The 57,671-nt window shown below is 36.5% G+C and carries 57 protein-coding genes, 2 pseudogenes and 1 riboswitch (2 of these 60 cut by a window edge); of the genes and pseudogenes, 17 read left to right on the top strand and 42 right to left on the bottom strand.

From position 1 onward, the window contains the following. From IGL28_RS00855 to IGL28_RS00835, 5 genes are all read right to left on the bottom strand, one after another. Positions 1–106, bottom strand: the start of a protein-coding gene (locus IGL28_RS00855; protein ID WP_081128324.1) for a hypothetical protein. Its footprint begins 845 nt before the window's first position; the window shows 106 of its 951 coding nt (coding positions 1–106); it begins with the start codon at positions 104–106; its stop codon lies off the left edge, out of view. An 80-nt stretch (positions 107–186) separates the two neighbouring features. After that, positions 187–1,290, bottom strand: a complete 1,104-nt coding sequence (locus IGL28_RS00850; protein WP_438843872.1) for a hypothetical protein — start codon at positions 1,288–1,290, stop codon at positions 187–189. A 338-nt stretch (positions 1,291–1,628) separates the two neighbouring features. Beyond that, a complete protein-coding gene (locus IGL28_RS00845; RefSeq protein WP_081128327.1) occupies positions 1,629–2,150 on the bottom strand; it encodes a transcription repressor NadR in 522 nt (173 codons plus the stop codon). Further along, positions 2,143–2,994: a chorismate mutase gene (locus IGL28_RS00840; protein WP_081204151.1), complete on the bottom strand. Its 852-nt coding sequence runs from the start codon at positions 2,992–2,994 to the stop codon at positions 2,143–2,145. Before IGL28_RS00840 ends, IGL28_RS00845 begins: the two co-directional genes overlap by 8 nt. Further along, the gene (locus IGL28_RS00835; protein WP_010736844.1) at positions 2,984–3,709 is read right to left on the bottom strand and encodes an NAD-dependent protein deacylase; all 726 of its coding nucleotides are present in this window, start codon (positions 3,707–3,709) and stop codon (positions 2,984–2,986) included. The genes IGL28_RS00840 and IGL28_RS00835 overlap by 11 nt, the downstream gene beginning before the upstream one ends. Positions 3,710–3,930: 221 nt before the next feature. Between IGL28_RS00835 and IGL28_RS00830 the strand changes: the two genes are divergently transcribed. From IGL28_RS00830 to brnQ, 5 genes are all read left to right on the top strand, one after another. Then, a complete protein-coding gene (locus tag IGL28_RS00830) occupies positions 3,931–4,233 on the top strand; it encodes a hypothetical protein (RefSeq protein WP_010736843.1) in 303 nt (100 codons plus the stop codon). Positions 4,234–4,558: 325 nt separating this feature from the next. Beyond that, positions 4,559–4,733, top strand: a riboswitch (Lysine riboswitch). 249 nt (positions 4,734–4,982) lie between these two features. After that, positions 4,983–6,578: an ABC transporter permease subunit gene (locus IGL28_RS00825; protein ID WP_081128330.1), complete on the top strand. Its 1,596-nt coding sequence runs from the start codon at positions 4,983–4,985 to the stop codon at positions 6,576–6,578. Between the two features lie 12 nt (positions 6,579–6,590). Next, positions 6,591–7,331, top strand: a complete 741-nt coding sequence (locus IGL28_RS00820; protein ID WP_010720365.1) for an amino acid ABC transporter ATP-binding protein — start codon at positions 6,591–6,593, stop codon at positions 7,329–7,331. A 271-nt stretch (positions 7,332–7,602) separates the two neighbouring features. Continuing rightward, entirely contained in the window at positions 7,603–8,958 is a 1,356-nt protein-coding gene (locus IGL28_RS00815; protein ID WP_081128331.1) for an amino acid permease, read from the top strand. Between the two features lie 407 nt (positions 8,959–9,365). Then, positions 9,366–10,721 carry a branched-chain amino acid transport system II carrier protein gene (gene brnQ / locus IGL28_RS00810; protein WP_010736841.1) on the top strand — a complete coding sequence of 452 codons (1,356 nt, stop codon included), beginning with the start codon at positions 9,366–9,368 and terminating at the stop codon, positions 10,719–10,721. A gap of 606 nt (positions 10,722–11,327) precedes the next feature. On the opposite strand, the gene IGL28_RS00805 is transcribed toward brnQ, so the two are convergent. From IGL28_RS00805 to treR, 8 genes are all read right to left on the bottom strand, one after another. Further along, entirely contained in the window at positions 11,328–11,663 is a 336-nt protein-coding gene (locus IGL28_RS00805) for a hypothetical protein (protein WP_081128333.1), read from the bottom strand. A 160-nt stretch (positions 11,664–11,823) separates the two neighbouring features. Beyond that, positions 11,824–12,198, bottom strand: a complete 375-nt coding sequence (locus tag IGL28_RS00800; protein ID WP_010720369.1) for a hypothetical protein — start codon at positions 12,196–12,198, stop codon at positions 11,824–11,826. 136 nt (positions 12,199–12,334) lie between these two features. Continuing rightward, positions 12,335–12,799, bottom strand: a complete 465-nt coding sequence (locus tag IGL28_RS00795; RefSeq protein WP_081128334.1) for a low molecular weight protein-tyrosine-phosphatase — start codon at positions 12,797–12,799, stop codon at positions 12,335–12,337. Positions 12,800–12,812: 13 nt separating this feature from the next. Continuing rightward, entirely contained in the window at positions 12,813–13,394 is a 582-nt protein-coding gene (locus IGL28_RS00790) for a TetR/AcrR family transcriptional regulator (protein WP_010720371.1), read from the bottom strand. Positions 13,395–13,486: 92 nt separating this feature from the next. Then, positions 13,487–14,488, bottom strand: coding sequence for a Holliday junction branch migration DNA helicase RuvB (gene ruvB, locus IGL28_RS00785; RefSeq protein WP_010720372.1), 1,002 nt, complete (start codon positions 14,486–14,488; stop codon positions 13,487–13,489). 12 nt (positions 14,489–14,500) lie between these two features. After that, entirely contained in the window at positions 14,501–15,103 is a 603-nt protein-coding gene (gene ruvA / locus IGL28_RS00780; RefSeq protein ID WP_010720373.1) for a Holliday junction branch migration protein RuvA, read from the bottom strand. 307 nt (positions 15,104–15,410) lie between these two features. After that, a complete protein-coding gene (msrB, locus tag IGL28_RS00775; protein WP_034698687.1) occupies positions 15,411–15,854 on the bottom strand; it encodes a peptide-methionine (R)-S-oxide reductase MsrB in 444 nt (147 codons plus the stop codon). 77 nt (positions 15,855–15,931) lie between these two features. Continuing rightward, on the bottom strand, positions 15,932–16,645 hold the full coding sequence (gene treR, locus IGL28_RS00770) for a trehalose operon repressor (RefSeq protein ID WP_063626425.1): 714 nt from the start codon (positions 16,643–16,645) through the stop codon (positions 15,932–15,934). Positions 16,646–16,878: 233 nt separating this feature from the next. Here treR and treP point away from each other — a divergent pair, with 233 nt between their 5' ends. From treP to IGL28_RS00745, 5 genes and pseudogenes are all read left to right on the top strand, one after another. Beyond that, positions 16,879–18,864, top strand: a complete 1,986-nt coding sequence (treP, locus tag IGL28_RS00765) for a PTS system trehalose-specific EIIBC component (RefSeq protein ID WP_081128336.1) — start codon at positions 16,879–16,881, stop codon at positions 18,862–18,864. 59 nt (positions 18,865–18,923) lie between these two features. After that, the gene (locus tag IGL28_RS00760; protein WP_081128401.1) at positions 18,924–19,010 is read left to right on the top strand and encodes a putative holin-like toxin; all 87 of its coding nucleotides are present in this window, start codon (positions 18,924–18,926) and stop codon (positions 19,008–19,010) included. Between the two features lie 319 nt (positions 19,011–19,329). Continuing rightward, positions 19,330–19,449, top strand: a complete 120-nt coding sequence (locus IGL28_RS00755) for a putative holin-like toxin (protein WP_080704594.1) — start codon at positions 19,330–19,332, stop codon at positions 19,447–19,449. Between the two features lie 313 nt (positions 19,450–19,762). Then, positions 19,763–19,885 carry a putative holin-like toxin gene (locus tag IGL28_RS00750; protein ID WP_161306430.1) on the top strand — a complete coding sequence of 41 codons (123 nt, stop codon included), beginning with the start codon at positions 19,763–19,765 and terminating at the stop codon, positions 19,883–19,885. A gap of 294 nt (positions 19,886–20,179) precedes the next feature. Then, positions 20,180–20,321, top strand: a pseudogene (locus IGL28_RS00745) (putative holin-like toxin). A 224-nt stretch (positions 20,322–20,545) separates the two neighbouring features. On the opposite strand, the gene IGL28_RS00740 reads toward IGL28_RS00745, so the two are convergent. The 7 genes from IGL28_RS00740 to IGL28_RS00710 all read right to left on the bottom strand — a co-directional run bounded on the left by IGL28_RS00740 (position 20,546) and on the right by IGL28_RS00710 (position 28,676). After that, positions 20,546–21,103 carry a Maf family protein gene (locus tag IGL28_RS00740; protein WP_010736833.1) on the bottom strand — a complete coding sequence of 186 codons (558 nt, stop codon included), beginning with the start codon at positions 21,101–21,103 and terminating at the stop codon, positions 20,546–20,548. A gap of 28 nt (positions 21,104–21,131) precedes the next feature. Then, on the bottom strand, positions 21,132–23,231 hold the full coding sequence (gene mutL, locus IGL28_RS00735) for a DNA mismatch repair endonuclease MutL (RefSeq protein WP_081128402.1): 2,100 nt from the start codon (positions 23,229–23,231) through the stop codon (positions 21,132–21,134). A gap of 63 nt (positions 23,232–23,294) precedes the next feature. Further along, a complete protein-coding gene (gene mutS, locus IGL28_RS00730; RefSeq protein WP_376116090.1) occupies positions 23,295–25,877 on the bottom strand; it encodes a DNA mismatch repair protein MutS in 2,583 nt (860 codons plus the stop codon). A 13-nt stretch (positions 25,878–25,890) separates the two neighbouring features. After that, complete coding sequence (locus tag IGL28_RS00725) at positions 25,891–26,265, bottom strand: YlbF family regulator (RefSeq protein WP_010736830.1); 375 nt, start codon at positions 26,263–26,265, stop codon at positions 25,891–25,893. Between the two features lie 15 nt (positions 26,266–26,280). Then, entirely contained in the window at positions 26,281–27,078 is a 798-nt protein-coding gene (locus IGL28_RS00720; protein ID WP_010720381.1) for a TIGR00282 family metallophosphoesterase, read from the bottom strand. A 167-nt stretch (positions 27,079–27,245) separates the two neighbouring features. Continuing rightward, positions 27,246–28,019: a Cof-type HAD-IIB family hydrolase gene (locus IGL28_RS00715; RefSeq protein ID WP_010720382.1), complete on the bottom strand. Its 774-nt coding sequence runs from the start codon at positions 28,017–28,019 to the stop codon at positions 27,246–27,248. A gap of 21 nt (positions 28,020–28,040) precedes the next feature. Beyond that, on the bottom strand, positions 28,041–28,676 hold the full coding sequence (locus tag IGL28_RS00710; protein WP_063626422.1) for a DNA alkylation repair protein: 636 nt from the start codon (positions 28,674–28,676) through the stop codon (positions 28,041–28,043). 447 nt (positions 28,677–29,123) lie between these two features. Between IGL28_RS00710 and rpsD the strand changes: the two genes are divergently transcribed. The 3 genes and pseudogenes from rpsD to IGL28_RS00695 all read left to right on the top strand — a co-directional run. Then, on the top strand, positions 29,124–29,735 hold the full coding sequence (gene rpsD, locus IGL28_RS00705) for a 30S ribosomal protein S4 (RefSeq protein WP_010720384.1): 612 nt from the start codon (positions 29,124–29,126) through the stop codon (positions 29,733–29,735). 324 nt (positions 29,736–30,059) lie between these two features. Further along, positions 30,060–30,608, top strand: coding sequence for a biotin transporter BioY (locus IGL28_RS00700; protein ID WP_081128339.1), 549 nt, complete (start codon positions 30,060–30,062; stop codon positions 30,606–30,608). A 245-nt stretch (positions 30,609–30,853) separates the two neighbouring features. Beyond that, a pseudogene (locus IGL28_RS00695) lies at positions 30,854–31,006 on the top strand (transposase); the annotation flags it as partial. A 327-nt stretch (positions 31,007–31,333) separates the two neighbouring features. Here the strand turns inward: IGL28_RS00695 and IGL28_RS00690 are convergent. From IGL28_RS00690 to IGL28_RS00665, 6 genes are all read right to left on the bottom strand, one after another. After that, entirely contained in the window at positions 31,334–31,843 is a 510-nt protein-coding gene (locus IGL28_RS00690; RefSeq protein ID WP_081128342.1) for a QueT transporter family protein, read from the bottom strand. 192 nt (positions 31,844–32,035) lie between these two features. Beyond that, a complete protein-coding gene (locus IGL28_RS00685; protein WP_081128343.1) occupies positions 32,036–32,797 on the bottom strand; it encodes a 3-oxoacyl-ACP reductase in 762 nt (253 codons plus the stop codon). After that, positions 32,794–33,015 carry a DUF2829 domain-containing protein gene (locus tag IGL28_RS00680; RefSeq protein WP_010720389.1) on the bottom strand — a complete coding sequence of 74 codons (222 nt, stop codon included), beginning with the start codon at positions 33,013–33,015 and terminating at the stop codon, positions 32,794–32,796. Before IGL28_RS00680 ends, IGL28_RS00685 begins: the two co-directional genes overlap by 4 nt. Further along, positions 33,005–34,540 (bottom strand): helix-turn-helix domain-containing protein, encoded by a 1,536-nt coding sequence (locus IGL28_RS00675; protein ID WP_081128345.1) that lies wholly within the window; start codon positions 34,538–34,540, stop codon positions 33,005–33,007. The genes IGL28_RS00680 and IGL28_RS00675 overlap by 11 nt, the downstream gene beginning before the upstream one ends. Positions 34,541–34,603: 63 nt before the next feature. Beyond that, entirely contained in the window at positions 34,604–35,305 is a 702-nt protein-coding gene (locus IGL28_RS00670; protein ID WP_010720391.1) for an LrgB family protein, read from the bottom strand. Continuing rightward, entirely contained in the window at positions 35,298–35,714 is a 417-nt protein-coding gene (locus IGL28_RS00665) for a CidA/LrgA family protein (RefSeq protein ID WP_010720392.1), read from the bottom strand. The genes IGL28_RS00670 and IGL28_RS00665 overlap by 8 nt, the downstream gene beginning before the upstream one ends. 314 nt (positions 35,715–36,028) lie before the next feature. Here IGL28_RS00665 and IGL28_RS00660 point away from each other — a divergent pair, with 314 nt between their 5' ends. Together IGL28_RS00660 and IGL28_RS00655 are read left to right on the top strand one after the other, a co-directional pair. Continuing rightward, positions 36,029–36,763, top strand: a complete 735-nt coding sequence (locus tag IGL28_RS00660; RefSeq protein ID WP_010720393.1) for an MIP/aquaporin family protein — start codon at positions 36,029–36,031, stop codon at positions 36,761–36,763. Positions 36,764–36,916: 153 nt separating this feature from the next. Beyond that, positions 36,917–37,612, top strand: a complete 696-nt coding sequence (locus IGL28_RS00655; RefSeq protein ID WP_081128346.1) for a hypothetical protein — start codon at positions 36,917–36,919, stop codon at positions 37,610–37,612. Between the two features lie 598 nt (positions 37,613–38,210). On the opposite strand, the gene IGL28_RS00650 is transcribed toward IGL28_RS00655, so the two are convergent. From IGL28_RS00650 to IGL28_RS00640, 3 genes are all read right to left on the bottom strand, one after another. Continuing rightward, a complete protein-coding gene (locus tag IGL28_RS00650; protein WP_081128349.1) occupies positions 38,211–39,110 on the bottom strand; it encodes a metallophosphoesterase in 900 nt (299 codons plus the stop codon). A gap of 25 nt (positions 39,111–39,135) precedes the next feature. Next, positions 39,136–39,492, bottom strand: coding sequence for an iron-sulfur cluster biosynthesis family protein (locus IGL28_RS00645; protein ID WP_010736822.1), 357 nt, complete (start codon positions 39,490–39,492; stop codon positions 39,136–39,138). A 72-nt stretch (positions 39,493–39,564) separates the two neighbouring features. Then, positions 39,565–40,134 carry a GNAT family N-acetyltransferase gene (locus IGL28_RS00640; protein WP_010720398.1) on the bottom strand — a complete coding sequence of 190 codons (570 nt, stop codon included), beginning with the start codon at positions 40,132–40,134 and terminating at the stop codon, positions 39,565–39,567. Between the two features lie 237 nt (positions 40,135–40,371). Here IGL28_RS00640 and IGL28_RS00635 point away from each other — a divergent pair, with 237 nt between their 5' ends. Beyond that, positions 40,372–40,668, top strand: a complete 297-nt coding sequence (locus IGL28_RS00635) for a hypothetical protein (RefSeq protein ID WP_034698663.1) — start codon at positions 40,372–40,374, stop codon at positions 40,666–40,668. 325 nt (positions 40,669–40,993) lie between these two features. Here the strand turns inward: IGL28_RS00635 and IGL28_RS00630 are convergent, their stop codons facing one another. The 5 genes from IGL28_RS00630 to IGL28_RS00610 all read right to left on the bottom strand — a co-directional run bounded on the left by IGL28_RS00630 (position 40,994) and on the right by IGL28_RS00610 (position 46,105). Continuing rightward, positions 40,994–42,121, bottom strand: a complete 1,128-nt coding sequence (locus IGL28_RS00630; RefSeq protein ID WP_241546316.1) for a hypothetical protein — start codon at positions 42,119–42,121, stop codon at positions 40,994–40,996. Positions 42,122–42,478: 357 nt separating this feature from the next. Further along, positions 42,479–43,432 (bottom strand): siderophore ABC transporter substrate-binding protein, encoded by a 954-nt coding sequence (locus tag IGL28_RS00625; protein ID WP_081128351.1) that lies wholly within the window; start codon positions 43,430–43,432, stop codon positions 42,479–42,481. Positions 43,433–43,453: 21 nt separating this feature from the next. Further along, a complete protein-coding gene (locus IGL28_RS00620; RefSeq protein WP_034698655.1) occupies positions 43,454–44,209 on the bottom strand; it encodes an iron ABC transporter ATP-binding protein in 756 nt (251 codons plus the stop codon). Continuing rightward, positions 44,206–45,162, bottom strand: a complete 957-nt coding sequence (locus IGL28_RS00615) for an iron chelate uptake ABC transporter family permease subunit (RefSeq protein WP_128427454.1) — start codon at positions 45,160–45,162, stop codon at positions 44,206–44,208. The genes IGL28_RS00620 and IGL28_RS00615 overlap by 4 nt, the downstream gene beginning before the upstream one ends. Beyond that, positions 45,155–46,105, bottom strand: coding sequence for an ABC transporter permease (locus tag IGL28_RS00610; RefSeq protein WP_010736816.1), 951 nt, complete (start codon positions 46,103–46,105; stop codon positions 45,155–45,157). The genes IGL28_RS00615 and IGL28_RS00610 overlap by 8 nt, the downstream gene beginning before the upstream one ends. 145 nt (positions 46,106–46,250) lie before the next feature. Here IGL28_RS00610 and IGL28_RS00605 point away from each other — a divergent pair, with 145 nt between their 5' ends. After that, positions 46,251–46,697, top strand: coding sequence for a YueI family protein (locus IGL28_RS00605; RefSeq protein WP_010720405.1), 447 nt, complete (start codon positions 46,251–46,253; stop codon positions 46,695–46,697). 219 nt (positions 46,698–46,916) lie between these two features. On the opposite strand, the gene IGL28_RS00600 is transcribed toward IGL28_RS00605, so the two are convergent. The 8 genes from IGL28_RS00600 to smc form a co-directional block, all read right to left on the bottom strand. Further along, positions 46,917–49,292, bottom strand: coding sequence for a BspA family leucine-rich repeat surface protein (locus tag IGL28_RS00600; protein WP_081128354.1), 2,376 nt, complete (start codon positions 49,290–49,292; stop codon positions 46,917–46,919). 20 nt (positions 49,293–49,312) lie between these two features. After that, the gene (locus IGL28_RS00595; protein WP_081128355.1) at positions 49,313–49,519 is read right to left on the bottom strand and encodes a hypothetical protein; all 207 of its coding nucleotides are present in this window, start codon (positions 49,517–49,519) and stop codon (positions 49,313–49,315) included. A 152-nt stretch (positions 49,520–49,671) separates the two neighbouring features. Continuing rightward, complete coding sequence (locus IGL28_RS00590) at positions 49,672–50,685, bottom strand: DUF3324 domain-containing protein (RefSeq protein WP_081128404.1); 1,014 nt, start codon at positions 50,683–50,685, stop codon at positions 49,672–49,674. 109 nt (positions 50,686–50,794) lie between these two features. Further along, a complete protein-coding gene (locus IGL28_RS00585) occupies positions 50,795–51,508 on the bottom strand; it encodes a hypothetical protein (protein WP_081128357.1) in 714 nt (237 codons plus the stop codon). 309 nt (positions 51,509–51,817) lie between these two features. Then, the gene (gene gshAB / locus IGL28_RS00580; RefSeq protein WP_081128358.1) at positions 51,818–54,097 is read right to left on the bottom strand and encodes a bifunctional glutamate--cysteine ligase GshA/glutathione synthetase GshB; all 2,280 of its coding nucleotides are present in this window, start codon (positions 54,095–54,097) and stop codon (positions 51,818–51,820) included. A gap of 261 nt (positions 54,098–54,358) precedes the next feature. Then, positions 54,359–55,360 carry a signal recognition particle-docking protein FtsY gene (gene ftsY / locus IGL28_RS00575; RefSeq protein ID WP_010720411.1) on the bottom strand — a complete coding sequence of 334 codons (1,002 nt, stop codon included), beginning with the start codon at positions 55,358–55,360 and terminating at the stop codon, positions 54,359–54,361. A 10-nt stretch (positions 55,361–55,370) separates the two neighbouring features. Further along, positions 55,371–56,180, bottom strand: coding sequence for a Cof-type HAD-IIB family hydrolase (locus IGL28_RS00570; RefSeq protein WP_063626406.1), 810 nt, complete (start codon positions 56,178–56,180; stop codon positions 55,371–55,373). Positions 56,181–56,188: 8 nt separating this feature from the next. Further along, positions 56,189–57,671, bottom strand: the final stretch of a protein-coding gene (gene smc, locus IGL28_RS00565) for a chromosome segregation protein SMC (protein ID WP_081128360.1). Its footprint extends 2,096 nt past the window's final position; 1,483 of the gene's 3,579 nt are visible here — the last part of the coding sequence; its start codon lies off the right edge, out of view — the gene reads right to left on this strand; the stop codon is at positions 56,189–56,191.

Genomic DNA, 57,671 nt, shown 5'->3' with positions numbered 1-57,671 from the left:
TCACTTCGTCAAATATAAAAATTCCTTCTATGTTTTCTTGGATGTTTGCTGTGACTTTAGCCTTTTCACTATCTCCTTGAACTGTTTCGCTAGTTGATTTATCCATTTGTTTTAGCTCCTTTACTTTAGTATGTAGAAAAATAGTACCTGAATAATTCATATTCAATGTTATTGCAACTTATATTACTATCTTGACTTCTTTTGATCTGGTTCTGCTTTTTGTGGTGAAGAGTTTGCCCTTTTAGATAAAGGATTTTGACTTGTGTTTTTTACCTTTTGTATTTCTTTCATGCTTCTTAATGTCTGTTTTGATTGTTCTTTTGTTAATTTGTTGAATTCTTCGCTAACTTCCTTAATTAATTGATCCATAAGCTTATCCTTCGAATTTTCTAAGTTCTCAATCATTGATTTCTTTGACTTACTATCTATTTCTGTTGTGTCATGTATTTCCAGAATACGCTTGTTCAATAGGAAAGTTTCTTCTAACTTTTGATTGATGAAAGTCGGAATTGGATTGACTATTCCACTTGTTTTGTTTAACTCGTTGAATTTGTTACTAATTTCCTCAATATTCTGATTCTTCTGGTTTTTAAAGTATGTAACGCGGTAAAATCTTGATTTATTTAATACTTGTTCTCCTTTTTGTCCTATTGCTTGAATTCCCCATTGTGAAGTGAAAATTTCTTCTATTTTTTGCTGGATAAAAGGCATATTTGTATTTACTGTTCCACTTGTTTTCAGTAGATTATTTGGTGAATTTACTTCTTTTTGGTCTTTCACTTCTGCGTTTTCTTGGATGTTTGCTGTGACTTCAGCCTTTTCATCATTGCCTTGAACTGTTTCGCTAATTGATTTATCCATTCTTAGTTCGTTGAATTCTTCACTAACTTTCTTAATTAATTGATCCATAAGCTTATCCTTCGAATTTTCTAAGTTCTCAATCATTGATTTCTTTGACTTACTATCTATTTCTGTTGTGTCATGTATTTCCAGAATACGCTTGTTCAATAGGAAAGTTTCTTCTAACTTTTGATTGATGAAAGTCGGAATTGGATTGACTATTCCACTTGTTTTGTTTAACTCGTTGAATTTGTTACTAATTTCCTCAATATTCTGATTCTGATTTTTTTTACAGAGGCTAATGAAGCTTTGTTTTGCTGCTAATTCTTGTTCTAATTCTTGTTCTAATTTTTGTTCTACTTCTTGAATTCCCCATTGTAAAGTGAAAATTTCTTCTATTTTTTGCTGGATAAAAGGCATATTGGAATTTACTTCTTTTTGGTCTTTCACTTCTGCGTTTTCTTGGATGTTTGCTGTGACTTTAGCCTTTTCCCCATTTCCTTGTACTGTTTTGCTAGTGAATTTATCCATTTGGTTTAACTCCTTTACTTTAATATGTATTAAAAATATCTATTGCTAAACTTGGTTCCCACTATTTTTTTATTATGTAGAAGAATAGTGCTTGAATTATTCATATTCCGTATTATTGTAATTTATAAATAAAATAGTCGAACGCTTATTTTTTCAAAAAAATAAAATAACTGGTACGATTCATAAATGGACAAATCATACCAGTTATTCACTATTTAACATTCTTAAATATTCATCTCAGACTACTCTGCTCTTCATTAGCCTTCGTAGAGAATTCCTGCTTTTATCAACTGTTGCTTAATCGTTTTCAACACATTAGTATCTGGATAACGGATGGTATGCAGATGTATCCCATCGGTCAGCTCAGATAACAACGTAGCATTACTTTTTTTATAACGTTTCATAAACAATTCAATTTCTTGAGTTGTTTGGATATGAAGCATGCCTGTCAATTCACCATATAAAGGATGTTCTACAATGACATCTAAAACTTCGCCACCGGCTTCAACAATTAAGCGCAACTCTTCTTCTGTTTGCTCACGACCATGTTGGACAGCAATCTTGCTCACTAAGCCGTTCTGTGTTTCATTGGTTTCAAGAACGTAACCTCTTGCCGTTGCAATAATAGTCGCACCTGATGCTCTCAACAACGCAATATCTCCGACAATGATTTGACGGCTCACTTGAAAACGTGAAGCGAATTTGCTGGCACTGACCGGTTTTTCTTCATTTGCCAGGGTATGCAGAATCTCTTTGCGCCGTGCTTCTCCATCAATCATCCACTTTCTCCCCATTTAATTCATTTTGATAGTCACGAGAATGTTTCATAAGATCGATATATGTCGCTGTGATCGTTTCTTTATATTTCGTATTTTCTAACCGACTAGCGATTTTTTCTAATACTTCTTGCTCCCTTTTTTCGTCATAGACTGCTTTTTTCGATGCTTGTTTGGTTTCGCCAATTTTCGTTACCGTGTCCATACGTTTTTCTAGTAATTTGACGATTTGTTGATCAATCTGATCGATTGTTTGACGTAAGTCTTCAAGTTTTTCTGGTTGTTGATCTTCTAATATTTTTTTGATTACTCGAGCAGGATTACCTGCAATCACTACATTATCAGGAAAAGATTTAGTTACAACAGAACCCGCTCCAACCACGACATTGTTTCCTAACGTAACACCTGGCGTAACGATCACACCACCACCAAGCCAGACATTATGACCAATTTTGATTGGTTTCGCATATTCTAAGCCACTATTTCTTTTCACTGGATGAAGTGGATGAGTGGCTGTATAAAGTTGAACATTTGGCGCAAACATGCAATTGTCGCCGATTTCGATCGTACTTACATCTAAAAATGTACAGTTGTAGTTCGCATAGAAGTTTTCACCTACACGAATATTGTAACCATAATCAAAATTGATCGTTGGCTCCATGTAGATTTTTTCTCCCGTTTTTCCAAAGGTTTCTTTTAGTAATTGAGAACGTAGCTCTGCTGTTTCTGCTTGGTTGATGATCGTACTTTGGCTTCTTGCGTATTGACGATCCGCTACTAATTCCGGATCATTAGCAAAATATAATTCGCCAGCAATCATTTTTTCTTTTTCTGTTCTAATGGTCATAATTTGCTCCTTTTGATAATTTTTCAAATACTATAGCACCGTCCGTTTGCAGAAAATCATATTCTTGGTCTAACTGGATTGGCTCTTGGTTGATTACTAAGATTTGAGACTTCGTATTACGAAATTGGATTAAGTCACAAAACGGGTGTACTTGAAAACTCGTTCCGACGATGACGATCAACTCTGCTTGTTGAACAGCCGATGTTGCTCGCTCTATGACTTCATCATTAAATCCCTCCCCATACAACACGATATCTGGTCGAATTTGTCCCCCACATGTTGCATGTTGATCTGTTTGTAAATAGGTTTCCCAAGAAACGGTGTTCCCACATTTCCTACAATAGCAATGATAAAGATTTCCGTGAAAATTCACAAGTTTTGGACTTCCCGCTTTTTCATGTAATCCATCGATATTTTGGGAAACTACCCAAACTTGCTTTTTTGAGGCTAACTTTGCCATTTCTAAGTGAATAATATTTGGTCTTGCTGTTGGATGATAGATTTTTTTCACAAATGAATAAAATTTTTGTGGCTCATTGTTCATTGCTTCATGACTTAGAAGGTATTCGGGTTGTTCCAATCCATGATAGATTCCTTTTAACGATCGATAGTCGGGAATACCAGAAGGCGTTGATACCCCAGCGCCAGTTAGGAAAGTGATTTTTGAACTAGTGGCTATTGTTGCTACCGCTTCTTCAACGGTTACTTTTTTCATTTCCTTTCACCTCTCTCTTATTATACATCTATCTTTCGTTTATTGATTGATCGTACTTTTTATTCAAACGATTTCATTTTTTGAGAAACATCTCACAATATAGACTGACAAACCAATGAAAACGTGCTACAATACTGCTAGATTCTTCGGTATGATCATCACTATTGCTATCTAATAGTACGATAAACCAAGCATATAGAACAAAAGTGAGGTGAGTTGGTATGGTACCATCCATTATTTACTGGGGCGTGATTTTAGCTTGTATCGCCTGGTTAGCATTAAGTATTTATTTTTCAATTTTTTACCTTGCTCGTAAAGAAAATGGAAATCTTTGGGCATTTGCATTTTTCAATGTACTTGCTGCGATCGTTTTAGCGATTACCTTAGTTATTTTCCGAACATGGGGTTGGGGAATCACTCAATATTCAAGTCTGATTTATCTAATATTGGCTATTTATGGCGTAACGATTATTCTTCAAGCAATCTTAGGTCGTGAAAAAAAAGTAGTTAGTAAAACAGCATAATATACAGAAAGTCAGGATCGAAAATGATTGATTGGGTCAGCTATTGCTAAGCAGCTCATCTTTTCGACTGCTTTATTTTATATAATAAGTAGGAATTAGGACACTTAAATAGATTCGTGTCCTAATTTTTATTTATTTAATGAATAATTATTCTTTTACAACTCTCGCTCTTTTTGAATATCATTTTTCTTATTTTTTGTATAATTATAGAAATTTTCTATAGCTATCAATACTTCACAAGAAAACTTCTGTTATAGATTGACAAAGTGCTTTGTCTATCGTAAACTATTTTTTGTATAAATAACTGAATACGAGATACCTCAATCAATGAGGTAGAGGTCGCGAGAATCATTAACCCTGTGGAGTGAAGCAAACACCGTGAAGCAGGACTAGGGAAGATCGCCGAAATGTACTCTTCTTTGCTTGAAGTTTACGTTGGGACACAAGTTAAGAGCTTGTGGACTGTCTTAGCAGTGATGCTAAGTTGCGCTATGTTTTGTGAGAGGTTTATCACTTTTGTGAAATGTTAGCGACCCTTTTATATTCTTGAAGCGGTCGTTTTTTATTTCTCCTGATAAGCTACTGCAACGCATTTGTTTAACCGCTCGTAAAAAAATTATGCGTAAACAGTTAATTTGATAAGTACGTCTATCTGACAGTAAAATTAAGTTAGCTGAAGCGGAACTTCGCCCGTTTCATTCCTGATGAAATCGTCGAGCCGTATGTGTAAAAAGAAAAGGAGAAAGATTATGAAAAAAAGTTCAGTTACACTTACCCTATTGATGGCATTTATTTTTTCATTCTTCCCTGTAGGAAGTTTCGTGAATGCCGATGAGAAAACACCAACAGATGAGTTCCGTGTAGGTATGGAAGCGGGGTATGCCCCTTTCAACTGGTCACAGCAAACAGATGCCAACAACGCTGTACCGATCCAAGGTCAAAAAAGCTATGCTGGTGGTTATGATGTCCAAATTGCCAAAAAAGTTGCGGATGGATTAGGGAAAAAATTAGTCATCATGCAAACCAAATGGGATGGATTAGCCCCTGCGTTACAATCTGGCAAAATCGATGCGATCATTGCTGGGATGAGCCCCACAGCAGAACGTAAAAAAGAAATTGATTTTACCGATCCTTATTATGAATCACAACTTGTTGTAGTCGTCAAAAAAGATAGTAAATATGCCAATGCAAAAAGTTTGGCGGATCTATCAAATGCTAAGATTACTGCTCAATTGAATACTTTCCATTATAATGTCATCGATCAAATTCCTGATGTGCAAAAGCAACAAGCAATGGATAACTTCTCTGCGATGCGTACCGCTCTTGCTTCAGGTATGATTGATGGTTACGTCAGCGAACGACCTGAAGGGGTAACAGCAACTAGCGTCAATAAAGATTTAAAAATGTTAGAATTTACTGGTCAGAATGGTTTTCAAACAAATCCTGAAGATGTCCAAATCGCTATTGGAATGCGTAAAGGTGACCCAGATATCCAAAAAGTTAACCAAATTCTTAGCGGTATCTCTCAAAAAGAACGTACAGAAATTATGGATCAAGCAATCAAAGATCAACCCGCTTCAACAAATACAGAGGGAGAAAAAGCTGGTTTGTTCACTGATTTCAAAACGATTTGGGATCAATATGGGAATATGTTCCTTCGTGGTGCAGGACTTACGTTATTTATTGCATTGATTGGGACAGTTATTGGAACTACCTTAGGCTTGTTGATCGGTGTTTTCCGTTCTATTCCTGAGTCTGACAATGCCGTGACACGTTTCTTCCAAAAGTTAGCAAATTTACTACTATCGATTTATATTGAAATATTCCGTGGAACACCAATGATGGTTCAAGCTATGGTCGTCTTTTACGGATTAGCATTAGCCTTTGGAATCTCCCTTGATCGTACGATTGCTGCCTTATTCATCGTATCGATCAATACTGGTGCTTATATGACTGAAATCGTCCGTGGTGGTATTTTCGCTGTCGATGAAGGACAATTTGAAGCAGCGCAAGCAATTGGTATGACACATGGACAAACAATGCGAAAAGTAGTTGTTCCTCAGGTCTTACGTAACATCTTACCTGCGACCGGGAATGAATTTGTTATCAATATCAAAGATACAGCAGTCTTAAGTGTTATTGGTGTAGCTGATCTATTCTTCCAAGGGAACTCTGCTGCAGGAGCAAACTTCCAATTCTTCCAAACATTTACAATCGTAGGTATCATCTACTTGGTTATGACCTTTACGATTACCAGAATCTTGCGTGTAGTGGAGAAAAAAATCGATGGTCCTTCAGCCTATACAAAAATTGAAGAAGTTGACAACGCCAACTTGCAGGAATAAGGAGGAAGAATCATGAGTGAAGAAATCATTAAAATCAATCATTTAAGAAAAAGCTTTGGTGAAAATGAAGTATTAAAAGACATCAGCATGGATATCCATAAAGGTGAAGTTGTAACCATCATTGGTTCTTCTGGCTCTGGTAAATCAACTTTCTTACGCTGCATCAACCTTTTAGAAAAACCTACTGGTGGCGAAATTATGTATAATGGCGAAAATATTCTTGCGCCAAAATATAACTTGCCTAAATATCGAACAAATGTCGGAATGGTATTCCAATCGTTCAATCTTTTCAATAACATGAATGTCTTAGAAAACTGTATGTCTGGTCAGACGACTGTCTTAAAAAGAAACAAAGACGAAGCTCGTAAAGTCGCTCTTGAAAATCTAGAAAAAGTTGGAATGGAACGTTATATTGAAGCCAAACCTTCTCAATTATCAGGTGGTCAAAAACAACGTGTGGCAATCGCTAGAGCCCTCTCAATGGACCCAGATGTAATGTTATTTGATGAACCAACATCAGCACTTGATCCTGAGATGGTCGGAGAAGTCTTGAATACCATTCAAGACTTAGCTCACACTGGTTTAACGATGATTATCGTGACACATGAAATGGAATTTGCAAAAGATGTTTCTGATCGTGTCATCTTCATGGATAAAGGTGTTGTTGCTGAAGAAGGAACCTCTGATGATATTTTTGTTCATCCAAAAGAAGAACGTACCAAAGAGTTTTTATCACGTATCTTAAAAAAATAGAAGAAAGCCTTTATCCGAAACGACAGGTTCGTTTTGATAAAGGCTTTTCCTTTTTTGGGAAATGATTCACTATTTTCTCATGTTTATCTGCAATCTATTTGAACACCATTCATTAATTCATCAGTCGATCAGTCCTCTCTTCTTAGATTGATTGGTCTGATTGCATTTGTTTGAAAATGAATTTTTGAATATTTTCTGAATTAAGTTGTAATTTTTAGAAAATTCTATTAATATAGAAATTATCAAATTTTTTAGTTAGGATGATTAAACAATGGTTGAAGAGCAACAAGAACTACAGCGTGGACTTAAGAATAGACACGTTCAATTGATTTCGATTGGTGGTGCGATCGGAACAGGTCTTTTCTTAGGAGCAGGAAAAACGATTCAATTAGCTGGTCCCTCTATTTTACTGGCTTATCTTATTACCGGGTGCGTTTGCTTCTTTATTATGCGTGCCTTAGGTGAACTTTTATTATCTAATACAAATAATCATTCATTTCTTGATTTTGTTGCAGAATATCTTGGAAAAAAAGTTGCTTTCGTAACAGGTTGGACTTATTGGTTTTGTTGGGTTGCGATCGCTATGGCGGATTTGACAGCGATCGGGATGTATGTCCGTTACTGGGTTCCAGGAGTCCCACAATGGCTTCCTGAATTGATCGCTCTGATTTTACTGCTTGGTTTAAACATGGTGGCTGTTTCATTATTTGGTGAATTAGAATTTTGGTTTGCTTTGATCAAAGTCGTTTCCATTATTGCATTTATTATTGTTGGTATTTACATGATTCTTACCCATTACAAAACAAGTGCTGGACCTGCTAGTATCACCAATCTCTGGTCACATGGCGGCTTTTTCCCAACTGGTACAAAAGGATTCATTCTTTCCTTTCAGATGGTCACATTTGCCTTTACAGGAATCGAATTAGTCGGTTTGGTTGCTGGTGAGACCAAAAACCCTGAGAAAGTCTTACCCGAAGCTATCAATAATATTCCTATTCGAATCATTCTTTTTTACCTTGGTTCTTTGTTCGTTATCATGTCTATCTATCCTTGGAATAGCTTAGATGCGAACAACAGCCCATTTGTCGAAGTGTTTTCAGAAATTGGGATCACCATAGCCGCTTCTTTGATTAATTTAGTCGTATTGAGTGCTGCGGCTTCTGCTTGTAACAGCGCGATCTACAGTACAGGACGTATGTTACGCTCTCTTTCACAAGAAGGTAGCGCGCCTAAAAAATTCCATCAGTTGACTTCTCACCGTGTACCAGGAAATGCGTTAGTTTTTTCAACTATTGTGATTTTTATTTCCGTTATCCTAAATTATGTGATGCCTAGTGAAGTATTTACACTCGTCAGCAGTATTGCGACTACTTGCTTTTTATTTATCTGGGGAATACTCGTTTACACTCACTTAAAATATCGTAAAAGTATGTTAGGTAAAAAAGAGCATACGTTCAAAATGCCTTTTTATCCTTATAGTAATTTTCTTGTTTTTGCCTACATGATTTTCATTTGTCTAGTTTTATTTCTTGGCAAAGACACACGTATTGCCTTACTCTTAACTCCTGTTTGGTTTATTGGGTTATTGATCATTTATCGAATGAAATACGAAAAACAATCACTTTGAAATACTGACAACAATCCATACTAAAAAAAATAGATTGATAAAAGTATGTTAGGACTCTCTTTTTTATAAGCCGCAAAAAATCTTTAGAATATGAGATTGAGACAAAAGTGTTTCGCATCAAGAATAAGAAGGAATTTCCGAAGATGCCACTTTTGTCTCACCATTTATTCGGTTTTAGAGCTTCTAGAAGCGACTGAGGCAAGTTTTGGCTCAGCCTCCAGATTTTTTGGTCAATTACTTATAGAGCATCTCCCCTTCAATTACTCTCTCACAGAACCACTCAGGATATAATGATTATTTCAACTCAAGATCAATACTTTATACTCATTATTTGATTAGAAAAACATTGCTAAACTACGTTATTTTTGTTACTTTAAAAAAAGTATAAATAAGTAAAGGAGAAATCTATGACAAAAAAATTGACGTTCAAAGAAAGTATGTTTATCGGTTCAATGTTATTCGGTTTATTTTTTGGTGCTGGTAATTTGATTTTTCCCGTTCACATGGGACAAGAATCTGGCTCTGCCGTTTTCTGGGCCAATCTTGGCTTCTTAGTAACTGGGATCGGACTACCTTTTTTAGGTGTAATTGCCATCGGTGTTTCAAAAACATCAGGGGTTTATGAATTAGCAGAACGGATCGGCAAAAAATATGCTTTGGTTTTTACTGTTTTGCTTTACCTCGTCATCGGACCGTTTTTCGCCTTACCAAGATTAGCAACTACCTCTTTTGAAATTGGTTTAGCTCCATTTATCCAAGCCAAGCAACAACATGTATTTTTAGTTATTTTTAGTATTTTATTTTTCTTCACTGCTTGGTGGTTATCCAGACGGCCTACTAAAATCCTTGATTATGTAGGAAAATTCCTTAATCCTGCCTTTTTGATTTTACTAGGAATCTTGTTGGTACTTGCTTTTATTCATCCATTGGGTGCAATCGATCAAGCTACTGTCCAACCTAGTTATCAAGAACATGCTTTCTTTACTGGTTTTACTCAAGGATATAATACGTTAGATGCACTTGCTGCCTTAGCATTTGGTATCCTTATTGTTACTACGATTCGCAATATGGGCGTAACAAAGCCTTCTGAGATTGCTAAGGATACGATCAAATCTGGTGCAATCAGTATCGTTTTGATGGGAATCATCTACACATTACTTGCTTATGTGGGGACAATGAGTCTCGGTGGATTTGCTTTAAGTTCAAATGGCGGGATCGCACTAGCGCAAATCGCAGATCATTATTTAGGAACTTATGGCAGTATCTTGCTCGCTCTTATTGTGATCCTTGCTTGCTTAAAAACAGGGATTGGACTAATCACTGCTTTCGCAGAAACCTTTACCGATCTGTTTCCTAAAAGAAATTACATTGTATTTGTGACACTAGCTAGTGCACTTGCTTGTTTGGTCGCTACTGTGGGATTGACAAATATCATCCAAATTTCATTACCTGTCTTGATGTTTATTTATCCTTTAGCAATGACCTTGATCTTACTCGTTCTTGTGGGTCCATTGTTTAAACAACGTCCTGCTGTTTACCGCATGACCACTTATTTTACACTAATTGCTTCAATTTTAGACGGTTTAAATGCTTGCCCAGACGGAATCAAGCAAACCAGCTTTGTCAAAACGTTGTTAGACTTCGCAACGAATTATCTGCCATTCTTTAAATTAGGAATGGGTTGGATCGTCCCAGCATTGATTGGTTTAGTAATTGGCTTGATTTGGAGTATGGTTAAAAAAGAAACACCTGTTGTAGAGTAACGGCATCTAGGACGATCATTCTTCTAAAAGAAGGAACGGTGTACTATCATCACTTCTGTGAAATGAACAGAGCATATTTGAAGTAACTTTCCATTATTAGATTGCATCTAACAGTGGAAAAGTGCTTCAAATATGCTCTATTTATATATACAAGAAGGAACCTGTGTATTTTACTTCTATTTTCGGCTCTGAATTTTTTACTAAGTCATTAGAATCAACAGATAACTGACAAAATTACTTTTTGAATGAATCCATTGGATGTACTTAACTATTTAGTCAAATGGCTAGCAGAAATATATTTTCCTAAAAAAATTACCAACTTCCAAAAACTTTCGTCACAAAAAATTCACAACTCCTGAGTAATATATAAGCATACCAACAAACAACCCTAACAACACTTTTTCATTTTTAACTCCTTATCCTGCTAGCTCCCCGGCTAGCAGGACTTTTTTATTGAACTAGAAATGGCTGAGACAAGCCTGAAAAATAGTTTTGTCTCAACCATTTTGTGTTTTAGTTTATCTATCACCAACTAGCCAGCTTTTGTCATTCCTAATAGTCTTACCAATTTTTCAAAGTATCATTCTTGGTTTTCGTTTTATCGTATCAAAAAAAATGCCAATTCATCCAAGTAGGATTATGAAAACCTGTAAAGTAATAGAGGCATAAATAAATTACCCAAACACTGCCAACTAAGACATCGATTCGTTTTCCAACTTTAGATTTTACTGATTCTCCCAAGCCAACAAACACCATCATCAGACCAATCAAAAATAAATTTAATGCGTTTGTATAATAGTTATCCAAATCTGGAAATAGGACGAACACTATATTTAAAGAAACAACGATTGCAGCTGCAGAAAGGAATAAAGAATCAAATATATTCCATCCGGCTATCTTCCAATTTTTGGTCATATAATTAATCAAACGATTCTTTGGCACCCATAACACCTCTCTATTGATTGATAAAATCCATCTATCCTCATGACTTAATTATGTACTGCTCTAGTATTGATTTTAAGTTTTCTCTTCGCCAACATCATATGAAAAAAAGCAAAAAGCGACGGAAAATGAAGAATCTATTCCATCGCTTTTTTTGCTTCTATTTAGATAACCGCTCTTGATCTCCTGCTGGAGAAAGACTGGTGATTTTTTCGATTTGATCAATTGGAACCATTCGTATTTGTTGTTCCTTGTTTTGTAGGCGAATCATGACTACTTCTTTTTCAACATTTTTTGTAGCTACCCAGCCTGAAATCGTTTCGTACTTATTACTTTTTCGATTGGCTCTTACTTGTAAAATCACTAAACTATGTTGAGTAGCTGCTTTTTGCAGCTCTAAAACAAACTTTCCTTGCAAACGTACATTCTCTGCTATTTTTTCAGTGTCATTTACAAAAGAATCAAAAAGCTGATACGACGTATGCGTGACTAACTTGGTCAATTTCTTCATTGGTGATACTGTTTCTTCGTTCATTGAATGCACTCCTCCTTTAGCTAAGAAAGTGTTACTTAATTAACTATATTCTACCTAAGATTTAACGAAATAACAAGAATATTATCTATACTGAGCAACGAAAAGAAAGCGTTACCTATATAGATATATCGTTATTTTATTTATCTTTTTTCCATTCTTGCATCCAATACTTGAGCCCTTCAGTCAATAATTGGTAAGTTTCGTCAAAGTTATCGGTATAGTATGGATCAGGAACATTTTGTGTTTCTTTTCCAGGAACCCGACTTAAAAATAAATGGATCTTATGTTGTGCGTCGGTCGGTGCCATCCGTTGTAAATCCTCTACGTTAGATTGATCCATGCCAATGATCCAATCAAATCGTTGAAAATCTTCTTCTGTGATTTGGCGTGCAATCATTTGACTCGTATCCACGTTCTCAATTTCTAAAATTTTCTTTGTTCCTTTATGAGGTGAACGCCCCACTTCATAAGTGCTTGTCGCTGCAGAATCAATCAAAAATCGATCAGATTGTCCGTCTTCAGCTACCATTTTCTTCAACAAACCTTCTGCCATTGGTGAACGGCAAATATTTCCTAGACATACAAATAAAACTTTCGTCATGTTTGCTCTCCTTCTAATCATTTGTTTCCAGCTCTTCTTTTGCATACAACCGATAGGAATATAATTCTGTATCTTTGGCTAAGCGGAACAATTGGACAGCGATTTCTAGAGGCGTCTCTTCGTAATCATGTGTAATCCAATTGATTAGAACCCCACTACATCCATAAGAAAAAAAACGAGCATAAAACAATTTGTCCGCTTTTGATAACTGCTTTTCTTCATCCATTTGATCAAAAATCTTAATAAATGATTGCTGGATAACAGCAGTAAACTCTTTTTGTAGTATTTCTTGGTCAGATGTAACAGTGTTCGCATAAAATTCTTTTTGTGCAGCAATTGCCTTCAACATTTTTAATGCTTGCTCTTCCCAGTTGTCTAAAGAAAGAGAATGAGGATCTAAATAGCATAAACAATCTTCGTAATACACCCATCGCAACAAATCGTATTTATCTGTAAAATGGTAGTAAAATGTTTGGCGATTGATGCCTGCCTCATGGGCGATTTTCTGTACACTGATCTTTTGAAAAGACTGCTTTTGACATAAATCAATCAATACGTTTTTAATCAATTGCTTAGTATGCGGTGTATCGCCCATCTCATCATCTCCTATCTTCTTTACAAAGACTTCTAGTTCTACGATTTTCTTGAAAAAGTATTTATATGGACAGTCGATTCAAGTATCCTTTTTTATACTTGATAATCATATCCAAAATGTTCATAGGCATATGGTGTGGCGATCCTTCCACGAGGTGTCCGTTTCAAGAAACCTTTTTGGATCAAAAAAGGTTCATACATATCTTCAACAGTTTCTCTTTCTTCACCAATATTGACAGATAACGTACTCAATCCAACCGGTCCGCCACCATATAATTCAATCATCGTACGTAATAGTTTCTGATCGACATAATCCAAACCTGCCTGATCGACTTGTAACAACGTTAATGCTTGATCGGCAATGGTTTGATTGATCTTGCCATCTCCCTGTACTTGTGCAAAATCACGTACCCTTTTTAACAAGCGGTTAGCAATCCGTGGTGTTCCTCTTGAACGTCTAGCAATTTCCAGTGCACCTTCTTCAATGATCTCTGTTTGAAAAATATCAGCAGAACGAATCACGATTTCTCTTAAATCAGCTTCTTCATAATATTCCATATGAGAAATGATCCCAAATCGATCACGAAGTGGCGCTGAAAGCATACCTGCACGAGTTGTTGCGCCAATTAATGTAAAAGGTGGTAAAGGAAAATGAACAGGATGAGCAGTTGGTCCTTGTCCAACCATGATGTCCACGTAAAAATCTTCCATGGCAGAATAAAGCATCTCTTCTGCTACTCGAGGTAATCGATGAATTTCATCAATAAATAAAACATCGCCAGCTTCTAACTCATTTAAAATAGCGACTAGATCTCCAGGTCGCTCGATTGCGGGACCACTAGTTGTTCGTATATTGACTGCCATTTCATTCGCAATCACCATTGCCATTGTCGTTTTCCCTAATCCAGGCGGACCATATAACAAAACGTGATCCAATGGTTCTTCCCTGTGACGGGCAGCTTCAATATATATTTTGAGTTCCTGTTTCACTTTCTTTTGACCAATATATTGGGAAAGTAACCGTGGACGGAGGGTCTTTTCTAAACTTAATTCATTCTCGCCCGTTTCAGGGGATAATAACTGTTCATCGGTCATCATTTTCCCTCCTTATTTTTTCATCATTAATTTTAAAGCTTGGCGTAAGTATTCATCTGTTGTGAGATTTTCTACTTCTTTTAGTTGTTTCTCGACCCGCTTGACCTCTTTATCACTATATCCAAGTGCTGATAAAGCTTCCATTGCTTCTGATAATGCCGTCGCATCTTGTGCTGTACTTTCATCAAATAAATTGAAGGGCGTATCAATACTTAATTCGCCAAATTTTCCTTTTAAATCTAAAATCATTTGTTGAGCTGTTTTTTTACCCACACCAGGGAATTTGGTCAGATAAGTCACATCCCCTGTTTCAACCGCTTGAATCAATCCTGAATGATCATCACTAGCCATAATCGCTAAGGCACTTTTTGGTCCAATTCCTGAAACACTAACTAACCTTAAAAATAATTGTTTTTCTTCTAAAGAATCAAATCCGTACAGAAGATGTGCATCTTCTCGAATGACCTGATGGACGTAAAGTTTGATTTCTTTGTTTAGCTTACTACTATAACGATAGGGATTGCCTAATGCAATTTGATAACCGATCCCATTTGTTTCGATTACTAAATAATAAGGATTGATAAAGGTTACTACACCTGTAAGATATTCATACATCTGTTATCCTCTTTCTTTCACACACATATGTTCGCATATTTTCTTCCATTGTAGCATACTTTTTCTTTTGAAAAAAGAGAACAGAAGATCGAGCTACGCTTCTCCTTTTTAACGTAAGTTTATCAAGGTTTTTAGGATAAACATTTTTTGCAAGAGATTTTAATTTGAACGATCAGAGTTTCAGCACTTTCCTCAAAACAAAGGATCAATATTCAGGAAACAACGCTTCAATAAAGATAAATAAGAAAAAACCTTGAAACAATCAAAAATTGTCTCAAGATTTTTTACCCAAAAATAAAGCTCTTCCTTATTCAACTTGTGATAGATATTCTCCATATCCTTGTTCTTCCATTTCTTCATATGGAATAAACTTTAAAGCCGCAGAATTGATGCAATAACGTAGTCCGCCTTTTTCAGCAGGACCATCATTGAATACATGTCCTAAATGAGAATCTGCTTGACTGCTTCGCACTTCCACTCGGTGCATACCATGAGAAAAGTCGGCCTTTTCTTTAATATCTTTTCTAGTGATTGGTTTACTGAACGCCGGCCAGCCACATCCCGCATCGTATTTTTCGGCTGAGCTAAACAATGGTTCCCCACTGACAATATCGACATAGATCCCTTTTTCATAGAAATCATCATATTTCCCACTAAATGGTCTTTCTGTTGCGTTTTCTTGCGTCACAGCATATGAAATTGGAGATAATTCCTCTTTTAAATCACGCTCATTTTTCTTGAAATCGCCCACTAAAAACGCCTCCTTTTTCTTTTAATCATAACGACAAAAGTATCAGAAGCAAACATTCTGCTCATAGTAATAATTGCTTAGACTTTACGACGTCTAGCAAACTCGACGAAACGAAATTTATCTAAACGGTGAATTGATTCTGTATACTCGAAACACCTTGTATCTTCGAGGTGAACCAGTCCTCTTACTACCACGACATAGCGATCTCCATGTAGATCCATCATCTCTTCGATTTCAGGAGTTACTTCTTCAACGGTAATTTCTTTCTGGGCGTAAGCAATCGTTAGTTGCAATTCATTTTCAAAGTATTCGTAGATCGAGCCAGCAGCTTGTGTTGCTGTTAAAGTTGGTACCACATTTTTTAATAAATAATCACGATCTAATATAACCACTTCTCCATTGATTTTCCTTTGACGAACCAAATGCCAAACCGGCGTTTTTTTCTTCCAGCCTGTTATTTCACTCAATGATTGGTCCACTTCTGTTTCTTCGATTAATTGAACGATGGTTTCACTTGGGATTCGTTGTGTTTCCTGTAATTCTTTGTAGCTTGTTAATCCTGCAATTGGAAAATCAAATCGATTGCGGTCTAAAACAATCGAACCCTTTCCTTGTTTCTTTTGGATATAACCTTCAGTCGTTAACAGGTTAAGCGCTTTTCGAATTGTTTCTCGTGAAACACCATAAATTTGAATCAGCTGATTTTCACTAGGGAGCAAAGTATGCGGAGGGTATTGTTGATCCAAAATTTTTTGCTCTAAATCTAAAAAAATTTCATTAAATTTATTCATTACATTTCCTCCACTTAATATTCAATTTCTTTTATTCGCATATAAACTATACTACAGCTTTTTTGTTATTTCAATCGCCCCCTCTTTTCACATATCCCTACACTAAGCCAAGTGTAACGATTACATTTTTTCATTTTTCGATTGTAAAACGCTTGCAATAGTAGGAAGAAACAAGTATAGTATGGATAAGATAACTTGTGTATACAAGTTTAAAAAGAAAGGGGTTTATTCCTATGGCAAAGTACCAAGCAGATGCTGAGAAACTGTTAAAGGAAATTGGTGGAAAGGAAAATATTGCTGCAGTTAGTCATTGTGCCACTCGGATGCGCTTTGTCTTAAATGATCCAAAAAAAGCCAATGAAGAAGCAATCGAAGATATTCCTAGTGTGAAAGGGATGTTTACCAATGCTGGGCAATTCCAAGTCATTATTGGTAACGATGTTTCAACCTTTTACAACGACTTCGTTGCTGTATCAGGTGTTGAAGGCGTATCCAAGGAGCAAAGTAAAGTTGCTGCTAAACAAAATCTCCACCCTGTCCAACGAGCAATCGCTGTTTTGGCAGAAATTTTTACACCATTGATTCCAGCCATTATCGTAGGGGGACTGATTTTAGGTTTCCGGAACGTATTAGAAGGAATCCAATTTGAAAGTCTTGGTGGAACAATTGTTGAACACTCTCAATTTTGGAACGGCGTAAACGGCTTTTTATGGCTACCTGGCGAAGCAATTTTCCATTTCTTACCAGTTGGTATCACTTGGAGTATCGCGAAAAAAATGGGCACTACACAAATATTAGGAATTGTTTTAGGGATTACGTTAGTTTCACCGCAATTATTAAATGCCTATAGTGTCGCATCAACAGCTGCGGCTGATATTCCATTTTGGGATTTTGGTTTTGCTCAAGTTGATATGATTGGTTATCAGGCACAAGTCATTCCAGCGATGCTTGCTGGATTTATGTTAGCTTATCTTGAAATTTTCTTCCGTAAATATATTCCACAGTCGATTTCTATGATATTTGTTCCATTGTTCTCTCTACTCCCAACAGTCTTAGCTGCCCATGTCATCTTAGGGCCTGTGGGTTGGACAATCGGTAGTTGGATCTCAAATATTGTTAATACTGGCTTGACTTCTTCAATCAGTTGGTTATTTAGTGCCGTCTTTGGTTTCTTATATGCACCTTTAGTAATCACCGGCTTACACCATATGACGAATGCAATTGATATGCAATTGATTGCCGATTTCGGCTCTACGAATCTTTGGCCAATGATTGCTTTATCAAATATCGCACAAGGTTCGGCAGTTCTTGCGATCATCTTCTTACATCGCGGAAATAAAAAAGAAGAACAAATCTCGATTCCAGCAATGATTTCTTGTTATCTAGGGGTAACTGAACCTGCAATGTTTGGGATCAATCTAAAATATGTTTACCCATTTGTTGCCGCAATGGTTGGTTCAGGTTTAGCTGGAATGTTTGCCAACTTGATGAATGTACGTGCTAATGCAATTGGTGTTGGTGGACTACCTGGTATTCTAGCTATCCAAGCAGAAACTTGGGTTCCGTTCATCATTTCTATGATCATTGCAGTTATTGTTCCATTTGGTTTAACCGTAATCTTCAGACGTCAAGGGATCTTAAATAAAATCGATCCTGCTGTACCCGTAGAAAACACAACTGGCTTACAACTACAAACAGCTGATGGAAACAACGTTTCACCACAAAAATTTGAAGCTGCCAATGCAACAGCAGTTTCTACTCCGACAGAAGAGTTATTCGCTGTAGCAGATGGACAAATCAAGGAAATCACCGAAGTAGCAGATCCTGTTTTTGCTCAAAAAATGATGGGTGAAGGTTATGCTGTACTACCTTCCAACGAAAAAGTTTATGCTCCAGTCGCTGGTAAAGTAACAAATATTTTTGATACACAACATGCGATTGGTCTTTTAACTAATGAAGGTCTGGAAGTTCTCGTTCATATGGGTCTAGATACTGTCGAATTGAATGGGCTACCTTTTACGATCCATGTAAGAGAAGGCGATTCAGTCACGCCAAAAACACAACTAGCCGACATGGACCTCACAGCAATTGAGCAGGCTGGGAAGAAAACGGACATCTTAGTTGTATTAACAAATAATGAAAAAGTTGCTGCCTTAACATTAGATCAAACAGGTCTCGTTCGTCATAGCGAAAAAATTGGAAAAGCGCAACTAAAATAAAAAATACTACTATATGAAAAATAACCTGAAAAAATTCTTTTAGTGAATTTTTTCAGGTTATTTTTCACTCTTTAAGCGTTGGTACGTTCACCATCGCTTTAGTCAGTTTGATCGTCACTATGCTTAAAAACGACAAAAAGAAATAGCCGTCACTTTAACCGAAGTCTGGCTATTTCTCTTTGAAATATCTGATTAAACGGTCACCGTCTTTCGCGGTGCTGTCCAGGGGAGTTGTTGGTCGCAACTCCTCTTTCGTTTTTATTATACCAGTTACTTTAGGTATTTACAACGTTCTTAAAGATAGAATCCCTCTTAAAAACCCTAAATAAAAATAACGTTTTTATGTTTTAAAAAGTACGTTTCTCGTGGCGCTAATATGCTACAATAAACTCGACAGTAAAGTGGATCGACGGTGGCAACTTCTCACAAAGGTGGTGGTGCTTATGGGAATAAGTACTAAAATCTATGAAAGGAGTTCGCTTTTTGTCCGCATATGAGATCGTTCAAACCATGCTTGGCTTTGGTACTTTCACCATCGCTTTAGTCAGTTTGATCGTTACTATGCTTAAAAACGACAAAAAATAGCCGTCACTTTAGCAGGAGACTGGCTATTTTTTGTAAAATAAAAATTCGCCACCGTCTTTTGCGGTGCTGTCCAGGGGAGTTGTTGGACGCAACTCCTCTTTCGTTTTCATTATACCAATTACTTCAGGTATTTACAACTTTCGCAAAGATAGAATTCCTCTTAAAAAACCCTAAATAAAAATAACGTTTTTATGTTTTAAAAAGTACGTTTTTCGTGGCGACAATGTGCTACAATAAACTCGACAGTAAAGTGGATCGACGGTGGCAACTTCTCACAAAGGTGGTGGTGCTTATGGGAATAAGTACTAAATCTATGAAAGGAGTTTGCTTTTTGTCCGCATACGAGATCGTTCAAACCATGCTTGGCTTTGGTACGTTCACCATCGCTTTAGTCAGTTTGATCGTTACTATGCTTAAAAACGACAAAAAGAAATAGCCGTCACTTTAGCGAGTATAGCTATTTCTTTTTGAACTATTAAACTAATTCGCCACCGTCTTTCGCGGTGCTGTCTAGAGGAGTTGTTAGCGCAACTCCTCTTTCGTTTTCATTATACCAATTCCTTCAGGTATTTACAACTTTCGTAAAGATAGAATTCCTCTAAAAAAACCTAAATAAAAATAACGTTTTTATGTTTTATAAAACACGTTTCTCGTCGCGATAATGTGCTACAATAAACTCGACAGTAAAGTGGATCGACGGTGGCAACTTCTCACAAAGGTGGTGGTGCTTATGGGAATAAGTACTAAAATCTATGAAAGGAGTTCGCTTTTTGTCCGCATATGAGATCGTTCAAACCATACTTGGCTTTGGTACGTTCACCATCGCTTTAGTCAGTTTGATCGTCACTATGCTTAAAAACGACAAAGAATAGCCGTCACTTTAGCGGGAGACTGGCTATTCTTATTCTTTGTCGAATATTTAAATTCAACCGCCACCGTCTTTCGCGGTGCTGTCTAGAGGAGTTGTTGATCGCAACTCCTCTTTCGTTTTGATTATACCAATCACTCATACACTTTGCAATTCTAAATATGACTGAAAGTAGCGGACACAAACTTGAACGATCCTATCTCAATTTCTGATTTTCGTCAACTGCAGCTACATAAATTTTTTCAAACCTTGGTAAACTGCACCGATTGGAAATCCAACAATACTGTAATAGTCGCCTTGGATCTCTTTAACAAATGCACCTGCAAAACTTTGAATACCATACGCACCTGCTTTATCCATATAATCACCGGTTGCTAAATAGGCTTCGATATCCTTAGTTGTCAAAGGATAAAAGGTCACCTTAGCTTGTGCTAAGATTTTTTCTTCTTGATCACCTTTCGTCAGCACCACGGCTGTATATACTTCATGCGTTTTCCCACTAAGTTTTTGAAGGATAGCTTTTGCCTCTTGTTCATCCGCTGGTTTACCGATGATCTCATCATTGAAAACAACTGTCGTGTCACTTGCAATCACCAATACATCATTATCGTATTGATGTTTGACTACTTTTGCCTTTTCAGTTGCCATTCGCTCAACATAATTTTTAGGTTTTTCTTGAACAAAAGGTGTTTCATCGATATCAGCCGGATGAACATCAAATGCACTAACCAGTCGCCCTAATAATTCTTTTCTTCTAGGGGACTGCGAAGCTAACACAATTTTCATCTGTTTCTTCTCCTTTTCATGAGACTCATTAATGTGGATCTTGGATGCGTTTAAACATTCTTTCCATATCTGAATTAGTAAAATGGATCAACACAGGGCGTCCATGAGGACAATTAAAAGGATTTTCACATTGGGCTAAGTCCTTCAATAAAACCCTCGCCTGAGCTTCATTCAAATAATGATTTGCCTTGATTGAACGTTTACAGCTCATCATGATTGCTGTGGCTTCTCTAAATTTCTTCACGCTGACACTACCCGTTGTTAACAACATATCGATCATTTCTCGAATAATCGCTTCTTCCTCTCCAGCTGGATACCAAGTAGGATGTGCTCTGACGATAAAACTATTTTGACCGAATTCTTCTAGATAAATACCTGCTTCTTCAAGCAATTGTTTTTTCTCTTTCAGTTTCAAAGCATCACTATTGGGATAATCTAATACAAACGGCACAAGTAGTTCTTGTAGATCGTTAGAAACTTCGCCAATTTTTTCTCGAAAATATTCATACTTGATTCGTTCTTGCGCTGCATGTTGATCAATAATGTATAAGCCATCCTGACTTTGAGCAAACAAGTACGTTCCATGCATTTGTCCAAAATATTCTAATTGTGGAAAGCGTTGTGTTACCTGCTCATTTTCTAATTTCTGAATCGCTTGATCTAATGAGCGCCCATTTTGACTTAAATCAAACTCTGGATGTAGCGCTAAATCCTCACGATAAACTGTTTCTGAAGAAGTTTCTTCTTCAGCTGTTGTTTCATGCTCGTTGGAAAAGTTTTCAACAGTGGATAACTCATTTTCACTCTTATCCACTGGTTTTTCTACATAGTTATCAACAATATCACCAGAGTTATCCACTGTTTTTCTTTTGCTTTCTGGATAACTAGTAGTTTCTTCAGAAAACACAGGAGAGTTTTCAACATTATCCACAGACTTATCAACAGATTCATGCACAAACTCGCTTTTTTCTTCCGCTACAAAAAATGTTCCGGTTGTTTGATCAAAATTCAAGCTTTGCGGTTTCTTAGGTTTCGCTTCTTCAAAAGCGTAAGATAAATCAATTTCGATTTGTTCCGCTTTTGGTTGATCAGCAACCTTTTTCTTGAATCGCAAGTTGTCAGCTGCACTGGGAATTAAGTTCTCCTGTACCAATGCTTTTTGAATCGCTTGAGTAATTAGCTCAGTTAATTCCTGTTCCTTCGATAAACGAACTTCTTGCTTTGTTGGATGGACGTTCACATCCACTAACAATGGATCCATTTTGATTTCCAGTACAGCGATTGGGAATCGCCCTACCATTAGTTTTGAACCATAGCCGGCTACAATTGCTTTATTCAAGGAAAAATTTTTAATAAAACGTCCATTAATGATGGTTGAAAGATAATTACGACTAGCACGAGTCACTTCAGGTAAAGAAATATAACCGAAGATTTCAAAATCTAAATCTTTCGCTTCAATCTTCAACATTTTCTTTGCTGTATTCAACCCATAGATTCCGGCAATCGTTTGTTTCAATTCGCCATTTCCTGAAGTTGCTAACATCTTATTCCCATCATGGACTAATCGAAAAGCAATTGCCGGGTGACTTAAGGCTAAGCGATTCACAATATCACCGATATTCGCTAATTCAGTATGCAACGTTTTAACATATTTTAAGCGTGCTGGTGTATTAAAGAAAAGATTGCTGACTGTGATTTTCGTTCCTTGCCTTAAAGGAGCTGGGCGGTGTTCCATTACCGCACCTCCCTTAAGCTCTAAATAGGTTCCTTGCGTTTCTTCTTGATTGGCTGTTTCTACCGTCATCTCTGAAACAGAAGCAATACTAGGCAATGCTTCTCCTCGAAACCCAAGCGTACGAATTCGGAAAAGGTCGTCACGATTGTGGATTTTACTTGTTGCATGACGTTTAAAGGCATTCTCAACATCTTCTGTCAAAATACCTTCTCCATTATCAATCACTTGGATCGTTTTTAATCCTGCTTCTTCAACTAAAATATCGATTTGACTACTTCCTGCATCTATGGCATTTTCCACAAGTTCTTTGACTACCGAGGCTGGACGTTCGACAACTTCACCGGCTGCGATTTGATTGGCTAAGCGTTCTGATAATTCTTGGATTTTCGCCATCATTCTACGCCTTCTTCCTATATAGTATTTATAGTGAGCTTACTCTTCTTATTTATCGTTGATTTACAGCTGTTTTTTCAATTCATAGAGTTGATTCAATGCATCCATTGGTGTCATTTCTAACAGATTCATTTGTTTCAATGTAGAAATAACTGCTGTTTCGGCATCGCTTAATTCACTGAACAAGGACAGTTGTTGCGTTTCTTCTTGTTCTATCGATGCAGTATCAGTTACTGGTTGTGCTATTGCTTCAAGCGGCTCACTTGTAACAGCCACGGAATGATGGCTCACTTCTCCTGATTCTAATGTATGCAAAATATCTGCAGCTCTTGCTAATAAATTAGAAGGTAGCCCTGCAATTTTCGCTACATGGATCCCATAGCTTTTATCAGCTGGGCCATCCATCATCTTATGCAAAAATACTACTTCGCCGTCTTTTTCAACAGCTCCTACATGTACATTTTTTAATTGAGGTAATTCTTCCTCTAGAACTGTTAACTCATGGTAATGTGTAGAAAAGAGCGTTTTTGCTTGTACATGTTGATGGATATATTCAATGATCGCTTGAGCTAATGCCATTCCATCATAAGTCGCAGTTCCTCTACCTAATTCATCAAAAAGAATTAAGCTGTTTGGTGTCGCATGCCGCAACGCTTGATTGGCTTCCATCATTTCCACCATGAACGTACTTTGTCCAGCAATCAAGTCATCACTTGCACCAATCCGGGTAAAAATCCGATCAAAAATTGGTAAGATCGCTTTTTGCGCAGGGACGAAGCACCCCATTTGAGCCATTAAAACAGTTAATGCTAACTGACGCATATACGTACTTTTCCCTGACATATTCGGTCCAGTTATCAATAAAATCATTTCGTCTTCAGCCATATCCACACTATTGGGAATATATTCTTGATGTCCTAATACTTTTTCAACGACTGGGTGCCGACCTTCTTGAATCAGTAATTGGTGTCGATCCGAGACCATCTCAGGACGAACATATTGGTATCGCTCACTGATCGTAGCAAAACTTTGCAGAACATCGGCTGTACTGATTGATTTTGCTAAAATTTGTAATGGTTTGATCGCTTTTTTGACTTCTTCTCTCACTGCTAAAAACAGCTGATATTCCAAATCAACAGACTTTTCTTCTGCTTCTAAAATTTGCGTCTCTAACTCTTTTAATTCTGGTGTGATAAAACGCTCTGCATTGGCCAATGTTTGTTTACGTTCATATTTTTCCAGTTCAACATTTGCCAGATTCGCTTTAGTGATTTCGATATAATAACCAAATACACGATTAAAGCCAACTTTTAAATTTTTGATCCCAGTCTGCTGACGTTCTCTTGCTTCTAACTCTGCTAGCCACTGCTTCCCATTAGTCATCGCAGAACGGTACGTATCTAACTGATCATTAAATCCATCTTTAATGATATTCCCCTCAGTAATTTGTAGGGGCGGGTCTTCTTGAATTGCTTGATCAATCAAATGAACCAGATCATCCATCGGTTGCATTTCCTTCAATAAGTCAGTCCACTGACCTTGATCGATCCCTTCGATCAGTTGACGAATCAACGGTACTTGTTCTAAAGAAGTCTTTAATTGAATCAAGTCACGCCCGTTGACATTTCCAAAAGCCACTCTTCCTGCTAGGCGTTCTAAATCATAAACCTTCGTCAATGCACTTTGTAGATCAAGTCGTTCAAAATAGCTATTCAAAAGAGAAGCTACCATTTCTTGTCGTGCCTTGATTTGATTGAGTTGAATCAGCGGACGGTCAAGCCATTGTTTCAGTAAACGCCCGCCCATAGCTGTTTTCGTTTCATCTAGCAACCATAAAAGCGTGCCGTGTTTTTTTCCTGTACGTATGGACTGGCTTAGTTCGAGGTTAAACTTAGAATAGTAATCCATTTTCAAATAGTGATCCGGTTGATACTCGATCGCTTTTTGGATATGCGCAAGACTTCTTTTTTGTGTCACTGCTAAATAAGTAAGTAATTTTCCGGTCACTTCTTTTTCAAGTGGATCGGATAGCTCACTGGTTAAGAAATTAAACTCTGCATTTTCTTCACTTGTTTCTTGTTTTGAGAAAACTAATCCTAATCGATTCTTTAATTGCTCAGCAAGTTTTTCACTAATTTCATTTCCTAAAACAAGTTCTTTTGTTTGCAAAGCCGTCGTTTCGTTCAGTACAGCTTCTTCATCAAACAAATGAGCAGTTTTTAACTCCCCTGTGCTTAAATCAGCGTAGGCAAATCCAAATTCGTTGCCTTGGCTAACAATTGCTGTCAAAAAATTATTGTCTTTAGCAGATAGTCCCTTACTATCCATGACTGTTCCAGGTGTTACTAATTGAATCACTTCACGTTTAACCATCCCTTTGGTGGTCTTAGGATCTTCTACTTGTTCACAAATAGCCACTTTATAGCCTTTTTCAATTAAAATATCAATATAGCCTTGTGCTGCATGATGGGGTACCCCACACATTGGAATTGGTTCGTCTGCATTACGATTCCTGCTGGTTAATGTTAACTCTAAAATTTGAGACGCATTGATGGCATCTTCATAAAATAATTCATAAAAATCACCTAAACGATAGAACAAAAAAGCATCTTGGTATTGGGCCTTGATGCTTAAATATTGTTCCATCATTGGAGTATTCTTAGTTTTTTGAGGCATTGTCTTCCTCCTCTATCCAATTATTGATTTCATCTTGCAGCATTTTCGTCAAATGATGCAATAAATCATTTGCTTCAAGCAATTGTTTCCGATAAGCTACTACGATCGGATGTTGATCAAATTGTTTCGTCAATTGTTCAACCCGACCATTCGCTTCTTTTTCTGCTATTCTTTTCCCATAATAAGCATAGTTTGCTGCTTCTTTTTGTGCAGATTTGATATCTTCCGTTAACTTTTCTAAATAGGAACTAGTTTGTACTTTTCGCTCTAGTTCGTGGTAGCGGATGATTGTTTCATGTTCACTTAAAAGTTGAGCTAATTTATCCGCTTCTCGTTGAATATTCGGCTCTTTATGCAAAAGATGTCTCACTTTCTATTCTAAAAATGGACGGTCCTCGTTGATCTGGATTAATTGGATGGTTTTCGCTTTACCAGTTGCATCGTCAAATTCCAGTAAACAGCCACTCAAAATACCTCGTCCTCGTTCAACGACTTCAAAACGTTTCGGCAAAGCTGTTAAAAATTTTTCGATAACTGGTTCTCGGCGCATACCTAAAATTCCGTCATAAGGACCTGTCATACCTACATCAGTTAAATAGGCAGTTCCCTGCGGTAGAATCCGTGCATCATTGGTTTGTACATGCGTATGGGTCCCAATGACCGCTGAGACTTTTCCATCTAAGAACCATCCCATGGCTTGTTTCTCACTTGTCGTTTCTCCATGAAAATCAACGAAAATGATTGGCGTTCTTTTTTTTGCTTCGGCGATCAAGCGATCCATCTTGCGGAATGGATCATCTAAGTCGACCATAAAAGAACGTGCTTGCATGTTGATTACAGCTAGTTCTACTTGATTGACTTTCACGAATACCATTCCTTGACCTGGCGTTCCTTCAGGAAAGTTTGCTGGACGAACGATTTTTTTTGCTTGATCGATAAATTCAAAAATATCTCGGTTGTCCCAAGTATGATTGCCCATCGTGACAACATCTACACCGTCTTGTAAAAACTTTTTATAAATTTTTTCAGTTATTCCTCTTCCAGAAGCTGCATTTTCTCCATTTACGATTGTGACCTGTGGTTGATATTTCTTTTTTAAACGAGGAAGATAGGTTGTAATCATATCTCTTCCCATTGAACCTACTACATCACCAATAAATAAAACCCGCACACGTTTTCCTCTTCTCTTTTAACATCATTCTATATTATAGTTGTTTTTTTGTAGAAAGAAAAGGGCAGAAAAATCCTCTGCGTAACCCTCATCTGAAACTACTAAAAAACTAGCTGAAGTCAGTCTCCAACTAGTTCTTTTTACTATCCTAGATTATACTTGTTTATTTAAATCATGGAAAGTTGCTTCAATGCTTTCCAAATTCCATCTTCATCATTTGTATCAGTAACCAACTTCGCTTCTGCTTGTACCTCTGGAACTGCATTTCCCATTGCAACACCAATGCCTGACATACGCAGCATCTCCCGGTCATTTTGGCCATCACCAAAACTAATGATATCTTCTTGCGCAATTCCGACTTGTTCTGCTAGGTGTAAAATCGTGGCTGCTTTTGAACCGTCATGTGGAACAACATCCACACTTTTTTCATGCCAACGAACAAATCGAATCTTATCGTAACTAGAAAAATGATGATCGTAATTCTGATCAAAAAATGCTAAAGCTTGATAGATATCTTGTTCTTCCACAAAGTACTGATCAAGTTCAGGTAAAACAGCACCAAAAGAATGCATTGCCTCTTCCATCATTCCCACATGATTGGAAGAATAACGTTTGATATTATCTAGACTCACAAAAGCAGTATCGATATTTTTATCTTGTGCTTCTTTGACAAAATTGTCTAATTGTTCACGGTCAAGCAAATTTTTATAAACTTGTTCATGATCTAAAAATCCAGCAGCGCCATTACATAAGATATAATTTGTAAATGCTAGATCTCGGATAACCTCTTGCGCATGGAAACGACTACGCCCAGTAGCAATCGTTACCAAATGTCCTGCTTTACGTAACTTATCCAAGGCTTCTCTTGTGCTGTCTAATGCTTGTTTATTTGTGTCCAGTAGCGTCCCATCAATATCAAAAGCAAATAATTTACGTTTCATTTTTTTAGTCGACTCACTTTCTTATAAATACTTGCTTGCTTCTCTTCTTGTCAAAGCAGACCATTCTTTTGTCAATTGTTCTTTTACCCAAGAAACATTTGTCTTGCTGTAATCGCGCAATGCCCACCCAATCGCCTTTTGAATAAAAAATTCCTTTGAGAAGCGATCTTCAGTAATCACTCGATCCAACAACAGCTGATTGGTAGCTTCTTTAAATCCTAACTGTAACGTAATTGCTATTCGCCGAAGCCAAAAATCTTCTTTTTTTTCAAACAAAAGAGAAACCGTCTCTAATTGTTCCATATGAAGTTTACACCATGTAGCATAAACTTTCCGCCAAGCATCAATCGTATCCCACCATGCTTTTTCCGGTACCAATACAGACAATTCGACCAACTCATCCAATGATAAACGTTTGATGTTTTGTTGAATCAAATCAATCGCCAGGTACTGATACTCCCGTTCTTTTTTTTCATAATAATAGAAAACAAGGAAAAAAAGGTCTGGAACATCAAGCACTTTGCTTTCACGCAAAAGTGTTTGTTGCAATTTCCAACGTTCTGGTTTGGGCACACCTGCAAATGAGAACTGATTTCTCATATACATTTCCATTGGATGTGCTTTTTCTTCATTTTTTTGAAAAACTAAAAGTTCCAAGACAGTCCTCCTTGAAAAATCAAGCCCGTATCTTAGGTGACAGCTGAAAAATCACTGTCACTACCTTTTAGTGGCTCTGTAGGTTGAAAATAGGCTGTGCTTACACAAGCATGATCCTTCATTTATTTCTTTTTAAGATTGGTACGTTTATTTTTCATGCTTTTAAAAGATACCCTCTTATTTTATAGAGTGAAACAAGGTTTGTAAAGCGTTTTTAAAGAGAAACGTACTTGACAGTTTCACCTTGTTTCCCTTATACTGGACTTTGTGTAAAATAATGCAGCGGAAAAATAATAATTTCGTCCCTAGTTCATTGCCCCGATTCGGGTTCAATTGCGTAACCGCGGCTGCAAAGGTGAAGATTGAAGAATGGACTACACGATTATGAATTTTTTATCGGATTATTTTACTCCAAAAACTAAATTTATTTTATTGGAGGAAATTTTAATGTCTCGTTATACAGGACCATCATGGAAAATTTCTCGTCGTCTAGGTATTTCATTATCAGGCACAGGAAAAGAATTAGCACGTCGCCCTTACGCTCCAGGTCAACATGGACCAAACAGCCGTGGCAAACAATCAGAATACGGTATGCAATTAACTGAAAAACAAAAACTACGTCACATGTACGGAATGAACGAACGTCAATTCCGTAACTTGTTCGTTAAAGCTAGCAAAATCAAAGAAGGTAAACACGGGGTTAACTTCATGATCTTACTAGAACAACGTTTAGACAATGTTGTTTATCGTCTAGGTCTTGCAACTACTCGTCGTCAAGCTCGCCAATTAGTTAACCATGGTCATGTGATGGTTGATGGCAAACGCGTTGATATCCCTTCATACCACGTTGAAGTTGGTCAAGTGATCTCAGTTCGTGAAAAATCACAAAACATGACAACAATCAAAGAAGCTGTTGAAGCAACTGTTGGTCGTCCAGCATTCGTAAGCTTCGATGCTGAAAAATTGGAAGGTTCATTAACTCGTTTACCAGAACGTGACGAACTATATCCAGAAATCGACGAAGCTCTTGTCGTTGAATACTACAACCAAAGCCTATAATTTTCAAAGCTTTGGCTTACAAGCCCACTATCTATTCGATAGTTGGGCTTTTTTTATGTAGATTTCCCTCTCTCTTTTCTAGCTCTCTTCTTTATTTGAATTTGATTCGCCCGTGTAACTCTCCTGGAATCATATGTTGAGACTTGCCAAAAAGTTCAAAATGAAACAATGTTTAACTGAACATATAACCTATCCTCAAAGGAAGATAGACTAATATTTTGAAGGAATACTTCGTTTATTTAAAAAATATACTTTACAAAAAATAATTTTTCTTATACAATTTCGTTAACTTAGAAAATAAAAATGGTTAACAAAGGAGAACTTATGACAAAATCACTCAAAGAACTCATTCTTGCTGCAGAATTTGCAGCGATCATTGCCGTTCTTTCACAATTCACTTTCCCTCTAGGTCTAATTCCTTTGACTGGACAGACTTTTGCCATTGGTTTAACTGCTACTTTCCTTGGTAAGAGAACAGGAACTGTCTCCGTCTTGATCTATCTTTTATTAGGTCTTATTGGGTTACCTGTTTTCTCGGGGATGTCTGGAGGGATTGGTGTATTATTCGGTCCTACCGGTGGCTATCTAGTTGGTTTTATCCTCCAGTCTTGGCTAATTGGATTTATCATGGAGAAAGTCGGTTCTCGCTATCCTCTGACAATATCCGCAAACTTAGTTGGTTCAGCAGCCGCATTATGCTGTGGCATGCTTTGGTTAATGATCAGTAGTCGTCTTTCTCTTCACACAGCATTTTTAAGTGGATTTCTTCCTTTTATAATCCCTGAAGCAATCAAATCGATTGCTGCCGCTTCGGTAGGTCTGTTTCTAAAAAAACGTTTGTCTCGACTTCAGTTGTTTAGTATGGATAAATAACTAGACAAAACAACTACTACGTTGTATTCCTTTACGAAAAATTTTTAAAATAAAATCGTCACTGATTCAAACTGATTGTGACATTACCTAAATTCCTTGAATTGTTGATAAATAAAAAAAGCTTACAATCGTAAGCTTTCAGACTATAGACAAAGTGCTTATTTATAGTGTTTTGTCTTTTTTATACGTTAAAACAGAACGATAAATTGGAGCTGTACCCGATGCTTTCAAAACAAAGTAAGTTTAAAGATCTCTATAAAAAAAGAGAAGAAACGATTGAACGAATATTCAGCACCACAAAAGAATCTCATGGGTTACGTTATACCAATCAAATAGGAATTGTAAAAATGCACATGAAAATCGGGCTTACTTTTGCTTGTCTAAATATGATAAAGCTAAATCAAAAAATATCAAGCGAAAAAAGAGTATTTTTCTAAAGAAAAGAAGACAAATTTTTCTTTTGTTTTTGAAAATAGACATATAAAAAAGAGGTTGAGACAAAAGTGTTCAGCATCAAGAAATAAGAAGGAATTTCCGAAAATTGCTTCTCAAATTTTTGGTAAATTTCGGCTTATTTCCGAAGATGCTACTTTTGTCTCACCGTTTATTCGTTTTTTAGAGATACTAGAAGAGACTGAGACAACTTTTGTCCCAGTCCCTTCAATCTAAAAGCTTTCAATCGTAAGCTTTTTATCTTCTATTTTTAGACTTAGCTAAATCGTCGTTTATTTTTTTAGATCTACTTTTTGTCCGACCCAATAAATGACGACTCCTCCCACTAGCATGGAAGCTAGCTCACCCAAAGCAACAGTTCCCCAAGTGAAGAAAAAGGGTAATTGATAGAATAGCTTCAATTGTCCAGCAACTGTAAACATAGAAAATGCAAAGACCAAAGCTGTAATCACCATTTTTATTTTCATGTTTCTTACTCGTTTTGTTATCTCATAGTTAATCAATAAGACGAGTAAGGTGCTGATACTACCAACTACTACATCAATCCATCCCAATGGTGAGGAAAGATTGGCTAAAGCAACACCTAGCGTGATAGCCAAAATATACTTTTTATTATAGAGCGACAAATAATTGAACATTTCGGAAAGACGTATTTGAATGGCACCAAAACTGATAACTGACAACACGAATGTAACTGCCACATATAAGCCTGTTACAAGTGCCATTCGAGCAATTTCTGCTGTGGTAAAACGATTAGTAGAACGAATTTTCTTTTGATCCATATTCTTTCTCCTTTACAAGGTCGTGATACAATCGATCATCCTTGTGGTCAAAAATGCCACAAAAGATCTCGTCTCTCTCAACTCTTGGTAATAACTACGACCAAAGGATGGGAATTGACTTCCAACTGAAGTGCCGTAGTGCGAATAAATTCGCTAATCATAGCTTATCTGAAAACAATAAAAAAGACAAAATCATTTTAATAACCAACCACCGTCGATTGGAATGATCGTCCCTTGGATATAGCTTGCTTGAGGGGTCGCCAAGAACAACGTTAATTCAGCAACTTCCTCTGGTTGCGCCCACCGTTTAACAGGTGTTTCATTCGCCACCCATTCTGCCATCTCACCATTTCCTGCAAAATCAACTGCATTCATAGGTGTTTGAATCGCGCCTGGTGCAATTCCTTTGATACAAATACCTTTAGAAGCATAATCTAATGCTAATTGCTTCGTAAAGCCAACAATTGCATGCTTTGCGCTGGTATAGGCAATCCCGCCCCCACCACCGACAAAGCCAGCAATTGATGCCATATTGATGATTGTCCCCTTTTCTTCCTCAAGCATATCTGGAAGGATCAAGTGCGTTAGCTGAAACATACTCTTGACATTAACAGCAAACACTCGATCCCATAAAGCTTCATCTGTTTCCAACAATGGCTGGTACTCATCTAAAATTCCTGCTGTATTCAGCAAGATCGCAACTTTTCCAAACGTTTCGTGACACTGTTCAACCGCCTTTTTTAACAAAGAATGATTCGTGATATCACCTAAAAAATAAGCAAAGGTTTCAGAAAATTGCTGGGATAGATCGTCCATTCGGCCTAATTGCTGATCAAAACCAAACACCCGCGAACCTTGTTCTAAAAAGGCTTTAGCTTGTGCCTGTCCGATACCTGAAGCTGCTCCAGTGACAAAAACAACTTTCTCTGTTAGATCACTGTATCTATTTTTCATTCCACAATGATCCAATCTTCAGCTAAAATGTCACAGACTGTAGGCGCAAAACTGGAAAATCCTTCGTCACTTGTTTTGATTAAAAAGTAAGGGGTAACGGGACAACCGTCAAATTCTTCTCCTGAAACAAGAACGACATACAATTCAAAACCACTCCAACCTTTTCGAATCACTTTATTCCCTTTTTTTAATGCTGGTAAAATTTCTTCAAATGTCATTTATTTCGTTCCTTTCTTTGTCTTTTCGGTCTTGGATCAACACAAATTTTTGGTACAATTGGATATAATCGTTTAACTGTAACTCTCCAGTCACGATAAAGTATTCTAAATCAGACCATGGCTTACGATGCACTTTGCTCGTTGAAAGTAATAAATCAACTTCTCGTCCCCGATAATCTGTTGGTAAAAATTTCAAACAATAAACATTTCGAAAAAAACGATGTAAGTCTTCTATTAACAACTGCTCTTCAAACAGAGGGAAATCTGTCATCAAAAGAATCGTGATCTGCGGTAATTTTGGCATAAATGCACCCATTGTCTTTAAAACCGTTAAATACCGCCCCATCAAAAAAGACGTATTTTGAAATGCTAGCTGATCCACTTTTTGCTCGGTCTCAAAAAACAAATCGAGCCACTGGATAATTTCACTATTTTCGATCATCAAATGATTTATAAAGTCACTGTCGTTCCCATCAATAGTTTCCTTAGCTTCTGGAAAAAGATAGGCAAATAAATGACTACTAAAAAGATAGGTTTCAGCTTCTTTTGTTAAGGGTTCTTCTGACAATCCTTGTTCCACTTGATAGAGAGCTAATGCTTCTTTTGCTTCATAAAGTGCATGGTAGGGCGGTGTTTGTCTCCTTCGATGGAAAGCAAACATTTCTTCTCGGATGTCTTCATCCGTATAATACTCTTCTCGTGTCATCAAAACTAAAAATAACGCACCTAATTCTTCTTCATTTTGAAAATAGTTAGGAAACACTGGTTGCATCCAATGACAAAATTTTTGAAACATAGGATTATCAGTAATCAGTTGTCGCTTTCGTTCGTTTAACGATACGTAATGCTTCTGAGATTTACGCAAGAAGAAAGCTCCTAACATATACTCTAGTCTTCTTTTTTTGATCTCATTAAGGCGAACATTGAAAAAAGCCATGATTTGTTCAGCAATTTTTTTCACATCTAATTGTGAAATCGTTACAAAAGGCCAAATTTTCCCACGAAACAACTGCCAAAACGTCATGTGAAGGTAAAGCCGGATGATTTCTTCTTCTCCTTGCACCACATAAGTCCCACGTTGTAAATAAATCCCGTAATTTTTTAATTGTTCTCTCCACTCGTTGATCTTTCGACGCGCAGTTGATTCGCTGATATATTGTTTTTGAGCAAATTGATAGATCGTATGAAACTCTTCAAAAAAAATATCGTGCAATAGCTGGTATTTCAGCGTACTTTGCACGAGAAAAATCAAAAAACGCTCATGTTCGATAGAATCAAGCGTATCATAAAAGGAATAGCCAGAACGAGGGGTTTTCATAAACAATGTTTGAGAGCTCTCGTTGAACTGATGGTAATTTTTTGTTAATTCGTTTAAGTACTTAGCGACACTTCTTGCATCTAATTGGACTGTTTGTGCCAGTTCAGCAATCGTGTGCCACTGATGATCCTCGAAATTTTCCAGCAGGAGAATTTTATAATAAAGGTCTTTATCAAATCGTTTTAAATATTCAGATGACAAATACAACTTTTACCACTCCTTTATGCTAGAACGTTTTTTTCATTGTAGCATAAATCCTGGGAAACAACATCAAAACAGGTTAGTAAAAAACTGAAATAATAATGGTAATAAAAAGACGGTCAGCATGCCATTGACGCCAATGGCTAAGCCTGAAATAATCCCTTCGATCTCACCCAATTCGATTGCCTTTGCTGTACCAATCGCATGAGAGGTACTTCCTAACGCAACCCCCTTAGCAATCGGACTGCTGATCTTAAAAAGACGAAAGATATGAGTAGCGATCAACGACCCAAAGATACCAGTAGAAACAACAATTGCAAGCGTGACCGCATTGATTCCTCCCATCGTATGAGAAAGATCAACAGATATCGCTGTTGTCACTGATTTAGGTAGCAGAGAAATGACCATCGCTTTTTTTAATGTAAATAAATAGCCAATACCCACACTGACTAAGCAATTAGCTACGATCCCCGCTAAGATTGCCGCAATGACTGGGAAAAAATTTTCTTTTAACAAATGAAAATTTTTATATAAGGGAATAGCTAATGCAACTGTTGCTGGCGTGATCATCATGGTCAAAAAATTCCCACCCACATTATAATCCTGGTAACTGATTCCAGAAAAATGAAGAAAAAGAATGATCACTAAAATAGACAATACCAACGGATTGATAATTGGCAATTTATACTTGCGTAAAAATTTATCTGATAATACGTAGACACCTAACGTTAAGCTTAATCCAAATAATGGGTTACGAATAAATTCAGTCAATTTGTTGCTCCTTCCTTTTGATTTTCTGCAACTTTTGGCTACTTGTTTGTTTCAATTGAACAGATTGTAACATTTTTTCTACTACTTCTGCCGTTTTGCCTGCTACGACCATCGTTACGATCGAACAGATCACTACCGCACCTAATAAAATAGGCCAAATTGTCGCAATATCACCAAAATAGTCAAGTAAACCTACCCCTGCCGGGACGAATAAAATCGTTAAATTATTTAATAAAAAATCACCTGTTCCTCCTAAATGCTCAGGCTTTACTAGTCGCATCTCAAAAGCTAGGAACAAAAATAAGATACCTAGGATACTTCCAGGAATTGGTAAATGGAACAATACACGAGTTCCTTCACCTAAAACTGAGAAAAAGAGGATAATAAAAAATTCTTGAAAAAATTTCATCTATGAAACACTCCTTATTGTTAGCTTTCATTTTACTAACAATATTTTTCTGAAATTTTCAAATTGTGCTGTTTCTAAAGTACAATATTTGAAAAATATAATCGTTTTTTTTTGGTATATTTATAATTAAGGTTGGTGTTTTGTGGGAAAGTTCCATACGTTGTTTTGGAAGTTGGTCAGATTTCTTTTATACATAGAAATCATTTTTTTATCTGCACTTATTTATGACCAATAAAAACGTCGGATGCGAAGCACTACACCTATTGTGTTGTTGTTTCTTTTTTTTTGCATTTTTATAAATTTTGGAGGTATATATGGATTATTCACTTATGACCCGTCTTGTGGCGGAAATGATCGGTACAGCTTTATTAATCATTCTTGGGAATGGTGCTGTAGCAAACGTAGATTTAAAAGGAACAAAAGGTTATGGAAGTGACTGGATGTTGATCGCTGTAGGTTATGGCTGTGGTGTAATGATGCCAGCAATGATTTTTGGTGGTATCAGTGGAAATCATATTAACCCAGCGTTCACAATTGCTCTTGCCTCAAATGGTTTATTCCCATGGGCTGAAGTATTACCTTATATTGCTGCTCAATTGATTGGTGCCGCAATTGGACAATTGATCGTTGTAGCTTGCTACAAACCTTATTATGATCAAACAGACGATGTAAACCATGTATTAGGTACTTTCTCAACAATCAACAGTGTTGGTTCTAAATTCAATGGTTTTGTTAATGAATTCTTTGGATCATTTGTTTTATTCTTTGGTGCACTAGGAATTACTAAAGCACCTTTCTTCCAAGACAATCTTGGTACAGCACACTTAGCTCTTGGTTTCTTAGTATGGACGTTAGTTGCTTCTCTCGGCGGACCTACTGGACCTGGTTTGAACCCAGCACGTGACTTCGCACCACGTTTAGTCCACGCATTGTTACCATTAAAACATAAAGGTTCATCACAATGGGGTTATGCATGGGTACCTGTTGTTGCACCGATTTGTGCTGGTATCGTTGCTGTCTTCTTATACAAATTCTTATTTATGGCTTAATTTATCAAAAAAACTTGGAATCACTTCAATTCCAAGTTTTTTTATTTGGAGAAAAAATTGATTTCTGTCCTCTTTTAACCTATGTCATACTATGCAAAGAACGCAAAATAAATTGCAGACTTTACTATTTATTTTATAAATGGAGGAACTCCTATGCCTTACGAAACAGAGCTTCAACGACATCTTGATATATTTGCTCTTTCTTTATCATTAAAGAAAAATAATAGATGGTCTCCGGAAGATGATAAAGTGAATTACCCACTTTTATTTTCTATTTATATTAAAATGATCCAACAAGATGAACAAGAATTTTTTGTACGTAAGCAAGACAAATTAAAAATGATTCAGTCACTCAACCGAAGCAAGGATTTCTATTCTTTTACTCGTCACACACAACTTTTTCATACTTTAAAGCGGATGATTTCAAATGATCCTCGAGATTTTATTCTTTTGCCCTTATCTTATAGTATAAAGAAAAATAAAAAAAGTGGTCATGTTTCCGGAGCACTCATCTACAAAGAAACGAAAAACTATAGAATTATTCTAGTGGATAAAAGGAAGCACCTGTCAAACTCATCTGTAAATATGGTTAAAATTCCTTCGGAGAAAATGGCTCCCCTTTGTAAAGAATTGTTTGCACAGAGAGATCATCCTAAACTCGAAACTTGTTATGATATTCTGTACAGAATTATTGACCATTCCTCTTCTAACAGCTTTTCGTCACTAGACTATACGATGCATGAACAAAAAGAAGGAAATTGTGTGGTCAAAGAAATAGAAGCTACTGCAAAAACTGCGCTCTTACATTGCCGCCATGACCTTCTTGCTTCACAAGGTAAAAAAAATTAAAATGGAGTGATGTTCCCGAGTCCACTTTGGAGATGCAAAAACGTTTTTTAACTGTGATCAAATCAAAATACATAAAATCTCCTCTTCCTGATTATTTCTTTGAAATTTACAAATTGAGAAAACGAGCGAATGATGAACATTCGCCTTTAACAACGACAGAAAAAAAAGAATACATGAAATATACAAAAAAATATTTGCCGATCATCCAGAAATTCAAGAAATCTTCAAAGAAACGCCTTCTAGTAACCTTTCAAAAGTAGAGAAACCAATACACTTAAACAAAGCAATTATAGCAGATCCGAAAATGAGTAAGTATCCAAAAGCTGGCAATACCAAAAATATGATCAATATTTTTGAAAAAATAACTGACGAAAAAAATAGGATAGCTAACGGATTAAGAACCGAAAAAAGGACGCCAAAAGATGAGTTCATTCGCTAAAGGGGATAATGTGAAATCAATAATCCGATTGTGCTCAACAAGAAAAAATAAACGAGTGCCTAGCTCCGCAATAAATAGTTAGACCGTGACCGTTCTAACCCTATTTTCAAAAAATGATATTACTCGTTGACAATGGAATAAAAAGCCATAACGACCATTTTAATAAGAAATGGTCGTCATGGCTTTTGCAAACTCTTCGTACAAATGTTCATTGCGGTAGCGATTAAACTCTGGGTCGTGTTTTCGTAATAGCGTGCGTAACTTCATGGGATGATAACTATCGATCAAGTGATTTTCTCGTACAAACTCCCTCGTCAATTGCCATTCATAATAATAACCAAAAGGACGGCAACTATAGCGGGTACCATGAATGATTTTATCTTCAAAACGACGATGGGTATGTCCAAAAACAACCTGTTTGATATTATCGTATTGATCTAATAGTTGTCCAAAAGAAGCGGAACCTAAAAAAGCATTTAAGTTGTTCCAGCGTTCGAATGGAGCGTTTTGATAGACAATAAAGTCTTTTTTAGGAACAAAATGTGTCGCTAAAATAACGTCCAGTTTTTTTGCTTCTAACTGGTCTAGTAACTTTTTCATTGCTATCAGAACTCGAGCGTTGACTTCAATGTCACTTCCCTCTCGTTTAATAAAACGATCATACCAGTAAAGGTTCTTCATGCGCAGAATTTGTTTATTTTCTTTTAACTCTGAGAATTGATAATCATACCAACCATTCATCCCAAGTAGGACTGTCTGCTTATTCAACGCCAGATATCGTTCATTTAAAAAGTGAGAATCCGGGAAATGATTCATCATTTCTTCTCCCTCAACATCTGCCAATTCATGGTTCCCAAAGTTGAACGTTGTAGGAATTCCTTTTTTGGCAAAAAATTCAACAACTGCTTGGCAAAGATCGACTTTATTCGCCACATCTCCTGCTAAGTGAAGCCGTGTGATCCCTTTGTCTGTGAGAACCTTCCACAAAATCAGCCATTCTTGTTCACTAAACTGATTGATATCTACATGTAAATCGCTGATAATTGCCAAGTTTCCCATACGCTTACCTTCTGTCTCCTATTTTCTACTCGTGATGTATGATTTGAAGATTACCTTTTAGTAATCCACTGGGGCCTTTTAACTGTAAACTCTTATAAGTCGGTTCAACTGCAATTGTCGTCGGATCATCTAGATACATCAATGCACTTTTTTTGATGTAGATTGGTCCAACAGCTGTTTCTACTTTGACAGAGTATAAACTCAAATCTTTTGTTGTCTCTTTCTTTACGAGAATCAAACGAAAGGATGTATCAATCTGACAAGTTACTCGACTGTCGGCAAAAGGACCATCTCCGTCTTCAATATCAAGTAATAACTGTTCATCTTCATTTTGTTGTGCTAATAATTTTTCTTTTGCTTCATCTGTTAGTAATAATTCCATTCTTATCACCTCAAACTTAGCTTAATGATTTTACAACTCAGATGCAACTAACTTGTTTATGCTACACCTTTATCAACTTCTACCTGCTTGCCATTCTTGTCGTGTCAATCCTCGCAAGACAACTGAAACGATTTTTCCTTTGAAACGCCTTGCATCAGGGATGATTCCTTCTTTTTTCATCCCAAGTTTTTCCATTACACGCCCCGACTTAGGGTTTTCTGCATCGTGATAAGCAAAGATTCGGACCAAGTTTAACTCTTCAAATCCTAATTTTATCAATGCTTGACTCGCTTCTGGAACAAATCCTCTTCCCCAATAGTTCTTATTCAGTGCATATCCGATCTCTGCGTTATCTTCATTTTCTTGTACTCTTAAATCAATTGTCCCGATGAATTGTTGATTTTCTTTTAATTCAATACCGTACTTCCCTAAAGGTGCTGACATAAAATAATTAGCGATGCTGTTTTTCGTATCTTCAACGGATTGATGTGTTGGAAATACAAACCGTGTCGTTTCTTCATCATGAGCATAGTCATACATGTCTTTTGCATCATTTAATGTAACGGGGCGTAAAATCAAGCGCTCTGTTTCAATACGTTGATGTTGCGCAAAAACCAAATTTCGATTGATCAATTGTTCCATCGCTATCCTCACCTTTTGCTTTTTCGTTTTCTTAACTGTAGCGAAATTTGTTATAACTTTCAACTACTTCCGTCGAAAGAATTCTTAAACCTGCCTAAAATAAAGGACTGGAAAGTTCAAAATAAAAAATCCTTAATCATTGCTTGAAAAAGAATAATTTTTTGTTCACGTTTTATTAACATCTTTTCGTTATCGTTGAAATAACCAATAAATACAATGGATATCGGAGGAGTTCCTATGAGAGAATATACGAAAAAAATCTATTTTATTGAAGAAACCCAAAATATTGAAGGATCTTATATTGAAGTAAAAACCTTATTTGTCAACGAGGATAAAGAACAAGCCCTCACGACATTTAAACAATTATCAAAAAAACTAATGCCGTCTTTTGGCTTAGTACTCGGTGAGTATAAAATCAAAGCCGGAAAAAGTTATTTTTCCCAATTATTACAACGGTGGGCACATTTACCAGCTGAATTCTATCGTACGATGACAATTTTAAATTACCAAACATTAGCTGAAACAAAAGGATAAAAATTTAAGTTTTATTTATGTTTCGTTTAGTATCCTTATCAACACCATAGGAGGCGAACGAGATGATAAAAAAATTTTTCACACGATTATTTACCCAGCATCAACCTAGAATTAATCCTTATGAAGTCGAAAATGAATTTATGTTGAAGACAGACTTCCCTAAATGCTACTAATAGCTTGCTTTATAACCAAAAGAGAGACTGACAGATTATTTTCTGACAGTCTCATTTTTTCTCCTATTTAAATCTTCTAAATATATATATCTATATACAAATCCATAACCATTAATCTTCCTTAAAAAAAAATGTACTTTTATTAAACAAGCTTATGTTCTAGAAAAGTATTTCTCTTGCTTTACAACATATGATTGTAACGAAGGCTCAGTTCTTTGTTGTCTAGGTAAGGTAAGAATATCTCCCATTTTTTTTAATTGAGGTATAGAAGGTGGCATTTGTTCATTGTTGATTCCTACAATACGAGAATCTTTTTTAAATTCTTCAACAATTTTATTCCGTTTATAAAGCCTCCAATTTCTTTTATAAATATTGTTATATCTTCTTTTTAAAACTATGTATTTTATTTTTTTATATATATTATTTTTTCTTTGACTTCGTATTTTTTCTAATTTCATCATCTTCTGTTGTAATTTTACATTTTTTGGATGATTTTTTCGCTTCAGATAATAATTGTTAAAAATATAGTCAAAAGACTTATTTTGTTCATGTTTATTAGTTTTCAAAGCCTTAAGAAATCGTTTTCTCATCTCTAAAGTTGAATTAGGGCAAGAGTTCCATTTAGGTCTCAATGTTGGTTTAGAATGAGAATATGACAGAATACTTTTTTGACAGTTAAAAAGAGCTACTTTAAGTGTAGATTCTACCTCGTTAACAATGCAGTTTCCAACATTTTGAAGTGACATATCAACGTTAAGCCTAGAAACACACTTTTTTGTTGATATGTGAACTAATTTCTTTAATTCTTCGAAAGGTTGTATCGTTGGTAGAGCAAACTTATTACTTAAATAAAGTACATGATTAAGCTGATCTATTCTTTCAGCATAGATGGTTACAAGTCCAACAGGAAATTGATGATTAAATAGTTTCGCTTTATCAACCATTACTACGTCATAACAATTTCCATGTTTATATATTATTAATCCAGAACAATGTCCTTTACCAGAATAAAGAGGATAGGCAAGTGGTACAATCAAAAATGACGTAGGATCATTTGTTTTAAGACTTTCCAGTATTTGTAACGATGCAGTAGTACTTGGTGCATTACAAAAATCTAGTGTTTTTGTTAATGACGAAAGAATGTGTTCTTTCCTATTTTCATCAATAAAGAACCCATCAGTATCCTGTTCAATCATTTTTTTGTAGGTAGAAAGTAGCATCACTTCGTCCTCTGTGCCAGTATCACCGTCTCTCTTGTGCTCTTTGACAGCATCTTCCATTCTATAGTATAAGTTGGTATTATGTTTTAACCCTAAGGTCAGGGCTAAAAGAGCTCATAACGACGTTGATAATCATCCATATAATTCAATTCCTTTCATATGTAGAGATTAAGATGAATAATTTAAAAAACTTTATTCGATTCATTAGTGGGAGTTGCTAACAAATATAGCATAGTTGAAGATATAATATTCATTAATTTTTTCCTCAAGAAAGAAATAGCTGTTCTAAGCTTACATAAATATGAGCACATCCCGTTATGACTATAAAAAAGATTACTCCACCATCTATAGAATCTAATATTTTTTTATATATAAAGAAAATGAGACCGATAACAATCGTCCCATCTCGTTTTTACTTTATTTCAAGGCTTGAGCAACATCTTCAATCATTAATTTCATGGATTCTAAGCCTCCACCACTTAGATACCAAACGTCTGGCTGTAGCGAAATCACTTTATGATGTTTACCTGCATCCGTTTGTGCAATCAACTCATTCGCAGCGACATTATCCTTACTGTCATCGCCACCGATCGCTTTCGTACGATCTACCACAAAAAGAATACCAGGATTTTTGTCTAATACATATTCATAAGAGACGCTTTGTCCATGAGTAGAAGCTTCAATATGTTCATCTGCTTGTTTAAAACCAAAGACATCATGAACAAGTCCGAAGCGTGATCCTGAACCATAGGCGGATAATTGTCCTTCATTGACTAACGTCACTAACGCAGTTTGATCAAGATTACTTGTTTTTTCTTTTATCTCATTGATTTTTTTAGTTAAATCGGTAAGTCCTGCCTCGGCTTGATCTTCTCGATCAAAAATCTTTCCTAAGGTTTGAACATTTTGTTGTATCGATTCCCATGGCTTGCTTGAATCAACAGCTAAATATAAAGTAGGCGCAATTTTGTTTAATTCCTCTTGATAATCGCTTTGTCTACCTGAGATAATGATCAAATCAGGTTGCATTTGGTTGATTTTTTCTAAATCAGGTTCTTTAAGTCCGCCTGCGGAATCCACTTCTTTATATTTTGCCAAATAGTCTGGTAAATTCTTCGTGGCCGCACCAACGACTTTATCCCCCACTCCTAATGCATCCAAAGTATCTAAAGAACCATTATCAAAGACGACGACTTTTTGAGGTTTTTGTTTAACTTCAATTTTCTCACCGTTACTGTCTTTTACGGTCAAAGAAGATTGAACTTCTCCGCCGCTGGTTTTCGTATTTGTCGTAGTACTCCCCGCATTGCTACCACATGCTGCTAACGCTACTGTTGCTACTAATAAAAAACTGACAACTAATTTTTTCATTCCGATTCTCCTTCTGCTATTTTAAAAATAAAGACAGAATCTGCGTCCTTCAATCTCGCAAACTCGAATGTCCATTTCATATAATTCATCTAAGATGTTCTTTTGGATAATTTCATTGGTGGCTCCTTGAATAAACAGTTCCCCATTTTTCATGGCAATGATCTCATCCGCATAGCTTGCTGCAAAATTGATATCATGAAGCACAATAATGATCGTTTTCCCTAAATCTCGAACTAAGTGTTGTAAAATTTGCATGATCTGAACAGCAAAATTCATATCCAAATTATTTAACGGTTCATCAAGTAAGATATAATCGGTATCTTGGGCTAACACCATCGCTATATAAGCTCGTTGTAATTGCCCACCCGAAAGCGTATGAATCATCTGGTTTTTTAAGGAGGTTAAACCTAAGTGCTGCAAAGCTTCCGCCACGATTTGTTGATCCTTTGTAGTTAGCTTGCCTTTTGTATAAGGAAAGCGCCCAAATTCTACCAGTTCTTCCACTGTGATTTGCATACTGATGCCATTTGATTGGCGTAAAATGGCTAATTTTTGAGCTAATTCTTTTGATCGCCAGGCTTTCACTTCGTTATGATCAAGATAGATTTCCCCAGTATCTTTCGCAATCAAACGACTAATCATGGATAAAACCGTTGATTTACCAGCACCATTGGGACCAATAAAAGCCGTTAATCTTTGGTCATGGATAGAGACATCGACATCTTTGACTACCCGTTTGTCATGGTAACTTTTATTGACCTTTTTTAAATCGATCATCCAATTGTCTTCCTTTCTCGAATCAGTTTGATCATAAAGTACAGTCCTCCTGAAAACTCTACGATGACACTGACAGTGGTATTCCATTTAAAAATTTGTTCAACCAGCAGTTGTCCCCCTACCAAAAACAGTAACGCTACCAAAAAACTACCTAAAAACAACTCTCGATGCCGATAAGTCGCAAATAATCGGTAACTAACATTTGCTACAATAAAACCTAAAAAAGTTAATGGTCCTACTAATGCCGTTGCTGTTCCTGTTAAAAGACTGACACAACACAGGATTAAAAATTGAAATCGCTCTGTATCGATTCCTAAATTGATTGCCTGCTCTTGCCCTAGATGAAAAACATCTAAATAACGACTTTTATAAAACAAAAAGAGCCATGTACCACTAATCAATATAGTTGCTGGTACTAGATAATGACTAGGGATGTTCCCAAAACTAGCAAATAATTTTCCTTGTAATAAATCATATTCGTTTGGGTCCATCACCACTTGTAGAAATGTACTAATGCTGCTGAATAAAGTCCCTAAGATGACACCAGTCATCAAAAGCAAAAACAAGTTCGTTTGCCCTCTCTTCAGTAAAAAGAAAAAGAGTAATTGACTCAGACCTACCATTAACGCAATATTTGTCAAAAAAAAGCCAGTCCCTGTTTGCTGAAGCATGGTCACACCCCCAACGACAAAGAAAAGGACCGTTTGAACTAAGACATAGAGAGAATCTAGTCCTAATACTGAGGGTGTCAGAAACTGATTTTGGGTAATTGTCTGAAAACTGATCGTGGCACTACTGGTGGCTAACGCAACAAGTAAAAAAGCAACGATTTTTTTACTCCGTAAGGCCCAAGCAAATTGCCAATTTCCATAAGTGTTGATCGTTAAATAGCTCATAATCACTAAGAGGACAAGAAGCAACAGTCCAATGAATACGCCCCTTTTTTTAAGCATATTTTTTCCTCCTAACCAACAGATAGAGAAAAATAATTGCCCCGAAGATCCCCACGATCACACTTACTGGGATTTCGTAAGGGTAGATCACCAAGCGAGCAACGATATCACAAAAAAGTAAGAAAACACTTCCCAACAATGCAGTAATACCAATTGTTTTATGTACTTGATCTCCATATAAACGGGCTGTGATATTTGGAATGATTACCCCTAAAAATGGAATACTTCCCACCATGATCAAAACAATCGCACTAGCCAAAGAAACGAGACCGATCCCTAGTAACTGCATTTTTTTATAGTCAATCCCTAAATTGACCGCAAATGACTCCCCCAATCCAACAATCGTAAATCGATAAGCAAAGAAAGAAATAACGATTAATAATGGAACGGTTACATAAAGCAATTCATAATTTCCACGTATAATCGTGGCAAAATTCCCCTGTAACCAAGAAGACATATTTTGGATCAATTGAAATTGATAAGCAAAAAAAGTGGCAATGGAGCCGATGATATTACCTAACATGACACCGATCAATGGTAACATCAGTTGATTCTTTTGAGGTAACGTTTGTGCCAAAAAAAGAAATAAAAGTGTCCCACCAAAAGCAAACAAAAAAGCGGTAAATGAACGTAAAAGCAACGGTGCATTTGGTAAAAAAAGCATCACCACTAAAATACCCAATCTTGCACTATCCATCGTTCCAGCTGTGGTAGGCGAAACAAATTTATTTTGCGTCAAATGTTGCATGATCAAGCCACAAATACTGCTAGTTGCTCCTGCAAGGATCAGGCAAACCGTTCGTGGCAGACGAGTGGCAAGAAACAATTGCGTGCTTTGTCCTTTGAATTGAAGCAAATCAATTACTTGAATCGTTGAGACACCAATAAATAATGAGCTGATAGTCAGTAAACCTAACAACCCTATGAGCCAACCGTAGCGCATCAAACCCCTCCTGTAATTGATAATGATTCTCATTCTTATTCTAAGTGAACAGATGAACAAAAGCAACCGCTTTTTTTCCTTTCAAACTTCAATTGTTTGTATGTTATACTTTTATTAGCTATACAATGAAAAGGAGGATATTTTGATGTCAAAAGATGATGTACAAAGCCACTTAGATAAGGGGATGTATGGTACACCATTAGTTAATCCGGAGGAACAACATAAATATATGGGGACATTCCGTGAACGTTGCTATTTAAGTATGACTGTAGCTGAGATGAAAGATCCTATAAACAAAGAAAACTTTCTCAAAGAAATCGAAAAACAACCCGATGTTACGGTTCTTCTGAATGGCTCGCTACCTTTAACGATCCAGAATCAATATATCCAACTTGCTACCAAACAAAATGTACGCTTTACGATCGTTAATGATTATGTATCTGATGATCCCAATAGCTTTGGTTTATTAGTCGCTGCTAAAGAAGCGGTCAACGAGCCAGTCATTGATGTAGAAAAGAAATATCCCAAACAAGAGTCTCTTTCTCCAAAAGAACAGCCGAAGAAAAAAAGTTTTTGGGAACGACTATTTTAAGCTTATGCTGACTGTCATATTTCCCATAAAAGGCATGATACTCAAAACAATCTCTAAAAAAGAGAAGATACTAAAATTGACAAGCAATTTAAGTATCTTCTCTTTTTTTGGCGTTGAACACTATTTTCAATCTACAACATACCTCATTCAGTAAAAAATCTTTCACCTATATTATCCCATAGCTAATTTCTTTTGATCTTCATAACTATTCAATCAATTTTAAGGGGCATTAACTAAATTCCATTCAACGTGCCCCGTATAATTTCCGGGTTGCGCTACCTTTGCATCAGTGATTTTGAGCGAGACATTTCCTAAATCATAATTATAGACAGAGGTATGAATTGCTTGAGTAGCTTTCATTATAACGGTTGGGCTATCCGTTTTTATTTCTGGTGAAATAGTACCTTGGACTTCACTACCACAATCAACCAAGTCCGTACTAGGATTAAATGGCGCATTTCCATCATTGATATTTTTCTTCACGATACCTTGGTTAGTTAGGACGATCGAGCTTGTTGGAATCTCCTGAGCGCTATCCCAAACAAGTTGCGCTTGTAGTGACCAACTATTATTAGTTTGACTCTCATCACATACACCGACATCAAAAGAAGTTTGTTTAATAAATGGAATATATTGCTCTCCTGATTCTTTTAATGGTGTTTCAAGAAAGCTAAATTTCTTAGGGATATAAGAAAGTCCAAATGAACTTGTTGTTCCCGGTCTCATATTGTCTGAAGGAGATGGCATTTCTGGTAATGGTGACCAGATGGCTTGATAAGTCGTATTGAGTAAGTCTGTCACCTGATTTCCACTGCCCCCTTCTTTTATGTTCCAGCCGATAAAAATGCTATTTGGTTTCTCAGCGACTAGAGTAGCTTTGAATTGATCAAGTGTTGCCATTTGTAGTTTAGGATCGGTAGGAGAAACCGCAACAGATTGGAAATAGTGTTTTGTTATACTATTATCTTCAAACGTCCCCCCGTTGGCATCAAAAGTAGGACCAGCGATTATCCGATTATTTGAAAGATAATTATAATTCAATAGTTTATTATCTTTGGCAATAACTAATAGTGGGGTCTTGTTGTCTGTAGTAAAGATATTAGTAGTATCAGTGACATTCGTCAGATCAAATTGTCTTAAATCTAATAAGTTTAACTCATTCATGCCAAGAAACATGCTATTCATAAACTTTGCTTTCTCTGTTTGAAAAGAGCTCAAATCTAATTTTTTTAAACTAGATAAATAGGCAAACATATAACTCATATTCATCACTTGACGAACATCCCAATTTGCTAATTCTAATTCTTGTAAATTTCGATCTGCATTGAACATATAATTCATATCTGTAATATGGGAAGTATCCCAACCACTCAGATTCGCTTTAGTTAAAAGAGGATCATTAGCAAACATCGCTCCTGTATTTGTCACTGTACTAACATTCAATCCAGTCAAATCTACTTCCTTTAAGTTCGACCAAAACTGAAAAGCATACCTTAAATCTGTCGTTTGAATTGGTACTTTATTCCCAGAAGCAATTTTAAAACTGGTAATCGATTTATAATTAGGGAAAACAGCATGATTGATATTGTTCAAAATAGTCGGTTTCCCATTGATTACTGTAGGTACAACGATTTCTTGGCTCTTACCAATGTATTTCGTTAAAAGATAACGATCCTTTTGTGGCGTCAACTGATATTGCCATTCTGATACAGTACCGGTTGCTGCTGTAACAGAGGAAGTTACTTGATCTACAGGGGATGTCGCTACATAACTCCCCTCAATAGAATGTTCATTTTGTTCTTGCAATTGATTCTGTAATGAAACAGGCCAATGACTTAAATCTAAATTTTTTAATGCGTGACAATTAGTGACGAATCCTTTGACACTTTTAATCATGGTTGTCTTCCAATTGTTGATTCCCTCAATTTTTGTTAACTGTGGACAAGCATTAAACATATCACTCAAATCTTCTGGCATTTCATTTTCTAAGATTTTCACTTGTGTTAAATCCGGACAATTCATAAACATACCTGATAGATTAGTCGCATCAAGTTTGTGGATCTTTACAGACTGTAATTGAGTACAGTTTTTAAACATCTCACTTGTATTAACCACCTGACTAAAATCAGTCAGCCCAAAATCAACATTTTTGAGTGTTTGGTTTCCAGAAAATACTTGTGTCAGATTGACACTATTCCCATGATCACTAGCAATGCAAGGGGTGAAAGGGAGATCAGCAGACACCGTCAAAGAACGTACTTCATTTTTGTTGATATCTCTCAAAAATTGTGGAGATAAGATTAGTTTTTTTATATTTGGTTGAATAGCATCTAAAAATGAAGAATTAATCACGATGTCTGGGAATTGGGTATTGTCTGACAATCCTGACAGTGTTAGTTCTGAATTATTCAATCGATAGTTGATGTGTTGATAGACTCCCTCATGACTTCCTGCTGTTGGCGATTCTACTACTTGCTTCAAGTCGTTGTTTTCAACGGTAGTCGCTGTTTGGCTATCCGCAAAGCCTGATTGTCCATAATAAACCATATTTCCTAACAAAATCATCATGATCGAAACATATTTTATTTTTCTCAAATCAGTCAGCTCCTCTTCACTTATAATTGTTTCGCCACAACGAAAAAGTATCCAACGCCTAATAAGATTAAACTAATTGAAATCACAAGAATTAGTGTATTAAGATAAAGAATCGTTTTATTTTCTTCTCCTATAATCACTCTTTTATAATTTATTAAAAACAGGTAAATAGCTGCGCCCATGAAGAGAATACCCGTTGAAATAATAAAAATCGGTATCGTATACATAATTGTCCACTCCTTCCAATCAAATAAATATAAGACTTATACTTATTTGATTCCTCCTTTGAAAGTATGTTATTTCTGTTCATAAAGTAAATCATTCATACTCCTATTTTTTCTAAAAATGGATATAAACGAAAAAAGAGAATGAGTACTCATTATTTTTTCTTATATCTTATAGCCAGATAGATGATGCCAGCTGCATTGACTAAAAAGAGAATGATCCAACTAATTTGGAGCCACTGAGGAACAACAACATGATAAATCGACCGTTCATTGATATCCTGAGCTGTTGTAGGATTAATCGTAAATTCTTTGCTAAACAACCATTCCTTGCCACCTGCCTTAACTGAACCAGTAAAAACATATGTCCCTGCTTTTAGTTCATCCTTTTTCCAATCAAATTGAAAAGGATAGACTGAATAAGGTGCAATATTTACATTTGTTTTTTGTTGCTCTTTGATGACTTTATCTGTATTTTTTTCAAGAATTTTACCTGCAACAGTTGCTTGATCAAATATATAAGGGTTAGGATTTAAAATATCTGCTTGAATGATTTTTCTTCCATTTGATAAAATCGGAGCGACTTTTTCTAAAGTAACAGAAATAGGTTGATTCATTTTGGTTTTTGCATTGTTGGTTAAAACTACTCCTAATGTGTAGTTATACGTATTTTCGATTGATACTTCTTTTTTCTGGTCTTTTGGTGTTTTTTCAGCTTTCTCAGAAACCACGATTCCTCCGACGACCACACCGAGAAATTTTTCTTTGGGTAATGTAACCGTAAGAGAGGTCTTTACTTCACTCTTTGCTGGTACTTTGACTTCTGACTGTGTCGCTTTGACGATCGAAGTCAATGGTAATTTCAAATCTTTGTTGTCTTTTATCGTACCTGTATAATCTAACAAACCATTCACATTGGTATTTGCGTTTGTAACTTTAATCGTTAATCGTTTCTCCTGATTTGAACTATTGATCAATTTAACACCCAATTGATCTTGTGTGCCTGGTTGCTCACATAGATAAAAATAGCCTAAACTAGTATCAATTTGATGTACATTTGGGATACGTTCGATCGTATAGCCTCCCATTATTTCTTCTGCTTGAACATCCAACGTACCAATAAACATAAACATAAGAAATAAGATGATTGATTGCACTTTTTTTAACAATACCGTTCTTCCTTCCTTTTTTTGATTATCAGCAGCTCTTTGATCAAAAGCTTGGTCTGCCAATAATCAAAAAAAGGAAAAGAGTAAGTCCTTTCCCTTTTTAAGGTAATTATGGAGCAACCGATAGATTCCATTCGACATGTCCTGTATGTGTCCCTGCTGGCATTGTTTTTGTATTTGCTATTTTAAGAGACACATGTCCTAATCCATAATCATAGGTGTCATTATGCACAATACCCTGTGCTCCTGACATCAACAAAACCTGAGCATCTGATGTAATCTCAGCATTAGACACAGCAGTAACTGAACCAGCTGGAGCGTCCACTAACTGACCATTTCCAGTATTGACCTTCGCATCGGTTCCGGTATGGGCGGTTTGGATCGACATTCCTTTTTCTCCATTATCCCAAACAACTTGTGCTTTTAAAGACCATCCCATAGTTTCCCGAGTTTTGTCTTTGACCCCGACATCAAAGGTGCCAGAATTTTGCGGCATGGTCACAGGGATCGTTTGAGAGCCAGTTTCCAATAATTTTGTTGACGGGATTGTAAAAGTACCTGGTTCATAAGCAATCCCAAAGGCAACCGTAGGATTATTTGATTTATTCCCTGGATCAGATGAGCTGGCAGGATCTTTCGTATTACTTGGTGGCGTTGGATTACTCCCACCATTCGTTGGTAATTCAAGTGGCGCACTGATCGGTGTTTCAGCTGTTGCTGGACTCGGAGTCGTAGTTGTGCTTGCTGCGTATACCCTTGGATTATTAATTAATAAAAAAGAAGCCAACAAGCCAGTGCTGATTAAAAAAGTACTTTTTTTCATTTATTTCACTCACTTTCTTTTTCAAACATCGGGTATTTTTATACTGTCCTGATTGAACAAAAAAAGCTTATCATTAAACTAGATTCAGTTTTTGTTCGTTTTTTTTGATTTCATACTTGTTTTCAAAAAAATCTAAGAGACTGAGCAGTAAAAGTAGTAAACAGGGCGATCATTTGTACATGACTTTTAAAAATAAATCGTGTACTTAGCAACCCGATGCATAAAAAAACCATAAAATCCGAAAATAACACCCTTATTTTCTGGATTCTATGGTTTATTTTTTAGCTAGTGAGTTTTGCCATAATGTGATTAATTTTGAGTCAGGATATTAAGTTCAGGATACAATAAATTCAACACGTCTAAAGTCAATCTTCTCCCTTTACCTGCAAATGGGTACACGTGCATATGCATCGCTGGATTAAAGTTAGCTTCGATAATCCCATAAGCAGTAGCGCTGTTTTCCGGTGCTACCTCTTTGTCCGGAATAATCAAATCGATTCCACTAATTTTTGCGCCTAAAGCTTCAACTGCAGAAACAGCTATCTGCTTATAACTTTCAGAAAATTCGTCTGTGACATCAATCGAATCGCCACCTGTACTAATATTAGAATTTTCTCGTAGATAAACAACCTGATCTTTCTGGGGAACAGAAGAAACGGTAAGCCCTTGTTCTTTTAACATCAGTTGCTCTAATTCTCCTAATTGAATTAGTTCTAAAGGTGCTCGATGATTTGTGCCTCTTAAAGGATCAAGATTCTTTTCAGCGACCAATTCAGCAACTGTACGTTGTCCATCTCCGACGACATTCGCAGGTTTACGAAGCATGATTGCTTTGACTTTGCCATCAATCACAAAGAAGCGATATTCCGTGCCTGGCATAAATTCTTCTACTAAAATCGAACGATCTTCGCTAAAGGCAATCGCAAGTCCGGCTTGATAGTCCGCTAAATCAGCACCATCTTTAAAAATCGTGATGCCTAGTCCATAGTTCGTTGATTTAGGTTTAATGACAAATGCTTTGTTTGCGAATCTTGGATAGGCTTTGACTGCTTCCTCCATTGTCGTAAACTCGGCTCCGTTTGGCACACGATAGCCGGCTTCTCTCAAGACTTTTTTAGTGACCGTTTTATTTTCCATGATCAAGGGAACGATATAGCTATCTTTACTTGTCATATTTGCATTTTTCACGTACTCAATATGATCGTGATGCTGTAACCGCAAAAATTGATCAGATTCGTCAATCACTTTCACTTCAATACCTTTTTGGATCGCATCAAATAACAAGATTTGCGTAGACAACTCCATCTCTCTAAATCCTGCGAGTTGATACGGACGTTCATGCGCTTTTTGATAGTAAGAAAGACCCAAAGAGGTAGCAAACTGATGTTGACTACTTTCTTTTGCTGCTTGATAGATTGTTCCTGCTAGTGTTTCACTTGGACGTTCCAGTTCTTCTAACATTTTTTCAATCAATGGTAGTGCCTCTAGTTGCTCAAGTTCGAGCGCCATTTTCTTCATATCAGTTAAAAGATAACGGCCTTCCTCGATAAACTCGGTTTGATTTAGAGGATGTTCAAGAGAGACGATTTCATTTTTTCTAGTTCCTTCTTCTACCCATTGATCAGCTGCTTCTTTTTCTTCCGTCCATAACATATAAGTTAAAAATAACTGTAAGAAACGAACTTGTTCTTGATCAATTCCTAAACGTGCATTGGGATTTAAATCGATATTTCTTAATTCGATATAACGCACACCCGTTTTAGCTAAATCTGCTACCCGTTTACCACCACGAAAACGAAGTGGCGTATAAAATTCTTTTTCTTCTGATAGTTTTCCTTCTTCAACCATCTTTTCAATGTCGAACAAATATTGCTCCATTGAAGCATACGAAACTTTGACATTTGGATGATTCGTATAACCATACGAACTATTCCGAATACTTCGAACTGGCTCATTAGGAGCTGGTTTATCAATGAAATAGTTTGCTTCACTTAATGGTGATGCCCCATAAAAATAGGTAATCAACCACCGATAGCGCAGAAAATTGCGCGCAGTTTTCAAATATAGCTCTGTTTTAAAAGCAGCAAACTCCGAAAACTCTGTTTGTTGCACAAACAACGATCGAAGCAAATCATCTCCAAATTCAAAATTAAAATGGATACCACTAACCATTTGCTTTCTTTTCCCATATTCTTTAGCTAAATAGCGGCGATATAACACATCTTCAAAATTTGCTAATTTTGCAATCATGATGTCTTCATCTTTTGCTGGCAATGCTGGTGGCATACTTAAAGGCCAGATCATTTCATTTTCAGGAATTGAGCGAGCAGCAACATCATAAATGGCTGACATATATTGGAAAAGCTCATGGATCGAATCGGTGACTGGTGTAATTAATTCAATTTGTGTTTCACTAAAGTCTGTCTGTATATATGGATGAAACGTACGATCGCCAAAAACACTTGGATGATCAGTACGTGTTAGATCTCCTGTAAGGTTCACTCGCTGTCCTTCTCGTTCCACACCAAAACGTGCTTGATCGATAAATGGACGTGAACTAGGATGTTTTAGTAATTGTTTAAAATTCATGTTGATTATCCTCCAGTTCGTATGCCTCTAATTATAGTAAAAAATAGCCAGAAAAAGAATGAAATTGTTTCAAAATATAAAAAAAGCCTATCCAATTTTATGTACGCTTACTTCGTCGGTTGGGTTGGTTCACTCCCATACCTTACTAATACCATCATTATATGTAGAATTACCGTTACCTTTCTATAAGAAAAAGCATCTAGCTAAAAAGATTCAATTTTTTAGCTAAATGCTCTTCTTGCTGATAAAAAGAATAACTGCTTACTCTTCTTTCAACAATCCTTTAAATAAACCAATAACAAAATCATTAGGTTCAAATGGTTCAAGATCATCGATTCCTTCGCCAAGCCCTACCAATTTCACTGGTAAGTGAAGTTCATTACGGATGGCTAACACGATCCCACCTTTGGCTGTACCATCTAGTTTGGTTAAAACGAGCCCAGTGACATCAGTTGTTTCTTTAAATTGTTTTGCTTGTACCATTGCATTTTGACCAGTAGTCGCATCTAGTACAAGTAATGTTTCGTGAGGTGCATCTGGTAATTCTCGTTGAATGACACGTTTGATTTTTTCCAACTCATTCATCAAGTTGACTTTGTTTTGTAAACGTCCAGCTGTATCTACTAACAACACATCTGCCTGTTCACTTTTTGCACGTTCCATCGCATCATACACAACTGCTGCTGGGTCGCCACCAGCATTTCCCCGAACCACTTCGACACCAGCACGTTCGCCCCAAACCACTAATTGGTCAATCGCACCTGCTCGGAAAGTATCGGCTGCTGCCAGCAGCACTTTTTTTCCTTCATTTTTGTATTGGTGGGCTAGTTTTCCGATACTGGTTGTTTTTCCAACACCGTTTACCCCGACAAACAAAATAACTGTTAATCCTTCTTCTTGTAGATTTAATTCATTAACTTCATTGATTCCTTCTTGTTCATATAAATCCACTAATTTTTCAATGATTGCATTTTGGATCTCAGCTGGTTTCTTTGCGTTTCTCAGTTTTACTTCTTGACGCAACGCTTCAGAAATCTGAATAGCCGTATCAAACCCAACATCCGCACCAATCAGTGTTTCTTCTAATTCTTCAAAAAAGTCTTCGTCTACTGTCCGAAAATTAGCAAACAATTCATTCATTCGTTCGCCAAATGTTTTTCTGGTTTTTTCTAACCCTTTATCATATTTCTCTTGTACTTCGACTTCTTCTGGTTCTTGTTGTTCACCAGTAAAAGCACGCTTGATTTTATCAAAAAAGCCCATACGATCCCCCCTAATCTAAAACAAATTTTTCGATAACTTTGGCTACACCATGTTCTAAGTTACTTGATGTAACATAATTCGCTGCTTCTTTAACAAATGGGACGGCATTTGCCATGGCAACACCCATTCCAGCGTATTCAATCATCGGCAAATCGTTTTCTTCATCCCCAATTGCCATGATCTCAGCTGGTTCTAAACCTAAATCTTTTGCTAGTAAAGAAATACCATAAGCTTTTGTCACACCTTTTGGCATAAATTCTAAAAGCATACTGCGGGTCTTGATGATTTCATAACGTTCATGAAATTCGGCTGGTATTTCTTTGATCTTAGGATCTAATTCCGCTTGCGGATAGGCAATAACTGCTTTATTCAACACAAACTCGTCTGTCAGATCTGCTAAATTTGCCGGTTGAAACTGCAATAATTTATTTAATGTGTTGTATAAAGATTTCTTCCCTGGTGCAGTCGGTAATTGTAAAACCACATGATCTGATAATACATCTAAGGGCAATGCCAATTTTTGCGCAAGATCATATAAACGATGGATATCAGCAACTTCCATCACTTTTTTCTCAATGATTTCTCCTGTATCATTTTTTTGAACAAGACCACCATTGAAGGTGATGCTATAATCCCCTTCGTCCACTAATCCTAACTCTTGCAAATAATGAGCCATTGCTGCTAAGGGACGACCAGTACATAAAACGATCTTAACACCTTTTTCTTTTGCTTTCGCTAAAGCTTGCTTATTCTCATCTGAAATTTGTTTTTCTTCATTCAATAATGTACCGTCTAAGTCGATCGCAATTAATTTAATCATTTATTTCCTTACACCTTCGTTTCCATTTTTCCTTCTTCATTGATATCTTCCATACGGACAGACACAATTTTTGAAACACCTGATTCTTGCATGGTTACTCCATATAAAACATCGGCAGCTACCATGGTACCTTTTCGGTGTGTGACCACGATGAATTGAGTGTCATCTTGGAAATCACTTAAATAACGTCCGAATCTTTTCACATTTGCTTCATCTAACGCAGCTTCTACTTCGTCTAAAATACAAAATGGAACAGGACAAACTCGGATGATTGAAAACAGCAAGGCGATAGCAGTTAATGCTCTTTCTCCGCCAGAAAGCAAGCTCAGACTTTGTAATTTCTTGCCCGGTGGTTGCACTTCGATTTCGATCCCTGTTTTTAATAGATCCGATGGGTCAGTCAATACCAATTCTGCGCGACCGCCACCAAACATATTAGGAAAGACTACTTTAAACTCTTGCCTGATTGCTTCAAAGACTTCTTTAAAGCGAGCCCGTACTTCAGCATCCATTTCTTCCATTGTTTCAAACAATTGGTTCTTTGCAGATAACAAATCATCACGTTGTGTGGCTAAAAACGTATGTCGTTCATTCACTTGCTCAAATTGCTCAATCGAACGGATATTCACTGGTCCAAGGTCTGCTATCTGCTCTTTTAAGACTGCTACTTTCGTGCGACTACTTACAATATCGGAAGTTGGCTGGTAATCAGTGACAGCTTTTTCAAAGCTGATTTGGTATTCCGTTTGCAAATAGCTCAGCTGATGATCCAACAACATTTCTGCACGGTCTTTTTGCACTTCCAGTTTCGATTGTTCTGTTAGCTGTTGCTTTTGTTGTTGGTTTTTTTCAGCAAGTACTGTTTCAAGCTGATCGATTTCTTTTTGCGTACGTTCTCGTTGTTCCTTCACTGCCACTAGTTCTGCTTGCAGTTCTTCACGCTGTTGCGCAAGTTCCGTGATTTGGCTCGCTAAACTTTCTTCAGTGATTTCATGATCAGAAAAATCTGCAGTCAATGTTGCTAATTGTTGCTCTAAACTTGTCTGACGTTCAAGTGCTTCATTTTTTTGAACACGTGCTCCACGTAATTGGATCTGTAAATGATTGAATTGCTCTTTCAAGACAGCTAAATCTGCTTGTTCCTGTGCTTTTCGTGCTTGGACTTGTGATCGTTTTTTTTCCATTTGATCACTTTCTTGGTTCAGTGATTTGATCTCTTCATCGATTTGTTGTCGTTGTTGTTCGATTTCCTTTTGTCTTGCCGTTAACTCTGCTTGTTGTTTTTGATATGTTTCGATGAATTGTTGCAATTCTCTCGTTTCAAAGTTTGAGAGTTGCTTTTCTTTTTCAAAGCGTGCTAAGTCATTCGTGATATTTTGCAGTTGATTCGTTATTTCCTGCTCTTCAAACCGTAATTGTTCATTTTGCGTACGCAACTTTTCTTGTTTTTGGCTCAAGTCAGCGACTTTGGTTTGTAGTTCTTGAACAATT

Source organism: Enterococcus sp. AZ077, from assembly GCF_051714965.1.
Classification (GTDB): domain Bacteria; phylum Bacillota; class Bacilli; order Lactobacillales; family Enterococcaceae; genus Enterococcus_B; species Enterococcus_B hirae.
Note: the sequence above shows the minus strand (reverse complement) of the source record. Positions and strands in the feature narration are given on the sequence as shown.

Excerpts from the sequence above, each read along its gene's own strand:
- IGL28_RS00815 (WP_081128331.1), top strand. The coding sequence starts at position 7,603 with ATGGTTGAAGAGCAACAAGAACTACAGCGTGGACTTAAGAATAGACAC.
- IGL28_RS00625 (WP_081128351.1), bottom strand. The coding sequence starts at position 43,432 with ATGAAAAAATTAGTTGTCAGTTTTTTATTAGTAGCAACAGTAGCGTTA.
- IGL28_RS00645 (WP_010736822.1), bottom strand. The coding sequence starts at position 39,492 with ATGGAATTATTACTAACAGATGAAGCAAAAGAAAAATTATTAGCACAA.
- mutL (WP_081128402.1), bottom strand. The coding sequence starts at position 23,231 with ATGGCGAAAATCCAAGAATTATCAGAACGCTTAGCCAATCAAATCGCA.
- IGL28_RS00595 (WP_081128355.1), bottom strand. The coding sequence starts at position 49,519 with ATGTATACGATACCGATTTTTATTATTTCAACGGGTATTCTCTTCATG.
- IGL28_RS00845 (WP_081128327.1), bottom strand. The coding sequence starts at position 2,150 with ATGATTGATGGAGAAGCACGGCGCAAAGAGATTCTGCATACCCTGGCA.
- IGL28_RS00605 (WP_010720405.1), top strand. The coding sequence starts at position 46,251 with ATGTCAAAAGATGATGTACAAAGCCACTTAGATAAGGGGATGTATGGT.
- IGL28_RS00650 (WP_081128349.1), bottom strand. The coding sequence starts at position 39,110 with ATGGGAAACTTGGCAATTATCAGCGATTTACATGTAGATATCAATCAG.
- IGL28_RS00640 (WP_010720398.1), bottom strand. The coding sequence starts at position 40,134 with ATGGAACAATTGATCAATCGAAATTTGGTTTTTGCGCAACATCAACGT.
- IGL28_RS00830 (WP_010736843.1), top strand. The coding sequence starts at position 3,931 with ATGGTACCATCCATTATTTACTGGGGCGTGATTTTAGCTTGTATCGCC.
- IGL28_RS00615 (WP_128427454.1), bottom strand. The coding sequence starts at position 45,162 with ATGCTTAAAAAAAGGGGCGTATTCATTGGACTGTTGCTTCTTGTCCTC.
- ruvB (WP_010720372.1), bottom strand. The coding sequence starts at position 14,488 with ATGACCGATGAACAGTTATTATCCCCTGAAACGGGCGAGAATGAATTA.
- rpsD (WP_010720384.1), top strand. The coding sequence starts at position 29,124 with ATGTCTCGTTATACAGGACCATCATGGAAAATTTCTCGTCGTCTAGGT.
- IGL28_RS00620 (WP_034698655.1), bottom strand. The coding sequence starts at position 44,209 with ATGATCGATTTAAAAAAGGTCAATAAAAGTTACCATGACAAACGGGTA.
- IGL28_RS00715 (WP_010720382.1), bottom strand. The coding sequence starts at position 28,019 with ATGAAACGTAAATTATTTGCTTTTGATATTGATGGGACGCTACTGGAC.
- IGL28_RS00660 (WP_010720393.1), top strand. The coding sequence starts at position 36,029 with ATGGATTATTCACTTATGACCCGTCTTGTGGCGGAAATGATCGGTACA.
- IGL28_RS00655 (WP_081128346.1), top strand. The coding sequence starts at position 36,917 with ATGCCTTACGAAACAGAGCTTCAACGACATCTTGATATATTTGCTCTT.
- IGL28_RS00700 (WP_081128339.1), top strand. The coding sequence starts at position 30,060 with ATGACAAAATCACTCAAAGAACTCATTCTTGCTGCAGAATTTGCAGCG.
- IGL28_RS00825 (WP_081128330.1), top strand. The coding sequence starts at position 4,983 with ATGAAAAAAAGTTCAGTTACACTTACCCTATTGATGGCATTTATTTTT.
- IGL28_RS00570 (WP_063626406.1), bottom strand. The coding sequence starts at position 56,180 with ATGATTAAATTAATTGCGATCGACTTAGACGGTACATTATTGAATGAA.
- IGL28_RS00685 (WP_081128343.1), bottom strand. The coding sequence starts at position 32,797 with ATGAAAAATAGATACAGTGATCTAACAGAGAAAGTTGTTTTTGTCACT.
- IGL28_RS00665 (WP_010720392.1), bottom strand. The coding sequence starts at position 35,714 with ATGAAATTTTTTCAAGAATTTTTTATTATCCTCTTTTTCTCAGTTTTA.
- IGL28_RS00585 (WP_081128357.1), bottom strand. The coding sequence starts at position 51,508 with ATGAAAAAAAGTACTTTTTTAATCAGCACTGGCTTGTTGGCTTCTTTT.
- IGL28_RS00635 (WP_034698663.1), top strand. The coding sequence starts at position 40,372 with ATGAGAGAATATACGAAAAAAATCTATTTTATTGAAGAAACCCAAAAT.
- IGL28_RS00740 (WP_010736833.1), bottom strand. The coding sequence starts at position 21,103 with ATGAAAATTGTGTTAGCTTCGCAGTCCCCTAGAAGAAAAGAATTATTA.
- IGL28_RS00750 (WP_161306430.1), top strand. The coding sequence starts at position 19,763 with ATGAAAGGAGTTTGCTTTTTGTCCGCATACGAGATCGTTCAAACCATG.
- IGL28_RS00795 (WP_081128334.1), bottom strand. The coding sequence starts at position 12,799 with ATGACGAAAGTTTTATTTGTATGTCTAGGAAATATTTGCCGTTCACCA.
- gshAB (WP_081128358.1), bottom strand. The coding sequence starts at position 54,097 with ATGAATTTTAAACAATTACTAAAACATCCTAGTTCACGTCCATTTATC.
- IGL28_RS00790 (WP_010720371.1), bottom strand. The coding sequence starts at position 13,394 with ATGGGCGATACACCGCATACTAAGCAATTGATTAAAAACGTATTGATT.
- ftsY (WP_010720411.1), bottom strand. The coding sequence starts at position 55,360 with ATGGGCTTTTTTGATAAAATCAAGCGTGCTTTTACTGGTGAACAACAA.
- IGL28_RS00630 (WP_241546316.1), bottom strand. The coding sequence starts at position 42,121 with ATGGAAGATGCTGTCAAAGAGCACAAGAGAGACGGTGATACTGGCACA.
- IGL28_RS00680 (WP_010720389.1), bottom strand. The coding sequence starts at position 33,015 with ATGACATTTGAAGAAATTTTACCAGCATTAAAAAAAGGGAATAAAGTG.
- IGL28_RS00800 (WP_010720369.1), bottom strand. The coding sequence starts at position 12,198 with ATGAACGAAGAAACAGTATCACCAATGAAGAAATTGACCAAGTTAGTC.
- ruvA (WP_010720373.1), bottom strand. The coding sequence starts at position 15,103 with ATGTATGAATATCTTACAGGTGTAGTAACCTTTATCAATCCTTATTAT.
- IGL28_RS00835 (WP_010736844.1), bottom strand. The coding sequence starts at position 3,709 with ATGAAAAAAGTAACCGTTGAAGAAGCGGTAGCAACAATAGCCACTAGT.
- mutS (WP_376116090.1), bottom strand. The coding sequence starts at position 25,877 with ATGGAACAATATTTAAGCATCAAGGCCCAATACCAAGATGCTTTTTTG.
- brnQ (WP_010736841.1), top strand. The coding sequence starts at position 9,366 with ATGACAAAAAAATTGACGTTCAAAGAAAGTATGTTTATCGGTTCAATG.
- IGL28_RS00820 (WP_010720365.1), top strand. The coding sequence starts at position 6,591 with ATGAGTGAAGAAATCATTAAAATCAATCATTTAAGAAAAAGCTTTGGT.
- IGL28_RS00610 (WP_010736816.1), bottom strand. The coding sequence starts at position 46,105 with ATGCGCTACGGTTGGCTCATAGGGTTGTTAGGTTTACTGACTATCAGC.
- treP (WP_081128336.1), top strand. The coding sequence starts at position 16,879 with ATGGCAAAGTACCAAGCAGATGCTGAGAAACTGTTAAAGGAAATTGGT.
- IGL28_RS00755 (WP_080704594.1), top strand. The coding sequence starts at position 19,330 with ATGAAAGGAGTTCGCTTTTTGTCCGCATATGAGATCGTTCAAACCATG.
- treR (WP_063626425.1), bottom strand. The coding sequence starts at position 16,645 with ATGAATAAATTTAATGAAATTTTTTTAGATTTAGAGCAAAAAATTTTG.
- IGL28_RS00690 (WP_081128342.1), bottom strand. The coding sequence starts at position 31,843 with ATGGATCAAAAGAAAATTCGTTCTACTAATCGTTTTACCACAGCAGAA.
- IGL28_RS00840 (WP_081204151.1), bottom strand. The coding sequence starts at position 2,994 with ATGACCATTAGAACAGAAAAAGAAAAAATGATTGCTGGCGAATTATAT.